Origin of the sequence: Sphingobacterium sp. DR205 (genome assembly GCF_011064245.1) — a bacterium.
Taxonomy (GTDB): domain Bacteria; phylum Bacteroidota; class Bacteroidia; order Sphingobacteriales; family Sphingobacteriaceae; genus Sphingobacterium; species Sphingobacterium athyrii.
In genome coordinates this window covers 2,595,215-2,652,885 of the sequence record NZ_CP049333.1, presented here as the reverse complement: position 1 = coordinate 2,652,885, position 57,671 = coordinate 2,595,215, and the positions used below count along the sequence as shown (strand labels likewise).

Annotated in this window: 45 protein-coding genes and 1 riboswitch (1 of these 46 cut by a window edge); of the genes, 25 read left to right on the top strand and 20 right to left on the bottom strand. The window is 42.0% G+C overall.

Translation table 11 applies throughout. The features are described 5' to 3' along the window. Nucleotides 1-289: 289 nt before the first annotated feature. From G6053_RS11180 to G6053_RS11165, 4 genes are read left to right on the top strand one after another with little or no spacing between them, the layout of a single operon-like run. Entirely contained in the window at nt 290-1,363 is a 1,074-nt protein-coding gene (locus G6053_RS11180) for a hypothetical protein (RefSeq protein ID WP_206531926.1), read from the top strand. After that, nucleotides 1,356-3,632: a ThiF family adenylyltransferase gene (locus G6053_RS11175; protein WP_206531925.1), complete on the top strand. Its 2,277-nt coding sequence runs from the start codon at nt 1,356-1,358 to the stop codon at nt 3,630-3,632. Before G6053_RS11180 ends, G6053_RS11175 begins: the two co-directional genes overlap by 8 nt. An 18-nt stretch (nt 3,633-3,650) precedes the next feature. Next, the gene (locus G6053_RS11170) at nt 3,651-4,280 is read left to right on the top strand and encodes a hypothetical protein (RefSeq protein WP_165306462.1); all 630 of its coding nucleotides are present in this window, start codon (nt 3,651-3,653) and stop codon (nt 4,278-4,280) included. A gap of 39 nt (nt 4,281-4,319) precedes the next feature. Continuing rightward, entirely contained in the window at nt 4,320-7,604 is a 3,285-nt protein-coding gene (locus G6053_RS11165; protein WP_165306461.1) for a DEAD/DEAH box helicase family protein, read from the top strand. A gap of 266 nt (nt 7,605-7,870) precedes the next feature. On the opposite strand, the gene G6053_RS11160 is transcribed toward G6053_RS11165, so the two are convergent. After that, nucleotides 7,871-8,824 carry a hypothetical protein gene (locus tag G6053_RS11160; RefSeq protein WP_165306460.1) on the bottom strand — a complete coding sequence of 318 codons (954 nt, stop codon included), beginning with the start codon at nt 8,822-8,824 and terminating at the stop codon, nt 7,871-7,873. A 127-nt stretch (nt 8,825-8,951) separates the two neighbouring features. Between G6053_RS11160 and G6053_RS11155 the strand changes: the two genes are divergently transcribed. From G6053_RS11155 to G6053_RS11140, 4 genes are read left to right on the top strand one after another with little or no spacing between them, the layout of a single operon-like run. Further along, nucleotides 8,952-10,169: a hydroxymethylglutaryl-CoA reductase gene (locus G6053_RS11155; RefSeq protein ID WP_165306459.1), complete on the top strand. Its 1,218-nt coding sequence runs from the start codon at nt 8,952-8,954 to the stop codon at nt 10,167-10,169. A 2-nt stretch (nt 10,170-10,171) separates the two neighbouring features. Next, nucleotides 10,172-10,753, top strand: coding sequence for a CDP-alcohol phosphatidyltransferase family protein (locus tag G6053_RS11150; protein WP_165306458.1), 582 nt, complete (start codon nt 10,172-10,174; stop codon nt 10,751-10,753). A gap of 2 nt (nt 10,754-10,755) precedes the next feature. Then, nucleotides 10,756-11,466 carry a phosphatidate cytidylyltransferase gene (locus G6053_RS11145; RefSeq protein ID WP_108632029.1) on the top strand — a complete coding sequence of 237 codons (711 nt, stop codon included), beginning with the start codon at nt 10,756-10,758 and terminating at the stop codon, nt 11,464-11,466. A gap of 11 nt (nt 11,467-11,477) precedes the next feature. Beyond that, nucleotides 11,478-12,149, top strand: coding sequence for a phosphatidate cytidylyltransferase (locus G6053_RS11140; RefSeq protein WP_241254980.1), 672 nt, complete (start codon nt 11,478-11,480; stop codon nt 12,147-12,149). An 84-nt stretch (nt 12,150-12,233) separates the two neighbouring features. On the opposite strand, the gene G6053_RS11135 is transcribed toward G6053_RS11140, so the two are convergent. Then, nucleotides 12,234-14,873: an alpha-L-rhamnosidase gene (locus G6053_RS11135; protein WP_165306456.1), complete on the bottom strand. Its 2,640-nt coding sequence runs from the start codon at nt 14,871-14,873 to the stop codon at nt 12,234-12,236. 231 nt (nt 14,874-15,104) lie between these two features. Further along, nucleotides 15,105-15,200, top strand: a riboswitch (TPP riboswitch). A gap of 61 nt (nt 15,201-15,261) precedes the next feature. Between G6053_RS11135 and thiS the strand changes: the two genes are divergently transcribed. The 8 genes from thiS to G6053_RS11095 all read left to right on the top strand — a co-directional run bounded on the left by thiS (nt 15,262) and on the right by G6053_RS11095 (nt 22,522). After that, nucleotides 15,262-15,468, top strand: a complete 207-nt coding sequence (gene thiS, locus G6053_RS11130; protein ID WP_165306455.1) for a sulfur carrier protein ThiS — start codon at nt 15,262-15,264, stop codon at nt 15,466-15,468. 46 nt (nt 15,469-15,514) lie between these two features. After that, nucleotides 15,515-17,329 carry a phosphomethylpyrimidine synthase ThiC gene (thiC, locus tag G6053_RS11125; protein WP_108632031.1) on the top strand — a complete coding sequence of 605 codons (1,815 nt, stop codon included), beginning with the start codon at nt 15,515-15,517 and terminating at the stop codon, nt 17,327-17,329. Beyond that, complete coding sequence (locus G6053_RS11120; protein ID WP_165306454.1) at nt 17,326-17,937, top strand: thiamine phosphate synthase; 612 nt, start codon at nt 17,326-17,328, stop codon at nt 17,935-17,937. Before thiC ends, G6053_RS11120 begins: the two co-directional genes overlap by 4 nt. Further along, nucleotides 17,889-18,521, top strand: a complete 633-nt coding sequence (gene thiE / locus G6053_RS11115; RefSeq protein ID WP_241254979.1) for a thiamine phosphate synthase — start codon at nt 17,889-17,891, stop codon at nt 18,519-18,521. The genes G6053_RS11120 and thiE overlap by 49 nt, the downstream gene beginning before the upstream one ends. Then, nucleotides 18,518-19,288 carry a thiazole synthase gene (locus tag G6053_RS11110; protein WP_108632034.1) on the top strand — a complete coding sequence of 257 codons (771 nt, stop codon included), beginning with the start codon at nt 18,518-18,520 and terminating at the stop codon, nt 19,286-19,288. Before thiE ends, G6053_RS11110 begins: the two co-directional genes overlap by 4 nt. A 9-nt stretch (nt 19,289-19,297) precedes the next feature. Continuing rightward, complete coding sequence (gene thiH / locus G6053_RS11105) at nt 19,298-20,422, top strand: 2-iminoacetate synthase ThiH (protein WP_165306453.1); 1,125 nt, start codon at nt 19,298-19,300, stop codon at nt 20,420-20,422. Nucleotides 20,423-20,426: 4 nt separating this feature from the next. Next, nucleotides 20,427-21,137, top strand: a complete 711-nt coding sequence (locus G6053_RS11100; protein ID WP_165306452.1) for a HesA/MoeB/ThiF family protein — start codon at nt 20,427-20,429, stop codon at nt 21,135-21,137. A gap of 143 nt (nt 21,138-21,280) precedes the next feature. Beyond that, nucleotides 21,281-22,522, top strand: coding sequence for a YaiO family outer membrane beta-barrel protein (locus G6053_RS11095; RefSeq protein WP_165306451.1), 1,242 nt, complete (start codon nt 21,281-21,283; stop codon nt 22,520-22,522). On the opposite strand, the gene G6053_RS11090 is transcribed toward G6053_RS11095, so the two are convergent. From G6053_RS11090 to G6053_RS11075, 4 genes are read right to left on the bottom strand one after another with little or no spacing between them, the layout of a single operon-like run. Further along, a complete protein-coding gene (locus G6053_RS11090) occupies nt 22,519-25,941 on the bottom strand; it encodes a sulfatase-like hydrolase/transferase (protein WP_165306450.1) in 3,423 nt (1,140 codons plus the stop codon). The two genes, G6053_RS11095 and G6053_RS11090, sit on opposite strands and share 4 nt — an antisense overlap. Further along, nucleotides 25,935-27,005: a hypothetical protein gene (locus G6053_RS11085; RefSeq protein WP_165306449.1), complete on the bottom strand. Its 1,071-nt coding sequence runs from the start codon at nt 27,003-27,005 to the stop codon at nt 25,935-25,937. Before G6053_RS11085 ends, G6053_RS11090 begins: the two co-directional genes overlap by 7 nt. A 6-nt stretch (nt 27,006-27,011) precedes the next feature. After that, complete coding sequence (locus tag G6053_RS11080; protein ID WP_108632039.1) at nt 27,012-27,368, bottom strand: response regulator; 357 nt, start codon at nt 27,366-27,368, stop codon at nt 27,012-27,014. Nucleotides 27,369-27,372: 4 nt separating this feature from the next. Further along, nucleotides 27,373-31,287, bottom strand: a complete 3,915-nt coding sequence (locus G6053_RS11075; protein ID WP_165306448.1) for a response regulator — start codon at nt 31,285-31,287, stop codon at nt 27,373-27,375. 405 nt (nt 31,288-31,692) lie between these two features. On the opposite strand from G6053_RS11075, the gene G6053_RS11070 reads away from it, so the two are divergent. After that, nucleotides 31,693-33,144 (top strand): IS1182 family transposase, encoded by a 1,452-nt coding sequence (locus G6053_RS11070; RefSeq protein WP_165306447.1) that lies wholly within the window; start codon nt 31,693-31,695, stop codon nt 33,142-33,144. A 231-nt stretch (nt 33,145-33,375) separates the two neighbouring features. Here the strand turns inward: G6053_RS11070 and G6053_RS11065 are convergent, their stop codons facing one another. From G6053_RS11065 to G6053_RS11045, 5 genes are all read right to left on the bottom strand, one after another. Continuing rightward, entirely contained in the window at nt 33,376-34,530 is a 1,155-nt protein-coding gene (locus G6053_RS11065) for a TIGR03364 family FAD-dependent oxidoreductase (RefSeq protein WP_165306446.1), read from the bottom strand. A gap of 18 nt (nt 34,531-34,548) precedes the next feature. Then, nucleotides 34,549-35,889: a DUF5690 family protein gene (locus G6053_RS11060; RefSeq protein ID WP_165306445.1), complete on the bottom strand. Its 1,341-nt coding sequence runs from the start codon at nt 35,887-35,889 to the stop codon at nt 34,549-34,551. A 193-nt stretch (nt 35,890-36,082) separates the two neighbouring features. Beyond that, on the bottom strand, nt 36,083-36,661 hold the full coding sequence (locus G6053_RS11055) for an XRE family transcriptional regulator (RefSeq protein ID WP_108632044.1): 579 nt from the start codon (nt 36,659-36,661) through the stop codon (nt 36,083-36,085). Between the two features lie 122 nt (nt 36,662-36,783). Then, on the bottom strand, nt 36,784-37,608 hold the full coding sequence (locus tag G6053_RS11050; RefSeq protein ID WP_165306444.1) for a glycoside hydrolase family 16 protein: 825 nt from the start codon (nt 37,606-37,608) through the stop codon (nt 36,784-36,786). 103 nt (nt 37,609-37,711) lie between these two features. Next, entirely contained in the window at nt 37,712-38,194 is a 483-nt protein-coding gene (locus tag G6053_RS11045; RefSeq protein WP_165306443.1) for an ester cyclase, read from the bottom strand. Between the two features lie 400 nt (nt 38,195-38,594). Here G6053_RS11045 and G6053_RS11040 point away from each other — a divergent pair, with 400 nt between their 5' ends. The 3 genes from G6053_RS11040 to G6053_RS11030 are packed head-to-tail and all read left to right on the top strand — an operon-like array spanning nt 38,595 to nt 40,493. Beyond that, nucleotides 38,595-39,527: a ring-cleaving dioxygenase gene (locus G6053_RS11040; RefSeq protein ID WP_165306442.1), complete on the top strand. Its 933-nt coding sequence runs from the start codon at nt 38,595-38,597 to the stop codon at nt 39,525-39,527. 34 nt (nt 39,528-39,561) lie between these two features. Then, complete coding sequence (locus tag G6053_RS11035) at nt 39,562-39,861, top strand: GNAT family N-acetyltransferase (protein WP_165306441.1); 300 nt, start codon at nt 39,562-39,564, stop codon at nt 39,859-39,861. Between the two features lie 11 nt (nt 39,862-39,872). After that, on the top strand, nt 39,873-40,493 hold the full coding sequence (locus tag G6053_RS11030) for a dienelactone hydrolase family protein (protein ID WP_165306440.1): 621 nt from the start codon (nt 39,873-39,875) through the stop codon (nt 40,491-40,493). Nucleotides 40,494-40,670: 177 nt separating this feature from the next. Here the strand turns inward: G6053_RS11030 and G6053_RS11025 are convergent, their stop codons facing one another. Then, nucleotides 40,671-41,954: a Gfo/Idh/MocA family oxidoreductase gene (locus G6053_RS11025; protein WP_165306439.1), complete on the bottom strand. Its 1,284-nt coding sequence runs from the start codon at nt 41,952-41,954 to the stop codon at nt 40,671-40,673. A 387-nt stretch (nt 41,955-42,341) separates the two neighbouring features. Here G6053_RS11025 and G6053_RS11020 point away from each other — a divergent pair, with 387 nt between their 5' ends. Then, the gene (locus G6053_RS11020; RefSeq protein WP_077434921.1) at nt 42,342-42,533 is read left to right on the top strand and encodes a cold shock domain-containing protein; all 192 of its coding nucleotides are present in this window, start codon (nt 42,342-42,344) and stop codon (nt 42,531-42,533) included. A 194-nt stretch (nt 42,534-42,727) separates the two neighbouring features. Further along, nucleotides 42,728-43,858, top strand: a complete 1,131-nt coding sequence (locus tag G6053_RS11015; protein WP_108632052.1) for a DEAD/DEAH box helicase — start codon at nt 42,728-42,730, stop codon at nt 43,856-43,858. Between the two features lie 67 nt (nt 43,859-43,925). Here the strand turns inward: G6053_RS11015 and G6053_RS11010 are convergent, their stop codons facing one another. The 3 genes from G6053_RS11010 to G6053_RS11000 all read right to left on the bottom strand — a co-directional run bounded on the left by G6053_RS11010 (nt 43,926) and on the right by G6053_RS11000 (nt 47,817). Further along, nucleotides 43,926-46,196: a cation:proton antiporter gene (locus tag G6053_RS11010; protein WP_165306438.1), complete on the bottom strand. Its 2,271-nt coding sequence runs from the start codon at nt 46,194-46,196 to the stop codon at nt 43,926-43,928. A gap of 171 nt (nt 46,197-46,367) precedes the next feature. After that, nucleotides 46,368-47,093 (bottom strand): response regulator transcription factor, encoded by a 726-nt coding sequence (locus G6053_RS11005; RefSeq protein ID WP_206531923.1) that lies wholly within the window; start codon nt 47,091-47,093, stop codon nt 46,368-46,370. After that, nucleotides 47,083-47,817: a histidine kinase gene (locus G6053_RS11000; protein WP_206531922.1), complete on the bottom strand. Its 735-nt coding sequence runs from the start codon at nt 47,815-47,817 to the stop codon at nt 47,083-47,085. Before G6053_RS11000 ends, G6053_RS11005 begins: the two co-directional genes overlap by 11 nt. A gap of 314 nt (nt 47,818-48,131) precedes the next feature. On the opposite strand from G6053_RS11000, the gene G6053_RS10995 reads away from it, so the two are divergent. Then, on the top strand, nt 48,132-48,350 hold the full coding sequence (locus tag G6053_RS10995; RefSeq protein WP_046672939.1) for a hypothetical protein: 219 nt from the start codon (nt 48,132-48,134) through the stop codon (nt 48,348-48,350). Nucleotides 48,351-48,450: 100 nt separating this feature from the next. Here G6053_RS10995 and G6053_RS10990 read toward each other — a convergent pair whose 3' ends face one another. Further along, nucleotides 48,451-49,629, bottom strand: a complete 1,179-nt coding sequence (locus G6053_RS10990; protein ID WP_165306437.1) for a thiolase family protein — start codon at nt 49,627-49,629, stop codon at nt 48,451-48,453. A 345-nt stretch (nt 49,630-49,974) separates the two neighbouring features. On the opposite strand from G6053_RS10990, the gene G6053_RS10985 reads away from it, so the two are divergent. Beyond that, nucleotides 49,975-51,147 carry an acyl-CoA dehydrogenase family protein gene (locus G6053_RS10985; RefSeq protein ID WP_165306436.1) on the top strand — a complete coding sequence of 391 codons (1,173 nt, stop codon included), beginning with the start codon at nt 49,975-49,977 and terminating at the stop codon, nt 51,145-51,147. A 38-nt stretch (nt 51,148-51,185) separates the two neighbouring features. Beyond that, nucleotides 51,186-53,306 (top strand): 3-hydroxyacyl-CoA dehydrogenase NAD-binding domain-containing protein, encoded by a 2,121-nt coding sequence (locus tag G6053_RS10980; RefSeq protein ID WP_165306435.1) that lies wholly within the window; start codon nt 51,186-51,188, stop codon nt 53,304-53,306. Nucleotides 53,307-53,441: 135 nt separating this feature from the next. Here the strand turns inward: G6053_RS10980 and G6053_RS10975 are convergent, their stop codons facing one another. The 4 genes from G6053_RS10975 to prfH form a co-directional block, all read right to left on the bottom strand. Next, nucleotides 53,442-54,893 carry a bifunctional 2-methylcitrate dehydratase/aconitate hydratase gene (locus tag G6053_RS10975; RefSeq protein ID WP_121121857.1) on the bottom strand — a complete coding sequence of 484 codons (1,452 nt, stop codon included), beginning with the start codon at nt 54,891-54,893 and terminating at the stop codon, nt 53,442-53,444. Between the two features lie 155 nt (nt 54,894-55,048). Next, nucleotides 55,049-56,203 (bottom strand): 2-methylcitrate synthase, encoded by a 1,155-nt coding sequence (gene prpC / locus G6053_RS10970; protein WP_165306434.1) that lies wholly within the window; start codon nt 56,201-56,203, stop codon nt 55,049-55,051. 78 nt (nt 56,204-56,281) lie between these two features. Then, a complete protein-coding gene (gene prpB / locus G6053_RS10965; RefSeq protein WP_121122127.1) occupies nt 56,282-57,160 on the bottom strand; it encodes a methylisocitrate lyase in 879 nt (292 codons plus the stop codon). Between the two features lie 418 nt (nt 57,161-57,578). Further along, a protein-coding gene (gene prfH, locus G6053_RS10960; protein ID WP_165306433.1) for a peptide chain release factor H crosses the window boundary here: on the bottom strand, nt 57,579-57,671 show its final stretch. It continues 528 nt past the right edge of the window; 93 of the gene's 621 nt are visible here — the last part of the coding sequence; its start codon lies off the right edge, out of view; the stop codon is at nt 57,579-57,581.

Genomic DNA, 57,671 nt, shown 5'->3' with positions numbered 1-57,671 from the left:
AACTATCATTTCAACAACACAAAAGTAAACAAACTTGTTTTTTGTGCAAGTATTATTTGTCATTTTCTTTTCTCTAACCTAGGCGGATTAGCAACAATAACCAGCTTTACTAATGTTTTCGCTGGAACTGATTCCTTCATGTAAGGAATAGGGATGTTGTTTGATTTTACGGTAAGATTTAAAAACAAAAAATTGAAAAGGAATGGCAAATAATGCTACTATTAAATATTACCCAGTGGGTAATGGAGATACGTCCTTAATTACGTTAGAGGACAAAACTACGATTCTGGTGGATTGTAATATCAGGAATTGTGACAATGAGGACACTTATGATGTCAAAAAGGATCTGTTAAAGAGTGTACAGTTCAGCAATGGGATTCCGTATGTCGACGTATTTATATTGACACATGGTGACCAGGATCATTGCAGAGGCTTCAAAAAGCACTTCTACCAAGGGGCGCCCGAAAAATATTCAGAAGCGGACAAAAAGGAAGGATTAATCCGTGTCGATGCCATGTGGTTCTCTCCAATGATTGCAGAGCAACATTCAAACGAAGATGAGGACGCACATCAACAAGAAGCGGAACGCAGACTTGCACTTCACCGAAAGGGTGATCCAAAGAAAGACAATCCAGGTAATAGAATCAAAATTATAGGGTATGATGGAAACGCCGACTACGAGGATTTAAATCACCTAAGAGCCACACCTGGTAACATTGTCACACGTTTCAATGATAGAAATCAATCACTCTTTTCGATTTTCATTCATGCTCCTTTCAAAGAACACCTTGAAGCGCTTGGTGATGACAAAAAGAATTCCACCAGCATCGTTTTTCAAGCAAGGTTCAAAAATAGCCCTTACCAGGAAGGTTTCTCAACTCTTGCAATGTTTGGCGGAGACTCTGATCATACATCTTGGTGCATCATTCTAGACAAAACCAAGAAATATAAAAATGAGCATGCGCTGTACTGGGATTTATTTCTCTCACCGCACCATTGCTCGTGGTCATTCTTTAATGACAGACCTCAGGAAGAAAATACCGTTCCTAAAAGAACTTCTCTGGAAGTACTCGATTACAAGAGAAGGAACGCAAAGGTTATTGCGTCAAGCAAAAAGATAGTGGACGATGACGACAACCCGCCGCATTATGAAGCAAAACGTGAGTATGTTAAGAAAGTCACCGAAGTCAACTTTCTTAACACGGTCACCTATAATGTGGTCAATAGAGTTCCCCAACCAATTGTTTTCGAGGTGACCACACAAGGAATTGTCAAGCCGAAACAATCGGAGGGAGCTGCTAAAGTGATTGGGGGTGCTGGTTTGGGCGCTGTTAACTCTGCTTCAAAATATGGAAATGGATAGGTTTAGTATCAGCTTACCTGTATTTTCTGGTGATATAGAGAATCCCGCTCTTAGGGATTCTCTAAAATCACTGGAAGTACTTAATGGGTGCAAACTTCAAATCTTGGATTGGGGAAATGGCAGAATTGCTGTGCCTTATGAAATTAGTATTGACTTGCCAAGTCTGGGTAATTTTGAAAATATAGATATCAGGGAAAAGGAACCCATTATTCTGGTTTTCGATTTGACAAATTATCCATTATCGGCACCTAAAGTATTTACAGATCGGCTTGATTTTCCTAAAAGTAGCCTTGCTCATTTATACATAGCAGTAAATAATCGGCCTTCTGGATTTTGTTATGTAAGGGGTAACGCAGATGAATGGTATGCGAATAAAAGAATTGAGGATATTGTCATACGTATTAGCAATTGGCTTAGGGATGCTGCAACAGGTGAACTGACAGAAAATGGTGAGCAATTTGAGCCGTTGCGATTGGAAGGATATACCGGCACTATAATTTACGACTATAACACATTAACAGGAATCGTTAAAGGTGATAACGCCTTTCATATTAGAGAACAGCTTGCTATTACTTTATTTGAACGCCCGAAACGGGGGGAACGGCACACGTATAAATTCATTAAACCACTTACAGCTGGGAATGCCTTGACTACGATTAAGGAGGTTGATGAGGAACGCAAAAAAGATAAGGAAGATATTACCAGGAAAAATTATCATTACGCCTATGTATTATGGAATAAGGAAAATACTGTAAACAAAGAGTACTATGTCAATTTACCGAGGAATTGGGAAGAATTTAAATCCTTTTGTGACTTTTACGGCTTAATTTATAGTCAATTAGAAGAATTTATTGCTACAAGTGATGGGAATTCATTTGTTCACTTTCCTGTTATTGTGGGTATAAGACGGCCTAAGCCATTAATTGGATATTCCTCTAATATCGAGTTTATAAACTTACGTTTTCGGGTTGATGTTGATGATGTAAAAGATGGTAAAATTACAAACAATGTACCTATTGATTTATTATCCCATAATCAGCCTTTGACTATACGGCAAGCAAGCCACATATCCGATTGCAAAATAGACATGAATTCAAGAGTTGCTGTGTTTGGATGTGGTGCCTTGGGCTCTAAAGTGGTTATGCATCTTGCCCGTTCCGGACAAACCAATTTAACCCTTATAGATCCAGACCAGCTATCTCCGCATAACTTGGTACGTCATGCTTTGTTTGGTGAAGATGAAGGGGAAAACAAAGCCGTCGTCTTAGCTGAAAGAATTAGAAACATCTATCCCCACCAAAGTACGGGAACAATTGGGTTGCCTGTACTTGAGAAAGGTGCGTTAGACAGGTCAGATTTTTTTGATATTCATAATTGGGTATTAGACTTTACCGCATCAGAAGCTTTCTTCAATAAGTTGGTTACTGTCAAAAGTATGGATGAACGAAGCGTTGCCAGCGCATCAATATCCGATCTGGGCAATTTGGGTGTGCTTTATAAGGAAGGAGAACACAGGAATCCACGTATTGATGATCTGCAAGCGTATTTATATAGCCTGTCAGCACATGATAAGAAAGTAAGTGATTGGCTTCAGCGAGAGCAGCTGACGATTAATGGCAATAACATAACGGTGCGGGTAGGTGTCGGTTGTAATTCAGAAACAACCGTTTTATCAGACGACAGGATTTCTTCTCATGCCTCCTACTTTTCTGGAGTGCTAAAAAGAGAAATGACGGCATCTTCAATAGATGGAAAGATATATTTGAATCGGATTATAGAAGCGCAGAATTATACAATCGAAACGCAGGCTATATCCGTTAAGCCCTTTAAAGTGTTGGCCGCATTGAACGACCCTGGTTGGATTATTCGATTTAAAGATGGAATTATTGAACAAATAGAACAAGCATGTTCTAAGGCAGGAAAAAACGAAACAGGGGGTGTATTCGTTGGAATCTGCAATTATAAAACAAAGACAATCCACGTGACAGCTTGTATCAATGCACCTATGGACAGTAAAGCAGACACAACCCACTTTATTCGGGGGCATGAAGGGTTACCCGATGAAATCGGGGAAATCAAAAGTAACTCCGGGGCACAGATTGGTTATATTGGTGAGTGGCATTCTCATCCGGATGGACCGAACACACTTAGTCAACAAGATATGATCAGTGTATATCGGCATAAAGCCGAGTTTGAGCAACTAAACCCTCCTCTTCCGGTATTCTTGTCTATCGTTACACCTGATGGATTGCACCCTTACATTTTTTAACCTAAAGTATTATATTAAATGGAGAAAGAGCCAAATTTAAAAATAAAGAACGTTCCCCAGCTGTGGGTTTTCCTAGCAGCGAACATATTGATTTTATGTGGATTGATATTTCCTGAATATTTTAAAACACTCACAACTGGTGTTGACATTGTTTTTATGCTCAAAGCGCTGGGGGTCTCAATAGCTCCTCTATTGCTATTTTTACTAAACGGGCTTATATCTAGTCATCAAAAAGCTGTACTGGTTTTCTGGAAATTGAGGAATCCTTTACCCGGTTCCGAAGCGTTTTCGAAACTCAGCAAAAATGATACAAGGATAGACAGAGTAAAATTGAAAGACACTTATGGTTCCTTACCTAAAAGCCCTGTGGAACAGAATAAGCTATGGTATAAAATTTACAAAAAGAACAGTTCTAATATTATTGTATCGGACAGTCATAGGGCCTTTTTGTTGGCACGCGACCTAACATCGCTATGTATCTTATTTGTGGTTTTCTTGGGCATACCTATTTTAAGCGTAGACCAATGGCCAATTAACCTATATTACTTTCTGGGCTTGCTCTTGCAGTATATAGTAGTAGTTATTGGCGCTCAAAACAGGGGCAGACGGTTGGTTACAAATGTTTTGGCTATTGAGTCCTGTCAATAATTATTTTAATACAAAGTCGCATTATATATAACATAAACTATGAACAGTCTATTCCCGGAAGAAAAAATTGAAATTACTTTCAATTGTACATATATAAAAAGTATCAACGGCAATAAAAAAGAATATTATATTGGAGTTGAACAGGGCATTATAAGAAAATTCAATGGAAGTACATTTTCAGGATATGAATTTCTTTCCGATAATGGTTCAAAGTATTTTATCTCAACAATTAAAAGCCAGATCCCACAAAATTATGATGCTGTATTCACATTGCTTGAAGAGTATGAAAAACTGACCATTGCAATTCTTTCGAAATGCAAAAAGAAAGCAGAGTATATACAACTTCCTGATCACAAAAATATCCTTCAGACTTGGGAAGGGAAATTTAATTACAAAAAGGAAGTCAAAGATGAAACCGGTAATATCACTCAATTTGGGCTTAGACCTCCACAAATTGGTGCATTACATTCCATTCTCTCTCATTGGAGCATTTCAAGCAAACCCGCAGTAGTTGTAATGCCCACTGGGACAGGTAAGACCGAAACAATGCTGTGCTTAACTATAGCAGAAAAGTGTCAGGGCTTATTGGTAATCGTTCCCTCGGCCTCGTTAAGAACCCAGATTTTCAATAAATTCAAATCCCTGGGCGTTCTAAAAGATCGTAGATTTCAGATTGTTTCCTCCTCTACCAAAAATCCTATTGTAGGTTTTCTAAAAACGGGTATAAAAAACATAGAGGATGCAGACAGTTTGTTCGAATCAAATGTAATTATTTCTACTCCACAAATAATTACAGGGATATTGAGTGGTGATGCAAAAATAAAGGCATCTTTCCTGAATTGGTGCAATCTTTTAATTATGGATGAAGCACACCATAGTCAGGCAAAAGAGTGGAATAACATCAAAGTACAACTAGAAACTTTTAATAAACCTATTTTACTATTTACGGCGACTCCATTTAGAAATGATAAGAAACGTTTACAGGGTAAGGTAATTTACGATTATCCCCTCTCACTCGCACAGAGAGACAATTATTACAAGCAAATTGTTTTTCATCCTATTCTTGAATTTAACCCACTGAAATCTGACCAGCTTATTGCAGAGAAGGCAATTTCCATTTTGGAAAAAGATATGGAGAAAAAATACGACCATATACTGATGGCAAGGGTGGATACAATGTCTAAAGCTGAAGAGGTGTTTGAAAAAATCTACAAACCATATCAGAAGTACAACCCTGTATTTATTCATAGCGGTATTAAGCAGACAATCCGCAAGAAAATATTAGAAGACATCATTGCTGGAAAACATAAAATAATTGTATGTGTAGATATGCTTGGAGAAGGATTTGACCTTCCTCAGTTAAAAATTTGTGCATTGCACGATTTGCATAAAAACATCACCACCTCATTTCAGTTCTTTGGAAGATTTACGCGCGAATCAATATTAAAATTGGGCAATGCGTCTATAGTGGCCAATATTGCAGACCCAGAGTTAAAGGGGACTTTGAAAAAATTATATCAGAAAGATTCAGACTGGGATAAAATTATCAGTATGGCAAATGAAGATATAATAGGCTCAGTAAAAGAAGAGCAAGACTTTTTTCAGAATTTTTCAGATGCTGAGATCCCAGCAAAAATTCCATTGCGAAATATAACGCCTGCGATGAGTACAGTTGTCTTCAGATTATTTGATAATGAGATCGAATGGGAGCCACAGAATTATACATCTTGTTTTAATGACGAAAAATATGAAACAGTATCAGTAGAACATGAAGAAAAAAATCTACTCGTTATTGTTGCAAAAAAAGTTGATCCTGTAAAATGGGGAAAAATAGACGATTTGCTAAACTGTCAATATGATCTCTATATAATATACTTGAACGAAGAACAGAAACTACTCTATATAAACAGTACAAATAATGGAACAACACATGATAAACTTGCCGAAGCCATTGTAGGCCCCAATAAAAGTTTGTTTAACGAGGCTGATATCTACAAGTGTCTGGATGGAGTATTTCAATTAGAGCTATTTAATTTAGGTTTAAAGTCTACTTTAGATGGTCCCATCAGTTTCACTATGTATGCAGGGAATTCTATTGTAAGTGGCCTAGACGAATTGGACAAGGATACTAAATCCAGTTCAAATCTTTTCGGAGTCGGTTATGAAAATGGAGATAAGGTCACTATTGGTTGTTCCTCGAAAGGTAGAGTTTGGACTAAATTGGTGAAAAGTATTCCCGATTTCTGCCAATGGTGTGATAGTCTTGGCAACAAGCTCTTAGATGATTCTATCGATACACAGGACATTTTTAAATTCATTCAGAAACCAGAATTGATTACAGAACTCCCCGCAAATAAAGTTCCTGTTGCAATGAAATGGAACGAAGAATTATATGCTTATACCTCTATGTTCATGCAAAGAGGCATTCCGGTGGTTGATTATAATATTAAATTGAACTCTTATGGCCGTGATTATGTCGAATTCTCGATTGAGTCAAATCAGCATACCGTTGACTATAAACTGGTATTAGATCCCAAGATTGGACGGGGTTATAAATATGAATTGGTTGGAACTATGCCTTTTGTAATTACTTACAAAGGGGACGAAATAGATATAGCTGAATTATTTTATGATTTTCCTCCGGTGACTTGGTTTCATGACAATTCCAAAATGTATAATAATATCTTCTTTCCTTTTAAAGGGAAAATCAAGCTTTTTGATACCGGCAAAATAATTCCTTTAGAATGGATAGGTACAGACATTCGGAAAGAATCACAAAAACTGAAAAAAAGGACGGACTCTATTCAATTTCATATTATCGAAAAGCTAAAATCTAATACTGATTATAAAATAATATTTGATGACGATGATGCCAATGAAGCGAGTGATATTATAGCGATAAAATTTTGGGATGGTGGAGACAGCAGAATAAAAATAGACTTGTACCACTGTAAGTTTTCATCAAAATCGCAAAGCGGTGGTCGATTAAAAGACTTATATGAAGTGTGCGGTCAAGCACAAAGAAGCTTTCATTGGAGACATACGACTTATGAGCTTCTGCAACATATGGTTAGACGTCAAAATTCACGTATTAACCAAGAGAAAGCAAGTAGGTATGAAATAGGTGGAGATGAAGAAATGAATACTTTACTCAATATGATAACTTCAGGGTATTGTGAATTAGAATTTAATATTTATGTTGTACAACCAGGTATCTCGAAAAAGACTATTGAAAAAGAGACAGAACATCTGAAATTACTTGGAGCAACTGATTTACTATTGAAAAAGACAGGGAATAACTTCTTTGTAATGACGAGTGAATAAAGAAAAATAATTGGAAAAATTACATTATAAAGCCGCAGTTTTGTCTATTAGCCGTGTTATTTTAGGGATATTTAATAATAAAAGCCAGCCCCAGATATCCGAGACTGGTTGTCAGTATTAATTATTCAAGTAAGTTTTTTGCGTTTAATATGGCTTCGTAATCTTCCAAAAAGGTCGACATTTGTAACGTTCCCTGTACAAGAAAGCCCATCAGTCGATGGGCTTTCTTGTTTATAGCTTTTTCTCCAACGCTCCCCTCCTTCGCCTTAAATTTCATTATCCGAACTTACCCGTGCTTTATAAAGCTCAATCTTTTGATAAACCTTGTTAAAAAACATTTTCTTGTCCCGCGTTCCAGCCGTATTTAACAACCTTGAATTTTTAAGCTGATGCTGATAAAAATTTGAAGCATGTTGGCAAGTGTCTTTATCATTTGTAATGAAATACCCCAACATCGTATGGGGAACAAATAGCGACTTTCTGTCTTTGTTTCCAACTAAAACATTATTGTTTAAGATCAAGAGTTCGTGGTAATATAGTTGATACTGATCGTTATTCGGGATACATTTTTTTTCCAATGAAAACACCAACTCCTTGATCTGGTCACAGAGGATCTTCCCATTGTCAGCCGTCAATAGACCCGCTTGGGAAAAATACATAATCTGCTGTAGTGTACTATTGATCGTGGTATCATTCCAGATCTCTTTCACTCTGATGGACGAATAATAATCGTTCAGCTTTTGCCCCCTATTGTCCATTGGTGTTTTTGACAAAAACGACTCAAAAGAAACCTCCAACTCATCCGGGCTCAATAAATTAAGCCAAACATACCGCTTAAAACGAGATAATAATCCTGTATTTATCGTATAGAAGATCGGTATATCCTTGGCAGAATAATACAGGAACGTCTCAAGATTAGGCTTAAATTCTGTTAAAGACCTAAAGGAATTTTCGAGGTAATTTGACAGATCATCGAATGACTGAATTTCTGTTGTCCTTTTCACTAAAACATGATCACTGTTCTGAAACATCTTATCCAAAGAAAGTGAAAAGTGATTCGCTAGCTGTACTGTCTCCTCTATTGAAAATTTACTCTTCATCGAAATTCTCCGGTGTGCCGCATCGTAGCTGATATCAAGTGCACTTGCTATAGCCTCGATGACCGACCTCGTTGCATCTATTTTTCGTTGTATTTCCTGGATCAGCTTTTCTTGATACATAGATCTATTGGCTTTTGCGATTATCACAAAAATAAAAATATTTTTTATTGTTTACCACAATTTAGAATGCGATTATCACAATAAATTTGTTAGACAAAACAAAAAGTCATTTTATTAAAATCTGCATATGAAAACATCGCTAAAAATACCTCCGCAATCAGTTGATCAAGCTGAAAACTTATGTGCTTTACCTTTTTCGTCGGAGATTAGCACCAAAGGAACGGAGCAACTACGGTGCTACCTAAGCGAAAAAACGAACCAGCAATTTCCTACATTGACCGATACAAAAATCGACCTATCGCTACTAAATGGAAATATTGAGAACTTCATTGGTATGAGTCAAGTGCCAACAGGGATTATCGGTCCGTTAAAAGTCCATGGAACTGCTGCCAACGGCGCATACTATGTCCCATTGGCCACCAGTGAGGGGGCGTTGGTTGCTTCTTATCATCGTGGAGCAAGGGCCTGCCTGCTGGCAGGAGGAATCACCTCGATCTGTCTAAAAGAAGGTGTCCAGCGAAGTCCCGTATTCAAATTTGAAAACCTAAATGATTTAAGCCTTTTCGTTTCGTGGTTCCTTGCTGAGAAAGACTGTCTTCAGGATATCGTTAAGAAAACAAGTCGTTTTGCAAAATTAACGGACACAAAAATCCAGATTGAAGGCAATCATCTGACCATCTCATTTGAATATTTCACCGCAGATGCGGCGGGACAAAATATGGTCACCATCTGTACAGATGCTATCTGTCGGTTTATTGTCAGTCTCTGCCCAGTTAAGCCTACGCACTGGTTTATTGAGGGGAACAGTTCCGGCGACAAAAAGGCTACGGCAAATTCCTTCAACAATGTTAGAGGTAAGAAAGTAACGGCAGAAATAGAACTATCGGCCAGCATTGTATCGGAAGTACTCAAAACATCCGCCGAACTTGTGGATAGATACTGGCGTAGCTCCACCATGGGGATCATCCAAAGCGCTGCCATAGGCGCGCACGGTCACTATGCCAATGGACTGGCAGCCCTATTTTTAGCTACAGGCCAAGATGTTGCCTGTGTAGCCGAAGCTGCTACCGGCATCACAAGAATGGAATTAAATAAAGATGGATCACTCTATGCCAGCGTCACCTTACCAAACCTGATCATAGGGACTGTTGGCGGAGGTACAAATCTACCTACTCAAAAGGAATGTTTGGAGATCATGGATTGTTACGGAGAAGGAAACTCAATAAAATATGCCGAGATAGCCGCAGCCCTTGTACTTGCAGGCGAACTATCTATTGCAGCAGCCTTGTCAGCAGGCCAGTTTACGCAGGCACATCAAAAATTCGGCAGAAAAAAAACAATATAAAAATGGAAACAAAAAAAGAAAATAGATGGAATGTGCCAAATGCACTTTCCATTTACCGCCTACTAGCATTACCTTTCATTAGCTATGCCATAATAATTGAAAATAGGAATCTCTTTATATTATTATTGTCTATAAACCTTATAACGGACATACTCGACGGATTAATCGCCAGACTATTTAAACTTCAGACAGAATTTGGAGCTAAACTGGATTCGGTTGCGGACATAGGGACATACCTGATGGCCTTCATGGGAATGATAACACTGGAAAAAGCTTTCGTAGCGACTTATAAAATCCAATTTATGATTCTTATTGTCTTATGGATCGTTCCACAAGTATATGCACTTATCCGATTCCAACGGTTCCCCAGCTTTCATTTATGGTCTTATAAAATAACTGGCTACCTACAGGGCATATTTATCTTTAGCTACTTCGTACTAGGATTTCATGCAATCTATTTTCACCTGATGTTAATCGTGAGCTGTCTGGCTTATCTGGAGGAATTAATTCTAGTGATTACCTTACCAAAGCTGCATTCCAATTTGAAGAGCATATTCCTTATCCAACAACAAAAAGGAGGTTGACCATGTATCTGTTTATTGCGAATATATTGCTATTATTTTTTGGAATAGGTGCTTTAGTTACACTGTATCTCAATAAGGACAGTCAAGCTGATCGAGCCAAAGCGCGTTGGTTAAAACTCGGAGTTTATTTTCTGGTGCTAAGCTTGGTGTTCTCGTCCATTTATTTTGAACAAATAAAACTCCTGGCTATTTGCATTGGCATAGTCGGTATTTATGAAATTTTTAAAGCCCAATCATTTTCCAAACGACCCGTTTTTTTCTTCTATTTTATCTTATTTATTTACCTCATTATCCTATTGGCATTCGTTAAGTTCTGCTATCAGATACCAACAGAGCGTATTTGTTTCGTCTACTTTATAGTCGTCACCTTTGACGGGTTCAGCCAACTTAGTGGTCAATTGTTGGGAAAACGAAAACTTATCCCAAAGATTAGTCCCAACAAAACTTTTGAAGGTTTAATTGGAGGTTTGATATTGGCAGTATCGGCCAGTCTTTTCCTTTTTCATTACATCCCTTTTTCAATTGGATTAACAGTATGGACAGCAGCGCTCATTTGCATTTTTGCGCTCATTGGAGATCTCTTAGCTTCCTGGTACAAGCGCAGATGTCAAATTAAGGACTATAGTCGATTAATTCCGGGACATGGTGGAATATTGGATCGCTTCGATAGCTTTATGTTCTCCGGAGCAATGTATTGGTTAGTTTATTTATAAAAAATATGATCATGAAAAACGACTTATCAAATATGCTTCTATTGGCAATGCTATTTTTGCTTCTATTTGCCCTTTCTGAAATTTTATACCACCGCTTTAAGATTAGAGTTGAATTCACAAGAAAACTCGTACACATAGGTACGGGCATTATTTCACTGTTATTCCCTATTTTACTTGCAAGTCATTGGTCAGTATTATTTCTTTGCGGGGTATTTGCAGTGATTTTGGTCCTATCCCTAAAATTTAATTTATTGCGATCTATTCATGCTATTGACCGGAAATCTGCAGGTAGCCTAGCCTATCCAGCCGCAGTCTATCTTTGCTTTGTAACCCAGACCTATCTGGATGATCGTAACATTTTCTATTATCTCCCCTTGGCTACCTTAGCCATCTGTGATCCTATGGCCGCATTATCTGGCAAAAAGTGGCCGCTAGGGCCTTATATGGTTCTAGGCGCAAAAAAAACTGTGTTAGGATCGATTGCTTTCTTTATCAGTGCGATTGTTCTGACTTTTTTTATCTGGAAATACGCTCATGATTCGAGTCTCGACTTTCAGGAACTCACTATAATAACCACGGTTGCACTCATGGCTACATTCGCTGAAGCCCTGAGCAAAGATGGCTATGATAATTTAACCATTCCCCTAAGTACAATCGTAAGTTTATATATCTTACTTCCCTAAGCACGCCCCTTTTCTTCGTATCAAGTACCTATTATATTCGCCAATGGCCAAACAAGAGGCGGACCGAAAGCGGATCCAGGCCAATTATTTCAATTCCAAATTGAGGTTATGTTTCCCTGCCTCCAATTGGATTACTTTACCATTGCGGATATTTGCTGGCGGATAAAAGGTTGCGCTGGCATTTGCCGGTATCTCCACCTGATATTCGACCTTATTTCCGTTCGATTTCCAGCTGGACACAATGTTTCCGTAGGGCGAATTATAAGTAATAGAAGACTCCTTGAGCTCCTTCGGAAAAATGGGTTTTAATAGCACATGTTTAAAACCAGCCTGCGCCGGATCCGGCAGAATGCCGCCAATAGACTTAAAAAACCAGCCTCCGATTTCACCAAACATCATGTGGTTATCAGAGATATCCCGCGTGGCGTTCAGATCCCAGTTTTCGAGCAAGGTGGTCGCCCCATTGACAATCCACCATCCCCAGGAGGGATAGGTATCCTGTACCGCGACTTTATAGGCCGTTTCGTCATAGCCGTTATCCTTCAATGCATTCAGGAGTGCTTTCGCCCCCAGCACCCCAACATCCAGATGAAAATTGGTCTCTTCGACCTTGCTATTTAGGTTGGCAGCGACTTTGGCTTTCATCGCTTCTGGTACCACGCCCCAATATAAAGGTACACTTAGCTCGGTCTGTGTTCCCGTGCTGTAAATCCCCTTTTCAGTATCCAAAAATTTAGCGTTGATGGCATCTTTGATCTTTTGGCTTAATTGTTCATATTTCTGCTGGTCGGCTGTTTTTCCAAACATCTTTGCAGCGGAAGCCAGTATCGTTGCATCGACGTAAAAGTACACCGATGAGGTAAGTTCAAGATTAGACTGCGATTTGACCGGTACCCAATCCCCCCGACCGAAGGTAGTCAGTCCACTGGGACTGATTCCGTCCACGTAATCCACATAACGTTTGATATTGTCATAACATTCCGCCAATAAGCTTGCATCGCCGTAAAACAGATAGGTCTGCCATGGAATAATAGCAATGGTGCTTGTCCAGTCCAAGCCATTTGCCGTACCGTACCCCCAGCCCCCAGTGGGAATGATATCCGGCAACACACCGTTTTCCTGTTGCTCGTCCCAATGGTCGGCCATCCATTTCTCGTAAACCGTGATGCCATCAAAATTATAATAAGCTGTTTCAATGGCGAGGTGACCATCCCCTGTCCAGCCATTTTTCTCCCGCTGCGGACAGTCCGTGGGGTAGCCCATCAAATTGGATAAGTAGGCGTTATTGGTTGCTTCCCATAAGCCATTGATCAGGGCAGAGGAGGTTTTCAGCTGGCCAATTGGGCGCACATCGCTATGCATAAAATAAGCCGTAACAGCCGACTTGTCCAACACTACCGGTTCACTGCAGCTCACTTCGACATAGCGGAAACCTTTATAGCCAAATTTCGCCATAAATTCATCCTCCTTCCTACCGCTCAGCGTCAAAATATCAGTTTGAAAGGGCTCCAGTTCTTTATTCCCACGATAATAAACATCAATATTCGACTGGTCCAAGCGTCCATTTGCATGCAATCGTTCACCGTGTTTGATCCTGACCACAGTTCCGGCTTTCCCCTGCATCTTGATCTTTGTCAGGCCAGCCATATTCTGTCCCATATCAAAGACATAGGTACTGTCATTGATCTTTTTCATTGATTTCGGTTCATACGATCTGACCAGGCGTATGGGTACCGTCTGTTGTGAGACAATGTTTGTGGAGGGTGGGTTCCGATACCGAACAGTATGCCACTGCGTGTCGTCAAAGGTCGGCATATCCCATCCCGGCATCTCCAGACGGGCATCATAATGCTCGCCCGTATAGATATTGTTGTAGCGGATAGGTCCTGCAGCAGTTTTCCAGCTTTGATCCGAGCTTATAGTTTCCTCACTGCCATCCTGATAAACAATGCGCAGGTCCAAACAAAATGTCGGGCGGTCACGCCAGGGGGCTTTGTCAAAATCCCATACCGCCAGAGGCTGATGATTATACCAGCCATTTCCCAAGACAACGGCGAGGACATTGTCACCCTGCTGAAGTTGCCGGGTGACGTCTTCCACCACATATAAAGTACGTTTATCAAATCGGGTATACATCGGATCCAGCCTGTGATCGCCGATTTTTTCGCCATTTACCGATAGTTCATAAAGTCCCGCCACAGCAACGTAAGCACGAGCCGACTTGATCGGTTTGGCAGCTTTAAAAGTTCTTCTGAAATAAGGTGCAGGCTGTTCATGGATATTGTGGTTATCGCTAATCCATTTTCCCTTCCAGTGCTCCACTCCCATCATACCGGTTTCGAATGAAGCAATGGAAGACGTGCTTGGCCGTCCATTTTTATCCCAGACCAGGACTTTCCAAAAATACTTTGTCTGCGGTTTCAATGCCCGTCCCTTATAATGGATCAACATGTCGGAATTTAACTGCTTTCCACTATTCCAGCTACCGGCTTTATTCTTCACCAATGCCATTGAATCTGTGTCCACCATAATTTGATAAGCCAATTGCTTTGCGCCCTGTCGTTTATCAGCCAGTTGCCAGCTCAAACGGGGATTTGGCCTATCTACACCCAATGGATTTTGGAGATGCTCACAGCTAAGCGCAATGGGTACACATTCTTTTCGCTGCTGTGTATATAGGACTGTGCCCATGCACAGCATCGTCATCAGTAAAGTCTTCCGCATAGTTGGTTTATACATGTTGATTTCTTGCTTTTCCCACAATAGAATTGAATTTACATCCCGAACGATCATGGATGGATTCAGCAGAAAAACAAGAGGTGTTAAATTGTTTTAGTTGATCCAAAAACGAATATATTAATTATTTTCAACATAGTAAACTATACTGTCCTGTTGGGAAGTATTTAAAATTAATGACGATGTTTTGGATTTTTCATCAAAATAGTCCTATATTAGTTCCAACTTTAGGGGTGTCTGCATGTGCAGGCTGAGATTTTACCCTTATAACCTGATCCAGATCATACTGGCGTAGGGAAAAGTAAGCTTTCTTCCGGATACATTACTGTATCTTGTTGTGGCCATTCCTAAAGTTTTACCAAAAAAATAAAAAGGAATGGAACTTACAATCAATCATCACATCCGATTTTTCGACCCCGCGCCCAACTCTTTAGCCGATCTTTTACAGGTTGAGCTTTCCGGTAAAACACAAGGTGTCGCTGTAGCACTCAACAACCGGGTTATTCCCAAAGACGACTGGTCCAAAACCCACCTGCAATCCAGCGACCAGATCCTGCTTATTACCGCTACACAAGGCGGTTAACTCCCCATGGAACATATTCAAATCAATATACCTAATTCCCATGCACATGACATCAGAAAAAATCACACAGACCGCTTTTCCAAATTCCACCAAGGTTTTTGTCCCCGGAACACTTTATCCTATCCAAGTAGCCATGCGTCAAATTTCGTTGAGCCCTACCAAATTGAGCAATGGCCAGATCGAAGTAAATCCGCCCATTACCATATACGATACCTCAGGTCCCTACACAGACGGGACGCAGGAAATTGACATCCGCAAGGGGCTTCCCCGCCTTCGGGATCAATGGATCCTGGACCGCAAGGATGTGGAACAGCTGGAGGGCATCAGCTCGACTTACGGTCGGGAGCGTCTGGCGGATACAACACTGGACGAGCTTCGATTTGCCTACAGCCATAAACCCAAGGTTGCGGCGCAGGGAAAAAATGTGACACAATTGCATTATGCCAGAAAAGGTATCATTACGCCTGAGATGGAATATGTTGCCATTCGCGAAAACCAACGGATAGCACAGCTGGCTGATAGTACCCCCGGTATGGATCATCAGCATCCGGGCGAGAACTTTGGCGCCCGAACTGCCGGGAAATATATTACACCGGAGTTTGTCCGGGAGGAAATCGCTGCCGGCAGAGCAATTATTCCGAACAATATCAATCATCCTGAAAGCGAGCCGATGATTATCGGCCGTAATTTCCTGGTAAAAATCAATGCCAACATCGGCAATAGTGCGGTAAGCTCCAGCATCGAAGAAGAGGTTGAAAAGGCAGTCTGGGCCTGCCGCTGGGGCGCCGATACGATCATGGATCTGTCTACAGGGAAAAATATCCACGAAACCCGCGAATGGATTATCCGCAATTCACCTGTACCGATAGGCACTGTCCCGATCTATCAGGCGCTCGAAAAAGTGAAAGGGGTTGCCGAAGATCTCACCTGGGAAATATTTCGGGATACGCTGATTGAACAGGCTGAACAGGGTGTCTCTTATTTCACCATCCATGCCGGTGTCCTACTGCGCTACATTCATTTAACAGCAAAGCGCGTAACCGGTATCGTATCAAGAGGTGGATCCATTATGGCCAAATGGTGTCTTTTTCATCATCAGGAAAACTTTCTTTATACTCATTTTGAAGAGATCTGCCAGATCATGAAGCAGTATGATGTTGCTTTTTCGCTCGGTGATGGCTTGCGTCCGGGCGCCATTGCAGATGCCAATGACGCTGCCCAGTTTGCCGAACTCGAAACCCTGGGTGAGTTGACAAAGATCGCCTGGAAACATGATGTACAGGTGATGATCGAGGGGCCGGGCCACGTTCCTATGCAGCTGATCAAAGAGAATATGGAAAAGCAGCTGGAATGTTGTGACGAGGCGCCATTTTACACCTTAGGCCCCCTGACCACTGATATCGCACCGGGATATGACCACATCACTTCGGCTATTGGAGCAGCAATGATTGGCTGGTATGGCTGTGCCATGCTCTGTTATGTAACACCAAAAGAGCACCTTGGACTCCCCAACAAAAAAGATGTGAAAGATGGGGTCATTACCTACAAACTGGCTGCGCATGCTGCAGATCTGGCCAAAGGCCATCCTGGAGCACAGTATCGCGACAACGCCTTGAGTAAAGCGAGATTTGAATTCCGATGGGAGGATCAGTTCAACTTGTCGTTGGATCCCGACACTGCCCGTGAATACCACGACGAAACTTTACCTGCAGATGCTGCCAAAGTAGCCCATTTCTGCTCCATGTGCGGACCGAAATTCTGCTCCATGAAAATTACACAGGAAATCCGGGATACCGCCGCACAGGGCATGTTGGAAAAATCGCAGGAATTCATCGCCCAAGGAAAGGAAATCTACTTATGATCATTGCGTTGACAGCAGCGGAGGAAGTTACTTCGGAAATGGACATCATACATCATCTCTTTGAACAGGGACTCGATCTCCTACATCTGCGAAAATATCATTTCACAGATGAGCAGATGTACCGTTATGTGGCATCTATAGATGCCACATACCACGATCGATTGGTTCTCCACTCCCATCCGCAGCTGTCAGATACACTTCAAATCGGCAGAATTCACTTCAATGAACATCATCGGCAAAGCGGCCAGTTCGACCGGCATCACTTCGGGAACATCTGTTCGACTTCGGTCCACCATATCAGTCAGTTCAATGCCTTGGACACACGCTGGAATTATGCTTTTTTAAGTCCCTTATTTCCAAGCATCTCAAAAATAGGCTATGGCCGCGACAATGCCCTATTGGACCAGCTGCCACTACGGTCCAATTTTGATGTCCGCTTAATTGGCCTGGGAGGGATAACAGCCGCAAACGGCCTACTCCCCATCCAGGCAGGAGCAGACGGGATCGCCTTATTGGGCGCCCTATGGCAAGATCCTGACCCTATTCAACATTTTATCACATGCAAACAGCTATGCTCGAAAAACTACAATATATCTCCCAGGGACTGACTTTGGCAGACCAAAAGAATAACATCTTAAAAGCTTTGGATGCAGGTGCCACATGGATTCAGATTCGATGGAAACAAGCGGATGAATCTGCATTCTCGCTGCTTGCGCAGCAAGTGCTACAGGTTTGCCAGCACTTTGGAGCCAAATGTATCATCAATGATCATGTGCAACTAGCAAAGGAGCTGGATGTCGATGGTGTACACCTTGGCTTAACGGATTGCGGTATAGCTGAAGCTCGCCAGTTGCTGGGAGCAGCAAAGATTATTGGCGGGACAGCAAATAGCCTGGAAGATGTGCAACAGCGGATCGCTGAAAAATGTGATTACATCGGACTCGGCCCTTATAAACATACTTATACAAAACAAAAGCTCAGTCCGCTATTGGGTATTGCCGGATATGAACATATCATCCGGGAAATCCACCGGCAGGAGCTTACTCCTGTTCCGATCTTCGCTATCGGTGGGATCAGCAACCTTGAAGACATCCAACGCTTAACAGAGACAGGAGTTTATGGTGTAGCGGTATCAGGATTGATCACGCAGACACCAAATATTATTTCATCCATTAAAAATCTTTTACCATGAGCACATTACACATAGCCAATCGCAGCTTTGAATCCAGATTATTTATGGGAACGGGCAAATTCGGCAATCTAGATGAAATGAGCGCGGCCGTTAGGGCTTCCGGCTCGCAGCTCGTTACCGTTGCACTAAAACGAATCGATCAGCTCGCCGTGCAAGACGAATTGACGGCTGCACTCGATCTGACAAAAATAGACTTACTTCCCAATACTTCGGGTGCCAGAACAGCGGCGGAAGCGGTTTTAGCGGCCCAACTAGCCAGAGAAGCGCTGGAAACAAACTGGGTAAAACTAGAAATTCATCCCGACCCCCGCTATCTGCTACCTGACCCGATTGAAACTTTGCGTGCGACAGAGGAGCTGGCAAAACTGGGCTTTGTCGTCATGCCTTATATTCATGCAGACCCTGTACTTTGTAAACGTCTGGAAAACGCAGGTACTGCCGTTGTCATGCCCTTAGGTGCACCGATCGGTAGCAACAAAGGACTTCGTACCCAAGACTTTCTGGAAATCATTATCGAGGAAAGCAATGTTCCCGTAATCGTTGACGCCGGAATTGGAGCTCCCTCTGATGCTGCTAAAGCGATGGAAATCGGTGCGGATGCCGTGCTGGTCAATACGGCAATTGCCATTTCCAATAATCCGGTAGAGATGGCCGCAGCATTTAAGCAAGCAGTCAGTGCCGGGCGCAAGGCTTATGAAGCAGGACTAGGCCCCATTACTTCGCGGGCAGTCAGTTCAAGTCCGCTAACTTCATTTTTATTCGATTGATCCAACACCATGACTGATTTTAAAGAGCTACTCGCGCAATATCGCTGGGAAGAAGTCCAGGCAAAGATTTATGGGACCTCGGATCGGGATATCCGCCATGCATTAAACCGGGATAATTTGACACTCGACGATTTCATCGCCCTTATTTCACCGGCCGCAACACCTTATCTGGAGCAAATGGCTGTCAAGGCACAGCAGATCACACAACGGCGCTTTGGCAAGACGATACAACTCTACGCGCCACTCTACCTCAGTAATGAATGTCAGAATATCTGTACTTACTGCGGGTTTAGCATGGACAACAAGATTCGCCGCAAAACGTTAAACAACACTGAATTGTTACTGGAAGCAATGGCACTCAAATCCATGGGGGTCAACCATGTACTATTGGTCAGCGGTGAAGCAAACAAGACTGTGGAAATTAATTATTTCCTTCGGGCGATTGAGCTGCTTAAACCTCATTTCGCGCAAATATCCATCGAGGTACAACCTCTTGAATTAACGGAATATCAATTATTACAGGCTGCGGGTGTATATGCAGTTTTAGTGTACCAGGAAACCTATCATCGGGAAGTATATAAGACATACCATCCCAAAGGCAAGAAATCGAATTTTGATTACCGTTTGGACACTCCGGACCGCATCGGGCAGGCAGGTATCCATAAAATCGGATTAGGGGTGTTACTCGGACTGGAAGACTGGCGTGTGGACAGCTTCTTTACCGCGGCCCACATCGCCTATTTACAAAAAAACTACTGGCAGACCCGGTACTCCATTTCCTTTCCGCGACTGCGGCCAGCAGCGGGTTCCGTCGCTCCCAATTTTCATCTTTCGGACAAATATCTGCTGCAATTGATCTGTGCTTACCGGTTATGGAATGAAAACCTGGAGATTTCCATTTCTACCCGTGAAAATGAAAGCTTTAGGGATCATATCATCCCTATCGGGGTAACAACAATGAGTGCAGCTTCCAAAACAAACCCCGGCGGGTATGTTGTTGATCCGCAAGCCCTGGAGCAATTTGAGGTCAGCGACGAGCGGGATATGGAAACCATAAAAAATCAAATCCGAAAAATGGGATACGCACCTGTGATGAAAGATTGGGAAAGTACTTATTCAGGACTAATTCGCTAAATGGATGAAAGAGGATTTTATTTTCGAACGCTACAGCCGACAAATCTTTATCGAGGAAATTGGTGTTTCGGGACAACGAAAAATCATGAATGCCAAAGTACTGATCGTTGGAGCCGGCGGGCTGGGGAGTCCCGTATTGCAATATCTGGCAGCTGCTGGCATTGGCGTGCTTGCTTTGGCCGATTTTGACCGGGTAGAACTACATAACCTCAATAGGCAAGTGATCCATGGCGAAAAGCAACTCCATAAAACCAAAACTAGCAGCGCCGCTGACTTTATGCAACAGCACAACAGTACAATTGATTTCCGGCCCATACAGGTTAAAATCGATATTGACAATGCAGCAGAAATTCTTCGACCTTATGATATCATTGTGGATTGCTGCGACAACTTTAAGACGCGTTACCTGCTCAATGAGACCTGTCTAAAGCTTAATAAGCCTTTAGTCTATGGAAGTATACACGGATTTGAAGGACAGTTGGCCGTATTTAATTATCAGGGCAGTAAACATCTCCTCGACCTGTTTCCCTCAGTTCCTCCCCCCGAACAGGTGCCCAACTGTGATAAAAATGGTGTGCTGGGTCCTTTACCGGGTATAATAGGGAGTATGATGGCCATGCAGGTACTCAAAATGGCCGCAGAACTGCCTGTAGACACTAATCAACTGACCCTTGTAGATACGCTTCATTGGCGTTTTTTGAAGCTTTCTTTTTAAAATATGACGTAACGAGCTCACCTGCCGGCGGGGAGCTCCTTATTTATCATGAAAATTCATTTTTAAAACAAGCATTGGCAAACAATATTTTCTAATTTTAGTTTATATATTAGCAAGCTAAAATGTCAACTATACAATCTGGAATGAAAAAAGTAATCTATCCGTTACTATCCCTCGCTTTATTACCTTTATTTTCAACTGCCCAAGAGACAAAGATCACTGCTGATAATCTCTTTGCCAAAGCGCGTAAGGTAGCCTTTGATTCAAAAGATTATCCGCAGGCCATTCGATTATCGAGACAGGCACTGCTACAGGCACCGGATTATACAGACATCAGCATTTTCCTCGGACGCCTTTACACGTGGTCGGACAAGATTGACTCCGCCCGGACACTCTTTAACGAACTGGATCTGAAAGACACAAAAGATGAAGACTTCTTTTTAGCCTATGCAGCGCTGGAGTACTGGAACGACCGGGCTGAGAAAGCCAGCCAGCTGACCGACAAAGGGCTGAGTTTTCATCCGCAATCACAGGATCTGCTTTTATTAAAAGCAAAGATCAACTATAGCGCCAATCACTACGAGGTCGCCGAAAATGCTGTCCATCAACTCCTCAAGATCGACCCCAAAAATGCGGAAGCGCGGTCTTTGGCCAAAAACATTGAGGAATATACCGCTAAAAACGCCATTGGCCTAACCTATAATTTCGCCTATTTTGACAAGCAGTTTGACAATAACTGGCACATCGTTGGCCTGAGCTATAAACGTGCTACTCCCATCGGATCTGTGATCTTTAGAACAAATTATGCGAATAAATTTGCGGAAAACGGTGTACAATTTGAAATGGAAGCTTACCCACGCCTGTCCAAGCTGTTTTATCTCTATGTTGGAGCAGCTTACTCCAATAATGTGGGCATATTTGCCAAATACCGTACAGGTGTCTCCTTATACGCCAACTTACCGCATAGTTTTGAAGGGGAAATTGGGTACCGGCAACTCTATTTCAGCGACAATATCTGGATGTATACGGCTTCTGTCGGAAAGTACTACCAAAACTTCTGGTTCAATCTGAGAACATACCTCACACCCGGCGAGAAGAATATTTCCCAATCTTATACCGGAACAGTACGTTACTATACCAAAGGTGCAGACGATTACTTCGGATTTAGCGCTGGTACAGGTTTGAGTCCCGAGGAAAACCGAAATAATTTATTAGATAACGCACAGTACAAATTAAAAACATTTAAAGTGGGTGCAGAGTACAATTTCTCGGTCAAACAAAGTAACCTATTTTCGATCTCTGGCACCTATTATAACCAAGAATTCAGACCAAAAGAAAAGGGAAATCAATTGGACATCATTCTGGGTTATATCCGCAAATTTTAGTCTTTTTTCAAGGAACCAAAATAATTGCTGTAAACGCTGTCCGGCAGCAGTCGTTTTTGAGTAAAAAACAATTTGTTCTTGCGCTTAAACAGTTCAAAGCGCTTGGACATTTCTTCTTTCGCAGCATCCGAAGCAATATCCTCATTGAGGGTTCCGTCCAGCTTATATACTTGCCCTTCAGATAGATGATAATTACCGCGTACAAAGTCAGCCAGTTGATTTTTGCTCTGCATCATGGCAATCCCCTCTCCTTTCGCCGACACACCTTTGTCAAGCCCCTGGCCGATCCAGGTCACCTGAGCTGGAGTTTTTAGCGCAAAATTTTCTCTGTAATAGGCCAGCAACGAAGGGGCTACGTCAAAATGGCTCACAAAGTTGTGGAAGGTCTTTGCTTCTTTTAAGAGCGGTGAATAAATCAAAAGTGGCACATGATAACGGTCGATTTTGCTTTGCAAAGGAATCTCCGGCATGGCATGGTCTCCTGTGATCACAAAAATGGTATTTGCAAAATCGGGCCTCTCTCTATATTCCTTAAAAAACTGTTCCATGGCATCATCCAAATTTAAGACGGAGACAAGCTGCGTCCGGTTTTCCATGGCCCACTTTTTTTGCGTTGGCGACAGCTCCGTGGATGCTATTCGCTGATCAAATAACTGCTCATAATGGGCTGTGTTATTAATCAAAAATGGATTGTGTGTAGACAGTGTCAGCAGGACGTGGAAATAAGGATTCTCCTGCACTTTCTGTACTTCAAGCAATTTACTAAACACGGCCTGATCTTCATATCCCCAACTTTCCCCGCCTTTTTCCGGTAACTTTCTATACGGTGAACCAAAAGCATCCTGGTCAATGAGTCTATCGATTTGATTATAGTCCATGAATTTTTTCATGAAATCGAAATTAGAATGACCACCATAGAAAAATCCCGTATTGAAACCATTGTGCTTCAGAATATTGAACAGGTTAAAATGATCCGGCAATGTATCCTGTTCGAGGAAACCATGCACGGCGAAAGGCAATGAACCGGTTAGGGTAGGCAATACGGAAAATGTCCTTCCGGAGGAACTTATATTATTATCCCAATACAAGGATTGTTTTTTTAATGTGCTTATAAAGGGTGTAAAGTTACCAATATAGCCATTTTCTGAACTATACGCATGTCCTAAACCTTCAATCACAAGGATGACCAAATTCGGCGCCTTTGCCGTCTTCTTTAAATAAGTTCCCAGAAAATCTTTGGTATCTTCAGCTTTCAAAAAAGGAAATTTACTATCCAGCTCCTTTGGATCCACATTATCTTGATACAGGGCGGCCAGCATTCCGGGATGTTCCTCCACATAATCTGACAAGTTGGATTCAAAAAAATACCGCCATTTGCTGCGGCTTGCATTGGCCACGAATTCGTCTTTTGCCGAAGCACTTCCCAAAATCGAAGCCGAAGAAATAAAACAGGCCCCAAAGCCCAAAGACAAGCATGCAATGCCCACATAAGCCTTTTTAAAAGTCTGTTTATTGGCCATCCAAAGGGGAACCCAGGCAATCACAATCAATAATAAAAGCAAAGCAATATTTGTAAAATTCAACATGCCGCTGGCTTCCAAAATCTGCTTCATCTCTTCGGAACTGTAATAAAACATATCTGCTCCGAGCAGATTTCTCGATTCTCCGAAATACAAAAACAGGATAAATTGGATGACAACAATAGCTGAAAACGACAGCACCAACAGGATCCTGGCCCAGAAGCTGCTTAAAAACTGAAGCAATAAATACCCGATACCCACACAGCCCAATACCTGAAAGGCAAAAAGCAGGTTATCTCCTACAAGGTATTTCCCTGCCCCCGCTTCGGCAAGCTGGGCAAAACGCCGGCCATACCACCACCATTCTATCGCAATGGACAACATATACAGCACAAAGAAAACCAGCATAACAGGACCTATTCCCTGCAATGCCGAAATTAACCGCTTGCCCAAGTATGTCCACACAGACTCATTCGCCTCTTTTTGCTGAAAGCCTTGTCTTGTCATCTCACCCCAGCCATGTTGCTTGCGAAAGTAATCAACCACGCCCTGTACACCGGCTTTAACAACAATGGGGTGAAAATATAGCGGTTCAAGAACAGCGGTTGCAATTAAGGTGGAGAGGTCTCGTTTCTTTGTATAAACCTGATGACTGACGAGGTCAACCAGGATGGCATAGATGGAATATAAAATTCCAGAAGCAATGACCAGCGCAAATAAGGCGAAGAAGAAGGGCCAGTTAATAATTCCTAAAATAAAAAAGATCACGAAAACGATGTAACCCGTAAACTCGACAATGGGGCCCAAAAACTCAAATAAAAACCAATAAGGCATACTGATCATACCAAAACGACCATACTTGGGGTTAAACATCAGCTTGCGGTGCTTCCATAAGGTCTCCATGGTACCTCTCATCCAACGGTTGCGCTGTTTGCGCAAGACCTCTTTTGACTCCGGTACTTCTGTCCAGCACAGGGGATCCGGAATATTAACGACCTCATAGGCTTGCTTTTGCTCTTCCATATAACGCCGCATACGAACAACAAGTTCCATATCCTCACCCACCGTATTTCTGTCATAACCACCGCAAGCCAAAACGATCTGACGATCAAAAGCCCCGAAGGCTCCAGAAATCAAGATCAATCCGGAAGCCCTGGACCAAGCCATCCGACCCAAAATAAAGGCACGGATATATTCCAAAGCCTGTGTTCGTCCCAACCAGGACTTCGGAAGATTGACATCCGTCACAGAGCCATTCACCACATTGCAATTATTGGCCAAACGTATTACGCCACCACAGGCAATAACGCGTTTGTCTGTTTGTTCCAAAAATGGCTTAGCCAATTTTAAGATCGCATCCTGTTCCAGAATACAATCCACGTCAATACAGACGATATAATCACCGGCAGAAATATTAACACCAACATTGAGTGCATCCGCTTTACCGCCATTCTCTTTATCGACAACGATAAGTTTTTTAAAGGCTGGATTTTTACTTTTATAGATTCCTCGGATCGCCTTGGTTTCAATATTTCCCTGCACGAAAAATGAAGAAGGTTCGAGCTCATAAGCCGCAATCAATTTATGCATGGAATCATCCTTGCTCCCATCATTCACAATGATAATTTCCAAATTATGGTAATACAAGGACAATAAAGAGCGTACATTCTCGATGATGGTCATGCCTTCGTTATAGGCCGGTGCAATCAAACTGAAGGTAGGTGCATTGGGATTAGTGGCGATAATACCGTAATCGGTAAATGCATTTTTATGTTTATAGCGAAATACGGCTCCATAGGCATATAAACCTATCCATGTATAGATAATAAATACGGCGGCGGAATAAAGCAAAAATAGCCAAACTACAATTTCATAGACGATATGGGAAAATTCTAACATTTTTTCTCTTGCAAAGCGTGTTTAATAATTTGTATAAGTTCGTCGTAAGTATCTGCCTTTTGCGAAATTTCGCGTAAATATTGTCCTTCGCCTAAAACCACGAGCACTTCAGCCGAGTGGATTTTAATTGATACGGCGGCATTATTCCACAATTGATCCTTCAGAAAGTCCTCACTTTCCTTGCTCCTGGCCACCTTCATGGATTTTAGAATTTCGAGCTGTACATCAATGGGCTGTTGATCAAAGCAGGCAATAAATTGACTGATCGTCGCACTATTTTCTATAGCCTGCATGGTGCGTATGGCCTGCACACGAACAGACGTGGAAGTATGATCAAGCAGCTCATATACTGCCGTATAAAATGCCATCAGCCTAAACTTACGGATAAGACGTAAGGTAAATATAACGACCGAATCATTTGTGCTCTTTAGCCAGGTGTAAGCCTGAACATCCGAAAGTTCAGGTATATGATGAATTGAGGACAATAAGCGTAGTTGCTGCCAGTCTGATAGCGGTTTATCAAAATGTGTCAGAAATTCCAGGCCTTCATAGCCCCGGAAAGTCACCATGGCATATTGTGCTTCCTGATACACCACGGTACGATCATCATTTAGTTTAGCTTTTATCTCCGGAATTGCCGCTTCAACCTTCATCTCAGCCAGTTCCTGTATACCCCCAGCCACGAGATAGGCTTTCCGTTGTCGTAGCTTTCGCCAGGCTTCGTCTTCCAATTTAAAATCATAAAACAACCTATTGATGGCTTTTTTGGCTGTTCCTGAAAATTTGCGGCCAGAATCTACCAGTATCTCCAAAAAAAGTATTCGAAATGAAGGCTCCTTTAAATGCCGGCTGAACTCGCGGTCTTGCTCGTCATTTCCATCGCTTCCCACAACCCGCTCCATAATCTTATATTCAATGATCTGTTTCCAGCTGTGTCGATTGTGCAAGATTCGATAGCTATAAAAGCTATAGCCCAGCACCGTAATAATCAGCAGCAGAACCAGAATCAAGACGACAACAATCGCCAGAATAAGCTCATGTAGGACAATATGATGGAAACTCATCGCCGTCTATTTAATTGTTAAGCGTTTTATTCTCAGGATCAGCTCGTTTGGACTAAATGGTTTAACCATAAAATCCGATGCGCCCAGGTCAAAGGCATCCACAACCACTTCCTCCTGTCCCATGCTGGATAACACAATGACAGGGACTTTTTTTCCGTGACGTTTGATCGCCGAAAGAATTTCAATTCCCGATGCAAATGGCATCATAATATCCGTCACAATCAGATCAAAATCTGATTCCTTAATTTTTTCAATAGCTTCCTGACCATTTCTGGTCAAGACAACCTCGTGTCCTTCCTTTACTAACTTGTGTTCTACGGTGCGCAAAATTAACTCGTCGTCTTCGGCAATTAAAATCAACATATTCCTATTTATTTAAAATTTTTGTAATCAAATCCAATCCGATTTCCATTTCTTCTTCAATAACGGCAAAGGCTTTTGACAGATCGGTATCAAATGACATATTGGCTTCAAGTTCGTTCGTTAAATGGGCCAGTTTAATGAGTCCGGCAGTTGAAGAGGTTCCCTTTAATTTGTGTAGAAGCTCCTTGATACGCTTCCTATCATTTTCCCTTTTTGCTTCGGTGATCTGTGCTCTCGAGGATGTAATTTCCTTGATCACCAAGTCGAGGAAAAAGGATAAAAATGCAGGATCATCACCAGCCTGCTCATGCAGACGTCGCACATCCAAATGTGCAGCCAAATCAACTGCTTCAATTTCTGGCGTGCCAGAAACTTCCACAGATAACATTGCCTGCTGCAAGGCGTTAAACAAATCCTGCAGACGAATAGGTTTAGCTAAAAAGTCAGACATGCCAGCTTCTAAACAGCGTTCCTTTTCTCCCGAAACATTACCGGCAGTGATGCCGATAATGGGCGTATCTTGGTATTGTTTCATCTGACGGATCTGTTTTGTTGCTTCGATACCGTCCACTTCCGGCATCTGCACATCCAGCAGGATAAGATCGAAACTTACTTCCTCACATGCCTGAACTGCGTCTGCGCCATTTGACACTTCTGTTAAAATAGCATCGGGCATAATACTGGCCATCATTCTTACATTCAACGCCATGTTTACCGCATTGTCATCAGCCAGTAGCACCCGGATTCCCTTACCATAGGATTCCGTAGGCAAGGATAGGTTTGCTTTCGCCTGTCCCAACTCTTCTTTATTCTGTTGGATTGCCCTGCGCAAGGTTTGATACAACTCATCCGATTTAATGGGTTTCAGCAGGCAAAACGAGCGTTCCTCCTGTCTAAATGCCGAAATTACCTCATGTTCTTCAGAAGATGTATGCAATACAATCAACGGAATCCCCTCACCCTGTTTCCGAAAGAGCTCCTTAATCTTTTCAATGGTTTCAAGGCCCGATAAAATAGGCATATGATAGTCCATTAAGATCACATCAAAGCGTTCGCCCTTCATCAGCAGCTGCAATGCTTCCATACCATTTTCGGCCAGGACAGATTCAACTTGTTTATAAGCCAGCATGTGTTGCAGAATAATACGATTGTTGGCATTGTCGTCCACCACAAGCACCCTATTTAATGGCAAATCGGCATCTTGGCTTTCCATTTCTTCACAAGAAACTTCAATATCAAAGTAGAACGTTGATCCTTTGCCCAATTGGCTGATCAAGTTCAGCTTACTCCCCATATACTTTAATAAATTATTGGAGATGGTCAGTCCAAGCCCAGTTCCACCATATCGTTTGCTGACGGAACTGTCCTCCTGCGTGAAAGCGTCAAAAATACGCTGCTGTTTCTCTTCAGGAATTCCAATCCCCGTATCACGTACTTCAAAACGCAGGCTTAGCTTGTCGCTGTCATGATGAAGCTTGCTTATTTTAAACTCGATTTCCCCCTGCTCAGTAAACTTAACCGCGTTGCCCAATAAATTAATAAGGACTTGTTTAATGCGTGCTTCGTCAACCCATACAAAAGCCGGCAATCCTTGCTCAATATTCAAAAGCAATTCGACCTCTTTTCTTTGCGCCTGGTATAATACGACATTGATCACTTGGTTTGCGATATCGTATACATTATGCTTATCGACAAACAGTTCCAATTTTCCGGACTCGATCTTTGAAAAGTCCAGAATGTCGTTGATAATGTTCAATAAGCTGTTGCCGGATTCATTAATATAGCCCAGATACTGCATTTGCGTATCATTCAGCGGAGTTTTCAATAACAAATCTGAGAATCCGATCACACCATTTAATGGCGTCCGGATTTCGTGACTCATATTGGCCAAAAATTCAGACTTGGCCTTGCTTGCCAGATCTGCCATTTTTTTTGCAAGTTTTAACTCCTCATTTATTTGGACAGATTCCGTGATATTTTGCGTGAAAATAATAATTCCCCCAATGCTGCCATCTGTCAGATGCCAAGGCCGTACTTCCCAGTTGAAGTGTTGTGGTTCGGCAATTCCGCCGACCTGAATAACTTCGTCTATATTTTTATAGGGAATGCCCTGCAATGCATCTTGATAGATTTTCTTTCGCTGGTCCGGAATATCCGGAAAAAGCTCAAACAGGTTTTTGGTGAGCAATTGATTTTCATCCTTATGAAAATCTTCAATCCATTGATTGCTCAGCGACACATAATTAAAATCACGGTCGAACATCGCAACGGACGCGGGCACGTAATTTACAAACGCACGCAACATGGATTCTTTACGTTCTAATTCAAGATACAGCGATTTACTCTTATCAATATCCTGAATGATACCAAATACCCGCTTACAGACATCATTCTCAAATTCAGGGATTCCTTTTACCCTGACCCAGATTGTTTCTCCATTCTGTTTTAACAGGCGAAGTTCCGTATCATAGGGTTTTCTATTACGGACCGATTCTTCGAATATATGCCGCAGTGCTACTTGGCTATCCGGTTCATAAAAACCAATAGCATGTTCAAAATCAGGTGTAAAATGCGGATCAACACCATGAATTAATTTTGTTGAATCGGACCAGTAGACTTTATTTTCTGCAAGGTTTACCTCCCATCCGCCGACTTGGGCGACAGCATTGGTCTGTTCCAGGATCTGTTTAGTATGCCGCAGATCATTTTCAAGACGCAGGCGATCGGTCATATTCAATGCCGTACTGACCACATAGGGTTTGCCCTCTTCATCCACTTCGACCATATTATGGTAAAGCCAGGAAATATTTTCACCGTCTTTTGTCTGTAGCACCATCATCGCGGAATCCTCCTTATTCTGCGCAATTCGCTTTAGGTATTCTTCCACCAGTCCCACATGGTGTGGCGGAACCAATTTTTTCAGGTTGAGCGATTTAACCTCATGCTGTTCATATTTCAACACCGCCCTACCTTTTTCATTGACCGCCAGAATATTACCTTCCATATCATGCATACTCATCAAACCGATGGCATTTTCAAAAAAACTTCGGAAGCGACGTTCCGAATTTTCCAGCTTCATTTTTTCCTGACGTTCCTGTGTGACATTACGCCCAAAGGCTAAAATTTCATGATTGATCGCATCATACTTAAAATGCCATTCGATAATAACCTCAGAGCCATCCTTTTGAGGTGTTGATGAGGTGGATTGAATCCCATAATCTGCCGTCACGATCCGCTTCAAATCGGAAGCCAGCGTTTTCGTATCATCTTGCAATAACGTCAGTAAGGACTGTCCGATACTTTCTGATCTTGAAATCCCCAATACGTTTGTAAAAGCAGGATTGACATCTTTAATTTGACAGTCTTGGTCTAATACACAAATGACGTTATTTGTCAGCTGAAAGATTTCGGAGAAATATCCAGCCTGTCGCTTTCTTTTTTTTCCAAGAAGAATCTTGGTTACACCCACTCCAAGTTCTTCCAATAAATGTTTCTGCCTATCAGAGAGCGACTTGGGCTGAAAATCTATCACACAAATAGTTCCCAATACATCCCCATCCTCATCCATTAGCGGCACCCCGGCATAAAAACGAATATTGCCTTCCCGTATTAACGGATTGGAGGATGAGCGCGGATCTGCAAAGGTATCCTCTATGACAAGTAGCTCTGTGCTCATGATCGTATACTGACAGACGGTATTCTTTCTTTCGACGGTATCCAGTTCCATGCCAACACAACTCTGTATACGTTGTGTTTGCTCTTCCATCATGGCAATCAGTGCAGCAGGTGAATCTGTAATCAAGCAAGCAGCCTGTGCAAACACATCCAATTCTGGGTCTTTCCCTAGCCCCATTAACTCATAGGACTTTAATTTCTCTATCCTTCGCCATTCATTTTCAGGGAAATTCTGATTTGTCATAAGCTGTTGTCCGTTACTTGTGGTTTATTATGCCCGTGAAGTTAATAAAAACATTGTTGAACACATAACCAATAAGGAAATATCATTGAATCATACTTATTTGATAAACAATGATAACGCTAAATTGTTGCTGTAGGACATAGAAGATTGGCCAAAAATAAATGTATACCTGCTTTTCAAATTCTTAATAATTAATTTTTTTAAAACCAACAGGACCGAAATGCTCCTCTTCTTTCTCATACAAAAATTGCAGATTGTAGGATAAAGCCTATATAAAAAACGCCCTCCCGAAAAAAGGAGGGCACTGAAAAAGTCCTTTAAAGCTTTTAACAAAAAAAGGAGTGGAAAATCTAAGATTTTCCACTCCTTTTTTTGTATCTTATAGTTGTATTTTATGTTCATCCAATGTTATTTCAACAACAAAAAATCCAACTTAGTGAATATTCCAGGCTCTACCATCTGATTGTTCCTAAAGACAATCTACTTCGCAAGATCAATGAAATGATAGATTTTAGTTTCATTTATAATGAGCTTTTGGATAAGTATTGTTCAAATAATGGGCGGACTGCAGAAAGCCCTGTCCGGATGTTCAAATATCTGTTGTTGAAAACCATATTCACCGTTTCAGATGTTGATGTTGTGGAGCGCTCCCGTTACGATATGTCCTTTAAATATTTTTTGGAGATGTCACCTGAAGAGGATGTCATCAACTCCAGCTCTCTGACGAAGTTCCGTAAACTGCGGCTTAAGGATATGGATCTGTTGAATTTATTGATAGGGAAAACCGTTTCCATAGCATTGGAAAAAGGTATTATCAAATCCAAGTCCATCATCGTTGATTCGACCCATTCGCTTTCCCGGTCGAATCCATATTCCCCACTTGAGGTGCTCAGACAACGTTCAAAATTACTGCGTAAGGCTGTATATTCGATGGATGAGGATTTCAAGGATCAAATGCCTCAGAAAAATGAGTCAAATGATATCCGGAAAGAAATAGCATATTGTAAGGCGCTTCAAAAGCTGATTGAGTCTGATACGACTTTAAGCGAAATTCCAGCTGTAAAGGAGAAACTAAACCTGCTAAAAGAGACCGTTGAAGATACCCAGGAGAACTATATAATTTCCAAAGATGTGGATGCCAGAGTTGGGCACAAGACCGCAGACAGTAGTTTTTTTGGTTATAAGACGCATTTGGCAATGACAGAAGAGCGTATCATAGCAGCAGCAGTTGTTACCTCAGGAGAAAAGGGGGATGGTCCTGAACTACCAAAACTATTGAATCAGGCCCGGTCCAACGGAATGGAGGTAGATACCATCATAGGTGATGCGGCCTATGCTGGAAAGGAAAACCTGAAGCTTAAAGACCAACAAGGCAATAAAATCAAAATTGTAGCCAAGATAAATCCTGCAATCACCCATGGTGCCAGAAAAGAGGAAGAAAAGTTTGACTATAACAAGGATGCAGATATGTTTGTCTGTCCAGCAGGGCATCTGGCAATGTACAAGCGAGTGCAGGGTAAAAAGATACACCGGTGCAACCAGACAATGACGTATTATTTCGATGTCGAAAAATGCAAGGTATGCCCACTAAGGGATGGATGCTACAAACCGGAAGCTAAAAGCAAAACATATTCAGTCTCTATACGAACAGATGAGCATATAGAACAGGAGGTGTTTCAGCAGAGCGAATACTTCAGGGAAAAGTCGAGGCATAGATATAAAATTGAAGCAAAAAACAGCGAGTTAAAGAATGTTCATGGATATGACAGGGCGGATTCCTACGGCCTGGAAAACATGAAAATGCAAGGAGCACTGGCTATATTCGTAGTAAATCTAAAAAGAATACTCAAATTCTAGATTTGAGAGTCTCATTTCTGAAAAATCCTTTTCGAAAGTAGAAAACGCTCTCTAGATTCAAAAAACATACCAAAGTCGACCTTAGAGGAAAAAATAATATGCCGCTAAAAAATGAAGCGGATGAACATCTTATGATCTGTTCATCCGCTTATCTTTTTATAGACTATTTTATGTCTACTTTTTCAGTGCCCTACGAAAAAAGGGAAGGCGTTTTTTATAAAAGGAGATATGCTAAAACAGCTTTTCAATACTTTGTTCGGCATATCCGGCACTGGCCGTCATCCCTTTGCCGCCGATACCTGTACGCACATGGATGCGCGAACTGACATCAACTTCGAGAATATGATCTTTATGCTGTGCATAGAAACCTGACCAAGAGGAAGCAATCCAATCTTTCTGCATCGGAATAATACGATTTGCCTCGGCAATCATGAGCTCGTTGATGTAAGTATCAACCGCAAAGCCTAAGTCATCCAATCGATTCCCCGCCGCATATTCATGTGAATCTCCAACAATAATACTACCATCGGTGGCCTGTTTAAATAAAATATGTATTCCATATTTCCGCAGTTCATGATAATGCTCAGGCACCGGGATAGCCCCAAATGATGGACAATATTCTTCAAAGCTTTCATAACGACGAATCGTTAAACCGGTCAGGATATTTCCCGGTAGCTGGATCTGAGGTAACGGTCTGGTGCGCATCATTTGCAGTTTACTAATTTCGAGACCACTGTCATCAAACAATGAACGGTACAAGATCTTAAATTCGTACCCGTTACAGATAATGATTTTCGCTCCCTCAAAAACTTCGAGGCTGCTTGTCGTCAAGCTCGCCTGCTCATTACCATCTTCACAGGCAATAACGGTTGTGTCATATTTTAATGTATATTTTTCAAATTTTGCCTGCATGAAAATATGCAACTGGCGAATCATTGTTTCAGGTTCGGCGCTCAGTTCCTGATCAAAAACAATAGCTTCTTGAACATAATCGGCATTCATGGCGGGATACTTTGCCAAGATTTGCGCTTTGGACCAGAGCGCATGATCGTATCCTTTCGTTTGATAATGTGCAGACAGCTCGTGAATGACCTGTACTTCATCAGCATCAGATGCAATATAAATACTGCCATTATTCCGAATGGAGATATCCATTTCCTGTTGGATGGATTGGTATATTTCCAGCCCCCGTACACCATAATCAAACCATTCACCTGCCATCCCCGATGGCACCACCTGACCGAAGTTGCGCACAGTAGACCCGACAGGAAAATTATCCTTTTCCAGCTGGAGTACACTTAATCCTTTTTTCAATGCATGATAGGCGTGAAAAGTCCCCAGGATACCACCGCCAACAATAATTAAATCGTATGTATTTGTTTTCATTCTTTAAAATAATTAGCATTAACTTATTTGTACTTCACCACTGTTCGCTTGCCAGGGCTGCAGCAATTCATCGCCTTTCTTCGTTTTCATCTGTTCTTTCTTCCGAACAAAGTAAACTAACGAAAAGATCGCCAGGATAGCACCTATAATGGAAGCCAGATAAACCAACTGGATGAAATAAGCGCCCCAAGTGACTGAATTTGGTAAAAATTCTTTATTCATTAAAATCAAAAAGCTCCCTAAATAACCAACCGAATCAGCCATATACATGACAAAACCAATATTACTTTTCATGCGATAGGTCGCAATCATACGTTCGAAAAATATGGCATTATAAGGTATATAAGCCATATAAAGTCCCAATCCGACCAATAACATCCAACTGAGACCGCCGATCCAATGCATGGAGAATAAATAGGTCGAAATCCCGGCAGTCAAAAAGCCCAAAATAATCATGTAATGAATCAGCTTAAATGCTTTCAGATTATCTTTTACCATAATTAAACAGCCTATTAAAATCAAGACAATAAGCGCAATGGTTCCATCGACTTTAGCGAATATCCCCGCTCCTTTCAGATGCAGCATTTGCCAGATTTCTATCTCAAAATTATCACGAACGTCACGTAAAATCGTCAACATTGTATAAATAATAATGGTCAACATAATGCCGGGCATAAATACCTTGAAAAAATGTTTACGCATACTGGCATCCATTGCTACACGTTCGGTCCGCAGCTGCTTATCTTGTGCTGTTGGCCCCGGGGCATTTTCAAGGATCCAAATACACAGGACAAAAGGCATAAAAAAGAGCATACCGGTAAAAAAAGGCATCCAGAATTCATTGACGTGGAAAGTGGACATAAGCCAACGTCCCACCGTTTTAATAAAACCGGAAGCAAAAATCAAACTGACAGACATTACCGCACCCATAATTTCCGTATATCGACGACCTTCCAGGTAGCTGAATACCAAACCCCAGACCATCCCCAACGGGAAACCATTGATAAAAAGAAAGAGTACATTCCAGGGTTTAGGGAAAAGTGCAAAAGCCAATAAGCCAGCCCACGAAATACAAATCAAAGCAAGTAAGTAGCGCCCTCTATTCCGCCGCTTGCTCTCAGAAATAAATTTAATCCCATAGAATTTCGAAAACAGATAGCCCAACATTTGAATAATAACCATACACACTTTATAATCTATTCCCAAAATAGATTCATTGGCAAAAGCCGAAGCCGTAAATGATTTTCGGAATGAATACATACTTGTGTAACATAAAAATGCCGTGATAGCCAGTAAAATGGCTACCGACCGTTCGTCTAACCCCGCAATCCGCTTTTTTATTCGCTGGTTCAAATCCATGATTTAGAATTGTTGACGGACCTCATTGTCCGCAATCAAAAGTAAATTCTGGAAATTAACACAACACTAAACTTTTGTTAAGTATTTATAAACAAATATAAGTAACCGAACTGACATTGTACAGCCTTCAATAAAAAAGCATCAATGAAAATTTTCATTGATGCTTTTTTATTGAGGGGCTAGCCCGACAGAACTACCGTTTATTTTCAAAGAAATACACAATGAGCATGACTGCTTTTTCCTTTCCGACATTGCGCGGTGTATGTGAAAGCCGTCCATTAAAGAATATGGAATCACCCTCCTCCAGCCGAATGCTTTGATCCTGAAAGATATATTCAACTTGCCCGCTGATGATATATTTATATTCGTAGGCTTCCGTCTCTACCATTGGACGCTGTGCATCAGGCTGCAGTTCCAAAAGTACAATATCCATGGTAGAACTCTCTATTGCGGAGGTGAAAATACGTTTGTAATGAAATCCAAGGGCATGCTCTTTTTCAAAGGATGTATAGCTATCTTTTTTTCGAACAACGACCGGCCCTGCATCCAATTCGGAATTGAAATCTTTAAAGAATTCATTCAGGTCAACATCCAGTGCATTAATAATATTAATTAACACCAACAGGGAGGGTATGGTCCGGTTATTCTCAATCTGTGATATCAGTCCTTTGCTTACTCCAGCTTTATCAGCAACTTCCTGTATGGTAATCCCCTTTTCTTTGCGGATTTCTTTTATTTTATGACTAATCTTAAATATTGTATTATCTTCCATAATTGGGATCAAAAATAAACATTATTTTTCGGCTTGGTGTGTTAAGTTTTTGTCACTTAATTTTGACTAAAAAACCATCTTAATGATCAATGGTACTTCTTATAGATCTTGACTCCCGTTCACTATTGGTAAACCTTGACCCAATCTATGCGCATTTCGACCGGTAGCTGCTTCAAATCCACTTCCCCTACCCAAGTTCCGCCAAGCTGTTGGTCAATCAACAGGTAAAAAGGTTGATCATAGGGCCATTGGGACGCATCGACACCAGTTATCCGTGGATAGGTAAATGTATCCACGCCATTCAGCTGAAATACAATCCGATCCGGATACCAGCTGATACCATACACATTGTAGTCCCCCGCATTGACTTTTGCCGTTCCGGAATGTTTGGGATTATCCTTCTGTCCCAAATTCAAGGTATAATGTGAATGAGTCGTTTGATAGATAATATCATCAAAATTAAGGTGTTCCATGATATCAATTTCACCGTTTCGCGGATACTTCCCGTATTTGTCCAACTCAGCCAGCATCCACATTGCCGGCCAGGCGCCTTGGGAACTGCCAAGTTTGGCTCTTATTTCAATACGTCCATATTGAAAAGCAAATTTTCCTTTACTCCATATCCCGCCAGTGAGAAACGGTCGTGCATCTTTCTGCTGATCGGTATTCTTGATCCCTTTTAGAATCAATTCTCCCTTTTCCCATCCAAAACAGGCATCATCTTGACTCATGTGCCGGTTCCAGTCTGCTCCCCCTGCCGGAATCCGGCTCCATTTGCTTGTATCCAAATTTGATGAGTTAAAATTCTCCTCCCACACAAGCTTCCATTTTTTTGTCTGCCGACCGGGATTTTGTAAATACACCTGTGGATTTTCTTTTGGGTTGTGATGGACGCTACAAGCGGAGATAAGGATATAAAAAAGGCCTGCACCTAAAATTCGCTTCATTTAGATTAATTATTTTCTGCTTAATTACAATGTCAATAACGTATTAAATATAAGGCCTTTTTTATAAAGGAATAGCATGATTAAACAAAAAACAGCCGATATACTAAAACATGGGGTGACTATTGGCAGACTCTTTGGGTACATCTTGCTGTGTATCCCAGTGTTCAACAATCTTTCCGTTTTCTAAACGAAAGATATCTATCGTTGATTTCAGACTGCCATCAGCATTTTTATTTTTAAGGTGGATAAAAACCAGATCCCCATCGGAGGCGATATGCTGTACATCAATCTTGGTTTTTGGCTGCCCTTCAAACCATTTTGCTGCAGCAGCCTTAAATGCTGCTGCACCATCCGCTACTGCCGGATTGTGCTGAATATATTCCGGAGCAATATAACGGTCGACGGCAGAAAGATCTTTATCTCCGAACATCTGCTGATAAAAGTCCAATACGATTCGTTTATTCTCTTTGTTGATATCCAACTGCGTCTGTCCTTTCTCCTTCTTAGCCTGTTGGCTCTGCTGGCATCCCGTAAATACCAGTGCTACGATTGCTATTGACAGCATAAAATTTCTGCTTGTTTTCATTATTTGAACCTAATTATAATATATAAAAGAACCTATTATATGCACTGCCCCGTATTTTATTGTATCCAATAAACAACATTTGGTCCATAATTTTGTTTTCAAAACAACCATCCTTCACCCCAAAATAGATCTTGAAAAATATGGCATGATAATTGAAAAATACTTTACAGTATAAATTCAAAAATATACATTTCATAAATTTAGGTTAATAATTGGTTAGGTTAAAAACACCTGAGGTCCCCAACTTCAGGTGTTTTTTTGTTTACGGGCCTGGTCCTATTAAAATTTACCAACAAATTAAAACAAAAAGTCAATTCCTGTTTTTATTAATCTAGTTCAATGATTTTGTTTTTCAGCTGCCGTAATTTTACAACAGTTAAGAAAATAAAAAAAAACAATTATGGATAATAAAATATTAGGACTGCATCATATTACCGCGATAGCTGATAATGCAAAACGAAATCTTGATTTTTACACAAAGGTCCTAGGACTTCGACTTGTAAAAAAAACTGTCAATTTTGACGACCCTGGCACTTATCATTTTTATTTTGGAAATGAGGAGGGCAGCCCGGGTACGATTCTTACATTTTTCCCTTGGGAAGGTATCGGTAAAGGTAAACAGGGCGCCGGAATGGCTACCCATATTGGTTATGCCGTCCCGGAGGGTGGTCTTATTTTCTGGAAAAACAGACTAAAGGAACACAATGTGGTTTTTCTGGAAGATGAAATTTTTGGTGAAAAATTGATCTCATTTACCGATCCGGATGGTCTACAAATACAATTTATTGAACCTTTAGCTAAAGATACTAGAAGCGTATGGACGACAGCGGATATCAATCATGAAAATGCATTAAAGGGATTTCATAATATTACCCTTTCCTTAAAAGAGGCTGATCCCACACTAAAGGTTCTGACGGATATATTAGGATACTCCGTGCAGGGGCAGGAAAACGAACGCTACCGCTTGACTACCGACAGCATAGCCACTGCGAACATCGTAGATATTGTTGCAGACCGGAATTTACCTTTCGGACGTAATGCCGCCGGTACGAATCACCATGTCGCATTTCGGGTAAAAGATGATAACATCTTGATGGAATATCGCGAAAAGGTGCTTGCAGCAGGTCTGGATATTACACCAAAAATCAATCGGGACTACTTTTTCTCGCTTTATTTCCGTGAACCGGGAGGTGTTTTGTTTGAAATCGCAACAGACAATCCGGGATTTACCGTTGATGAGCCATTGGAAAGTCTTGGTACGGCACTTAAATTGCCAAAACAATACGAAAGTCATCGGTCACAGATCGAAGCCACTTTACCAAAAATAGATTAAGATCAACGTAAACACTATTAAATACTGCAAAACAATGGAAAGAACAGAAATTGTACTGGATAAAAATCAGCGTGGTGAACTTCAATTATTCTCCGATGAGAAAAAAGCTGGTTTAATGAGCATCGCCATTATTGACGGACGATTGGTCGTCTACCATACCGAAGTCGATGAAGCCTTTGAAGGTCGAGGATTTGCAAAAATACTATTGGAAAAATTGGTGTCCCATGCACGGGAAAATGCGATGAAAATTGTGCCTTTATGTCCTTATGTAAATGCACAATTTCACCGTCACCCTGACACCTATGCCGATGTATGGTTTAAGAAAACAGTATAGGAAGGGAGATAATGAGTCATTCTAACAACATCAAAACAGCGGGGCATAGCCTGGAAAATGCAAAAAAAGCATTGATCATGATTCATGGCCGTGGCGGAAATGCAACAGATATCCTGAGCATGTCAGCTTATCTCAATGTAGGGGATTATGCCTTACTCGCACCGCAAGCTGAGAACTACACCTGGTATCCACATTCATTTATGGCTCCCGAACAAAGTAATGAGCCCTGGTTGAGTTCTGCTCTTGAAGTCATTGAAAATACCGTGCAGCTTGCTTTGGACAAGGGTTTACAAGCAGAAAACATCTATTTTTTTGGTTTCTCCCAGGGAGCTTGTCTGACGCTTGAATTCCTGGCGCGAAATGCCAGACGATATGGTGGCGCAGTCGCTATAATCGGCGGATTGATCGGTGAGCAAATTGATCCGGGTAAGTATATGGGAGACTTTGAGCAAACACCGATATTTATTGGCACCAGTGATCCAGATTTTCATGTGCCCCTGGAACGTGTCAACGCCAGCGTGAACATCCTCGAAGGCCAGCATGCGGACGTCAAGCTTGCTGTATATCCCAATTTTGGTCATTCGATTAATCAGGAAGAGATTACCATCGCCAACGAGTTTGTCTTTCAGTAAATGCATCCTGGCTTAAGTATCCTTATCGAAACAGGAATCAACAGGCCGCTCAATATCCGCGACATATCCCGGGTTTAAGCTGAAATAATTTTCAAAGCTTAAACCCGGGATATGCTTTAGTAACCCTGTCACGGAACGATTGATCACTCTGCTCCACTATCCCCTTTTTTCATACCTTTAGACTTTAGGGTATTTATAGCCGTTATGATAGACTGAAGCAAGGTATTTGTTTGCTTTTTCGTCATTAAACCGTTGCTTTTCATTATTCCAATAGAGCTTTTGCCCTGTTCTATAGGCGATATTTCCCAATTGCGAAAAAATAGCAATATGGGCGCCGGCTTCAAGCGGGGCATTCAACAAGGCCGGATTTTTCTTGCGGATGGCATCCACGAAGTTGGCCATATGTTTTTCTAAACCGTTGTCTACGGAAGGCTGCAGGGCGACCGCCTCCATCCTTCCCTTTTCGGGAATGACTTCCCAGCCCCCGCGATTCAGTACCAAAGTTCCGTTATTGCCAATAAATGCCACACCATGGTTGCGGTTATAAGGTCCTAAATCAATTCCTTTTGCATGCTCCCATTGAATATTAAAGTTGTCAAATTCATATACCGCGGTCATGGTATCCGGTGTTTCTCCGGCATCATCCGGAAAAGCAAATTTTCCACCGGAAGCCATTACGGATTTTGGGTCAGAAACTTTCATTCCGAGCAGGGCGTAGTCCAGCATGTGTACCCCCCAGTCCGTCATCAGACCACCAGCGTAATCCCAAAACCACCGGAAATTAAAATGAAAACGATTGATATTAAAAGGCCTTTTTGCGGCGGGACCCAACCAATCCATATAATGTACACCTGCGGGTATCGTCCCGTCCGGCTGAATCGGAATGCTATTTTTCCAGCCTAGATAAGACCAAGCTTTTACCAAACGTATTTTACCCAGTTTACCCGAATGTACAAAATCAATGGCATCCTTAAAATGCTGTTGACTCCGTTGCCACTGACCTACCTGAACAATTGCATTATTTTTTGTTGCGGCTTGCAGCATGAGCTGACATTCCCGAATGGAATTCCCAATGGGTTTTTCGACATAGGTATGCTTCCCGGCGTTCACTGCATCGATCATCTGCAGGCAATGCCAATGGTCAGGTGTACCGATGATCACAGCATCCACATCCGGACTAAGCAGCATTTTTTTATAATCCACATAGGTTGCAACCTTCATATTTCTATCCTGCAGCTCTTTCGCCCTTTTGCTTAAGATATTTTCATCTACATCACAAAGCGCTGTGCATATCACACCATCCTGCTTTAGCAAAGCATTAAGGTCAGACCAGCCCATACCATTTACCCCGATCACGCCCACCCGGATCGGCTGATCAAATAAGCTGGATGCCTGGCTTTTGAGCATAAATGTAGAGGCGGCTAAAATACTGGAAGTTCGGATAAAGTCTTTTCTATTCATCACATGTTGGTTTATTAATACGCGAAGGTTTAAGTTCCCGATGAAATTACAAAATTCAATTTAAGCCCTTACCCTAATCATTGTAAAATATATATCGACATTCAAACCTCTCCGCATTAAAGTCTCTTCGGGACAGTAGAAAAATCAGACAAAATTATGGTATCTAAAAGCCTTACGCTACTATTTTCAGGAATACAGCTGTTACAGAAAAAGCTACATACCGTTGGCATACTGACTTTCAATACGATATAAAAACAGGTCCTAATCCATTTGAAGGTTGATTAGGGCTAAATAAATAGGGAGAAAGAAAAAAAACTTTGTTATTTTAACGAAAAATAAAAGATTAATCATTTATTATCCCTACCTTGCAGGACTTAATTAAAAATAATGAATACAGGTAAAATTAAATTTTTCAATGAAACTAAAGGTTTTGGTTTTATTACACCAGAGGATGGTAGTGCAGATGTTTTCGTACACGTTTCTGCTCTTAAGAACCAAGTATCTGAAGGCGACGTTGTAACTTATGATGTAGAAAGAACTCCAAAAGGAATCAACGCTACAAACGTAAAATTGGCGTAATCCAAAAAATACACTTTCTTGTTAATGGGGTAATTCTTAATGATTTATCCCATTTCTTTTTCGTATTCTTCCCTTGTTATTTTCAATGTACTTATTCATTTCGGGTATAATTAAAGATACCTCTAATCAATTATTTGATACTATAGAATAGCTAAAGGGTCTTCGTTTAAGCTTATTTTTCCGAATCATATTTAATGGAATTCAAACAACTCAATTTAATACCTCCTCTCCTCAAGGCAATCGCGGAAACAGGATATACAACCCCCACTGCAATACAACAAAAAGCGATCCCCGTTATATTAAGCGGTCAGGATCTTATTGGATGTGCACAAACAGGCACTGGTAAAACAGCGGCATTTGCCCTGCCCTTGTTGCAGCGTCTATCCGAGAAAAATGTACACGTGCAGGGTAAGGTAATGCCCATCCGTGCCCTGATCCTCACACCAACCCGTGAATTAGCCATACAGATCGGTGAGAATATCAATTTATATCGCAAACATCTAAAACTAAATTACTGCACCATTTTCGGCGGAGTCAATCAGGACAGACAGGTCAAAGAAATAAAAAAAGGAGTGGATGTTTTAGTAGCCACACCGGGCCGTCTTTTAGACCTGATGAATCAGAAACTGGTTTTTCTCGATAAAATAGAAGTATTGATCCTCGATGAGGCTGACAATATGCTCGACATGGGATTTATCCATGACATTAAAAAAATCCTGGCGAAGGTTCCCGAGAAAAGACAGACGCTGTTTTTCTCAGCAACAATGCCGCCCAATATTCGCAAATTTGCACACGGCATCTTGCACAAGCCTGTCGAAGTGGACGTAACTCCAGTAAGTTCTACTGCTGAAAAGGTAAATCAGTCGGTATACTTTATTGAGAAAAAGGAGAAAATAAAATTGTTGACGAGTTTGCTTAAACAATTTAAGCAAGAACGTACGATTGTATTTTCACGTACAAAACATGGCGCTGATAAGATTGTCAAACTGTTGGCTAAGAATGGACTGCGCGCTGCTGCAATTCACGGCAATAAATCACAAAATGCCAGACAAAAAGCATTGGGTGAATTTAAAGAAGACCGACTGAAAATTCTGATCGCTACTGATATTGCTGCACGCGGAATAGATATTGAACAATTGCCTATGGTCATCAATTATGACCTACCCAATGTACCCGAAACCTATGTTCACCGCATTGGGCGGACAGGTAGAGCGGGTCTGGAAGGAAATGCCATTTCTTTCTGTGATGTGGAAGAAAGACCTTATTTAAGCGATATTGAAAAATTGATCGGCTTAAAGATCAAAGTGAATAAGGCAGGAAAATAACTTTCCTCGTTATTCTTACACGAAGCGCGCCGGAACAATCTTGTTTCGGCGCGCTTTGTGTAAATCCTTATTTTTTTCGGTCGGCCAGCAGTAAGGTGGATGGTGTATGGTGTAGCCAGTCCATCTTCTTGTTGACAATTTTATGCCAACACGGTAAGCTGATAAGCATCAGATCCTGTTGTGCCCACAGCTCGGCATCAAGCTCCTTCTCTTCCAATATCGTCAAATGATTGGGAACAAGCTGTTCCAGCTGCCTTAGCTTTTCCCGGAAACTCTCCTGCTTCCGCAAGATCTGGTCAAAATCCCACACCATCACCTGCGCATCCGAATGATGAATTAAGCGTTGGATGATTGCCGTTAGGAATTCATCATTTTTCAACAGGATAGGAACAATAACATGACGGGGCCGGACAAAGTTTTTGTCGATCAAAATACCAACCATCGCATTGACCTTGGCATTGATCTGCTGATTTCGGTCAAATGTAGCAAAGGGCGATTCCGCATTTGTCACGGTATGGAATAATTTCTCCGGATTGATAATACGTGATGTAAAATCCAGAAATCGTCCCAACAGGCTACCTTCGTATATGGATTCGCTCACACCCAACAACAGCAGATCCTGATGCTGTTCATTTGAGGTCTCCACAATTTCACTGTCAATGTCGCTAGAAATTTTGAAAATCGTCTGAATAGGCTGTTCCAAATTTGCTGCAGTCTCCTTTATTTCGCGGAAGCTATCCTGCTCCTGTGTTTCCACCTCGTAATGATGGAGCTCATTGGAAGGCTCGATATGCAATGCAGTAATTTCAGCCGTATTTTTGGACTTTAAAGTAAGTGCATCTGCCAGATGAAGCAGTGAAATTCCGGTATTGCTCTTGGCAAATGACAGGAGGATCTTAAATTTCGACTTATTTTGGATTTCCTGCTGTAGTAAACGTTTTCTCGGCCGATATAAGTAATTGATCAGATCCAGTGAAGGACCGGTCATAAAAGTGGTGAGCAGCGCCATGACGACCATCATGGAGAATAATTCGGCACTTAATACACCAAGGTCATAACCGATATTCAATACGATCAGTTCCATGAGTCCCCGGGTATTCATTAGCGCACCGATACTCAAGCTATCTTTCCAGCTTTGTCCCACAAAGCGGGCAGCCAACGCACTTCCGGCAAATTTTCCAATTACCGCCACCAAAATAATCACGATGGTGATGATCCATAGCTGCGGGTCATTCAATAAACCGATCTGTGTACGGAGTCCCGTGTATACGAAAAATAGCGGCAGCAACAGTAGCGTCGACACATCCTCGATTTTTTCAATAAAGGCTGTTCGAAAACGGCTGCTTTCGGGCATGATCGCACCCGCCATAAACGCACCGAATAACGCATGTATACCGATGACTTCAGTTGCGTAGGCCGAAAATAAAAGCACAATAAAAAAAATGGCGACTACAGGTTTACTCAAACCTTCACGCGTACCTTTCACCTCTCCCACCCGCATAAGGAAAGGGCGCACAATTTTTATCATCAATAAGACATAAGCAACCGCAAGGGCTATCGTGTACAAGGCACTGGCAAAATCCCCAGCCTTCACAATCGCAATGACCACCGCCAAAATGCACCAGGCTGTAATATCATCCGCCGCGGCACAGGTAATGACCATCGCACCCAGTTTACTTTTTTGAAGTCCCCGTTCCTGTACGATCCTGGCCAGGACAGGAAATGCCGTGATACTCATCGATATACCGATAAACAGACTATAGGACAAAAACTCCACATTCGCAGGTGGGTGGTATAGGTATAAAAAATAAGCCAGGGAAATTCCCAGCGTAAAGGGGATAACAATACTGGCATGGGAAATCACCACCGCATCGTGCGCTTTATTGCGCAGTACATTCAAATCCAGTTCCATACCGATAATGAACATAAATAAGATCAATCCGATCTGGCTCAAAAACTGTAGATTACTAAGCGATTCAACCGGAAATAAGGTATGTGCGAATTCAGGGAAATAAAGCCCCAATAAGGACGGGCCTAAAATAATACCAGCCAGCATTTCACCGATCACGACCGGTTGTTTGATTTTGATACATATCCATCCCATCACACGGGCGGCGATAATAATCGTCACAATCTGTGCCAGCAGTATCGCTAATGGATGTCCAAGGCTGTGCAGAAAGGTCGTTTTAAAATCCACCCAGGCCCCCTGGCTTGTTTTTTCACCGGTAAGCAGTCCCTGACTCTGCAGCTGTGTCCCCAAATGGATAACCCAGTACATCACCACAAGCAATGTGCCTATTAGGGTTACATAAAAAATCGTATTCCTGTATTTCTTCATCTTTTTCGCTTTAAATAATCGGGTGTTAATAGCAGATAAATGTCTGCCCAAAATCAACTATTCATCAATTCGAACAGACAACCACAACAAAAATAAAATTCTATACCTGTTTTAAATCTTACTGCGGGTTAGGAAGCCAAAAATTTGTAATGAACTCCGAGAATTTTGTAATCAAACAAATTTCTCGAGGAATGATTTTTTATAGGATTCGCCCAAGCTAAAAAGAATAGCCGATTCTTGCTCATCCAACAAGTTACTGGTGATGATGTCCGCCGAAAAGAATTTCACAATTTTGAGAGCGATAATTTCCTTCTTGCTGATACGGATAAAATCCTGCTCGGGTAAGATGGACAGCAACTTGTCAAAGCTGATATTTTTCAATAATATGGAGGATCCATCTGAGAGGAATACTGTCTTATCGCGGCTGTCCACCTCCGCAATTTGAATATAGTCTATCTGATTGAAATAAAGTATTGCTTTGCCCTTATTGGTATTAAATTGCGCGAAAGGAGAAATGTCTGTTTGCCGATTATTTATTACCTGCTCTACTTTTAGAATCGCCTGCTGGAGGCGCGATAAAGATATTGGCTTGCGCATATAATCTACGGCATTGATATCGAAAGCATCGCTGGCATACTGTTTATAGGCTGTCGAAAAAACAATGGGATAGTCTTCCAGTACCTTAGCGATATCAAAGCCGTTAAACTGTGGCATCTCAATATCCAGGATGCAAAAATCAAAATCTAAACTTTTGTATTCGTTGAGTAACACGCCCGGATCATTAAAGGCCCTGACAACCTCCAGTCCGGGAATTTGTTCACAGAGCATCTTCAAAAATCGTAAGCTCGGCAGTTCATCATCCAGCAAAATGCATTTCAGTACTTTTTCAATTCTCATACAACCTGATCTGAAGGTAAGCGTTATAGACATCATTTTCTACAAAACGTTTTAACTCGTGCCTATCCGGATAGTAAAGCATCAAGCGTTCTTCCAGTGTCTTGCTGCCTATTCCACCTTTGCTTTTATACAAAGGGGACCGTTTCGATATTTTATTGCTGACTGTCAATTCCAACAAACCATTGCGAAAAGTCAATACGATCGAAATAAAGGAGTCGGGATGGTGAAAATCAGCATGTTTAAACGCATTTTCAATAAGATCTACGGTCATCAGCGGAACCAGTGCAGGGCGCTCCAGTAGGGACTCGTTCAATTCATCAATATCAAATTTAACACGCATATCGAATAAGGGGCTTAACTTGACCTTATTAACCTCAATTAAATTCCGCGCAAACTCAATCTCTGCTTTTGGAGAGACAAGTTCAGCTTCACTTTCATATAATACATAGTCCAGTACCATCGCCAATTTATCCATGGTATAGTAAGTTTGATAGGCGTGGGAAAGAATACCATTGAGTGAGTTTTTCAGCAAATGCGGATTTAAACGATTACGATGAACATGATCCATCTGCTCATTATCCATGCGTTTGAAAAGTTCTCTATGTCGCAGCTCCTCCCCCCGCAGCTTGTTGTATTTCCGTATTAATAATAGATAAAAAATTAACAGGACAATGACAGCCACAAGAAGCAATACGATCATTATATTGGAAAGTTCAGTCGTCATGATTCCTTCAAACTTAACGAAAATTTCACTAGCAACGAAACGATTCCTTTAGGCAGCCGCAGGTCAGGTTGATTTTATCGGGCTGCAATGAATCGCAAAATTTAATACCGAAAAGAATACTTATTTGAGTGTAAAATTTGCAGGTATTGATTACAAAAATTAACAGTTTCATTACAATTTAGTCACTTTAAACTATTAATTTCAGATTATTCTTCTTATATTGAGAGTATTGTAATTAGCCGATCAAATGATTGTCTACGCTATTTTGGTTAAACCTGCCTGATTTATTCTAATCGGGCCTAATATGAAACACGATGGAAAAGCTCATTTTCGAAACTAATGCACAACATCCCAGTCTTGTAGACAAGATCAAACAAGCTGTAGAAAAATTAAATGGTATCCATGAATGGAAGATCGATCTGGATTCCATTTACAACCTGCTCACCATTGAGGGCATCCGGCTCAACCCAACGGAAATAGAGTCCGAACTAGCACTTCATGGTGTTGAGGCAAGTCGTCTATATGAAGAATAACCCTTGTTGATCTTCTGGCGCTTAGTCATCAACCAAACCATAGACTTCGTCCAGATCAGTTAATTACCGATATAAAATAATTCCTGATCTGGACGAGAAATTACAATCTTTTAATAATCATTCCTGAAGCCCCTCCACCACCGTTGCAAATGGCAGCGAGTCCCATTGTTCCACCCTCTTGCTGTAATATACTGGTCAATGTCACGACTATCCTTGCTCCGGAGCAACCCAATGGGTGACCGAGCGAAACTGCTCCACCATAGATATTCACCTTATTTAAAGGAATACCCAATATTTTTGCATTCGCAAGTGCAACCACAGAAAAGGCTTCATTAAATTCAAAGTAATCGATATCTTCTTTTGTCAATCCCGCTTTCTTCAGCACCTTATCCGTTACGAGGCTTGGACTGGTCGTAAACCATTCCGGTGCCTGTTCGGCATCAGCATAGGCGATGATTTCAGCCAGGGGTTGTACGCCCAATTCCTTTACTTTTTCCCCACTCATTAATAATACCGCAGCGGCGCCATCACTCAAAGTTGATGCATTCGCAGCCGTCACCGTGCCATCTTTCTTAAAAGCAGGCTTTAATTCGGGAATCTTATCGAAATTGACCTGAGAAAATTCTTCATCTCTGGAGATCGTCTGTTCGCCTTTACGGGCCTGAATGGCAATCGGACTTACTTCGTTGACAAATTTATTTTTTTGCCATGCATCCAGGCTTCGTTTGTAGGAGCTGATGGCATACTGATCCTGTTCCTCCCGCCCGATCGCATATTTCTCGGCACATAGTTCGGCAAAACTTCCCATTGCTTCATTCGAATAAGCGTCACTTAAACCGTCCCGCTGTAAACCGTCGACAAAACTTTGGCTCCCGAACTTCGCTCCCCAGCGCATGGCACTCGCATAATAAGGTACTCTGCTCATGCTTTCCATACCACCTGCAACCACCACATCGGCATCGCCCAACAGTATTGCCTGTGCGGCAAAAGCAATGGCCTTCATGCCACTTGCACATACTTTATTGACTGTCGTTGCCGGCACCCGGTCAGGTAAACCTGCGAGTCGGGCAACTTGACGGGCGGGAGCCTGTCCCAAATCGGCCTGTAGCACATTGCCGATCAGAATCTCATCGACCTGATCCCCTGAAAGACCGGCCTCATCCAAGACCGCCCGCACAGCATGAGCACCCAGGGCTGTCGTGGAAATAGATGACAAACCACCGCCGAAACTTCCGATTGGCGTACGCTTAGCCGCAACGATAAATACACTCTTTGACATGTTATTCTGTTTATAATTGTTTTCTCCTGATCATGATGGACAAGGGCATCATTCCTTTCCTAAAGATAAAAAATATAAAGCAAACAAGCGAATCCTATTTCTTTATTTTTCCGGCATAAACAGAATAAATAGAAAAAAAATCAGGCAAAAAGTTCCCTACCTAATCTATTTTACAAAAAATAAACAATAAATATTTGCAGAAAAGCCACTGCTTTTCGTTAAATTCGACTAGACATCCCATGCTTTGGGAAAGGTATTATAATGCCAAGATAAAGCAAAAGATGAATCGTTTTCAGTCGACTATCGGGTAACTGAAACCAATAACCAAAAGTAAAATAAACAATTATGCAGGCAAGCAAGCTCACAGCTGAACATCAGATTTTTCGCGAGACCATTCGGGCATTTATTCACAAGGAAATTATCCCACATATAGATCAATGGGAACAACAAGGTGAAATAGATCGAAACATCTGGAAGAAAATGGGTGACATGGGTTTCATGGGACTCAATTACCCTGAAGAGTACGGTGGTCTGGACTTAGATTTTTATTATTCGCTGATCCTATGTGAAGAACTATCCTATTGTTTTTCAGGAGGGTTTACAATATCCGCCTTAGTTATCCAGTATATGTCAGCTCCCTATTTATTAAAATATGCATCCGAGGAACTGAAAGAACGTTATCTCAAGCCAGTTATTGCCGGTGATATGGTCAGCGCCGTTGCCATCACCGAGCCGGGGGCTGGATCTGACGTCAAACAAATCAAGACGACAGCCGTTCGATCGGGCGACCATTATATTGTAAATGGTTCCAAGACCTTTATCACCAACGGTTATTATGGAGATTTTTTTATTACTGCGGTTAAAACGGCTCCGGAAAAAGGAACAAAAGGGATCAGTCTGCTGCTGATAGAAAGAAATGCTAAGGGTGTTTCGGCCAATAAGATCAACAAATTAGGCTGGCATGCCTCCGACACAGCCGAGTTGGGTTTCGATCAGGTCCAGGTTCCGGTTTCCAACCTGATTGGCGTTGAAAATGAAGGCTTCAGCTACTTAATGGCGGGTTTACAATTAGAACGTTTAACCGCCGCCATCCATAGTCTTGCAACAGCGGATTCGGCATTACAATATACCCTGAAATATATCGGTCAACGGGAGGCATTCGGTAAAAAGCTCCATGATTTTCAGGCCATCCGACACCGCATTGCGCAAATGGCTGCCGATATCGCAACCACAAAAGCATTTGTTTATCAATGTTGTGATCTTCATAACCAAGGGGAATATACCGTCCAGGACTGTTCCATAGCCAAACTCCAGGCAAGTGAACTCGCCGTTCAGGTGGTCAGCAATTGTCTGCAGTTGTTTGGAGGCTACGGATTTACCGAAGATTACAAAATCGCACGTCTGTATCGGGATGTAAGAGTGGGCACAATCATCGGTGGAACATCTGAGATTATGTTGGAAATCATTGCTAAGATGACGATTGATAAGGTAAACTATCAGCGGAACAAAACTAGCTAACATAACCATTTTCAATACAAAAAAATAAATTCAATATAATGAATTATAATACCCAGCCCTATTTTGACATACAGCATGACAATCAACATATTGTCACCATAAAACCATTCGCCGATGCCATAGCCGACGAACAAGGCATACTCGATCGTTTGCAGCAGTTCGTTGCCCTATTAACGGCCATTCTTAATGAAAAAGAGGTTCGGGGACTGATCTATACCTGTCCGTTAAATAACAAACAGACCGATTATCTTTCCCTATTCGATCAAGTGTCCAGTGGTCGATTCGATCCTGAGACCCTATTAAAAACCACCCTACAGGCACTACAATGGAAAAGCCAAAACAAACCAATTGTGTCTATTTTTGATGATGAATGCACAGGTATTGGTTTAGCAACGATGTTGTGGTCAGACTACCGTATCGCAGGTCCGGGAATTAAAATGGGTTTTCCCGAAAGTAAATTTGGGCTTTTTACCGGTTTTGGAGCGACGATATGTCTACCACAGCTTGTAGGTTCCGTCCAAGCACTGAACCTGTTGACCCAAGCCGGCCTTATACCAGGTCAAACGGCGCTTGAATCGGGTTTATTGAATGAAGTAGCAGCCGATTTTGATCTGTGCCTATTGCAAGCGAAAAACTGGATCCTTACAAATTCAAAGCAATCTGTTTCTGCTGCCTATTCAACTATGCCATCTGCGGAATTTGAAGCGGCCTGCTCCGCTATTTTAAAGAAAACAAGAGGATTATTACCCGGTAGCAATGCTGTCGTGGAACTGCTGAAAACAGCCCCGTCTTTATCATTAACTGGTTCGGTAACGGCTGAAACATCACGCTATTCTCAGGTATTAAGGGCACCGGAACCCCTTCATATGATCAGGACGCTGCATGAAGGAATTCGAAAGGCACAGCATCCCGGCCGGATAAAATCACTTGGAGATTATAAGGTCAAAAAAATAGGAATTCTGGGGGCAGGTATGATGGGATCCGGTATTGCCTATGAAGCCGCCAAAGCAGGCATTGCAGTGGTTTTAAAAGATGTGACTATCGCACAGGCCGAGCAGGGAAAAGCCTATTCGACCAAACTTTGCGACAAACGGCTTGCCCAAGGGCAGATGAGCGGCATTCAACAACAGGAACTTTTATCCAATATTCAACCCAGTGCGCAAGTTGCCGATCTTGTCGGTGCTGATTTAATTATTGAAGCGGTATTTGAAGATCTGGAGCTAAAAGCTGAAGTTACCCGACAAAGTCTGCCTTATCTCGCCGAAAATGGCTTTTTCGCTTCCAATACTACTTCGCTGCCCATTACGGCATTGGCCGATGTAACGGATCGGCCGGAGCGCTTCATTGGCATGCATTTTTTCTCTCCTGTAGACCGTATGTCCTTGGTTGAAATTATATGTGGCACACAAACCGATCATATTACATTGCAAAAGGCAATTGCAGTAACGTTGCGCCTGGGCAAAATCCCCATTGTCGTGCATGATGGACCCGGATTTTTTACCTCACGCATTTTCTTCCATTATTTACTGGAGGCAATCACGATGTTGCTGGAAGGTATTCCTGCGATTCAGATCGAAGAAGAAGCCATTCAGGCAGGATTTGCTGTTGGCCCATTGGCCGTGCTGGATGAAATTTCACTGGAACTGATGGTGCACGTGTACGATCAATTCCCCACACTCCATAACAGTCAACGACGTGCTTATGCCCACCTGAACAAAATGATTGAGAATGGCAGAAAAGGCAGAAAATCAGGCCATGGATTCTATGACTACGACCCTGCTTTTGGAACAAAAACAATCTGGCGGAATCCTGCTCTACCGACCTCCGAAGGGTCTTGGTCAGCCGATATAATACGTAAGAGACTGCTCCATGTCATGGCTTTGGATAGCTACCGCTGTCTGGAAGAAGGTATATTGGAAGAAACCATAGCTGGCGATATAGGTTCAATCCTCGGCGTGGGATATGCCGCACATACCGGGGGAGTGTTTGGCCATATCGACCTAACAACGCTCCCGATTTTTATGGAGGAGTGCCAATCGTTTCTACCATTTGGTGAACAATGGGAAATCCCACAATCGTTAAGAAAACTTGCCGATAGAAATTTTACCTTTTATACGGGTTTAGATTCAAACTGGACAGGAAAACAGTCTTTGAATTAAACGATCAGCATTTATTAAAGAACGTGGAATCAAGCAAAATGTCTATCTAAGGCTTAAGCTCTTCTATAAATAACAAGCTAAAAAACCATTGACCAGTAATAACTCAATTTTACACCAGTCAATGGTTTCTTGTTCTTATCGGGCCAGAAGATCCATCAGATCAGATACATCCAGATCAATGAATGTATCGTAATCCAAGGTCACTTCGAGCAATTGTTTTTGTTGTTTTTCGGCAAATACACGAGCAAGATTCGTCTTATACTTTTCAATCAGCTTCGGTATTCCTTCCTCCCGACGTCGTGGATGTCCAATAGGATATTCCACAACCAGCTCCGGCAATACTGTCCCATCTTTCAAGACCACCGTCAGTGCATTGGAGATCGCCCTTTTTTGTGGATCATGGTAATCTACTGTAAACTGAGGATCTTCGACACAGAAAATCTTATCCCGCAAGCTGTCAATACGTGGATCCTGCGCAATATGATTTTCATAATCCTCCGCCGTCAATCGTCCAAAAATTAGAGGTACCGCAACCATGTACTGAATACAGTGGTCGCGATCGGCCGGATTATGTAAAGGCCCTTTCTTGTCTATGATCCGAATTGCGGCTTCATGCGTACGAATGGTGACACGCTCGATATCATCGCTATTTTTCCCAAATTCTTTTAACTGCTGGTGAAGCTGCATCGCCGCTTCGGCAGCAGTCTGCGCATGAAATTCAGCAGGGAAAGAGATTTTGAACAGAATATTTTCCATTACGTAAGATCCATAATCGCGCTGGAATTTAAATGGATTCCCTTTAAATGAAACATCATAGAAGCCCCATATAGGTGCTGTTAACACAGAGGGATATCCCATTTCACCCGTTTTGGCGATTAAAGCAAGGCGTACGGCACGCGAAGTCGCGTCGCCGGCAGCCCATGATTTACGGCTCCCTGTATTGGGCGCATGACGATAAGTACGCAGGGCCTGCCCGTCGACAAAGGCAAGTGATATGGCATTGAGCAACTCTTCCCTACTGAGCCCCAAGAGCTTACCGACAACAGCTGTAGAAGCGACTTTCACTAAAATAACGTGATCCAATCCCACTTTATTGAATGAGTTTTCAAGCGCCAGGACCCCCTGAATTTCATGCGCCATAATCATGGCTTCGAGCACCTGTTTCGTCTTTAGGGATTTCCCTCCTTTGGCGATCTGCGTTCGGCTCAACCAGTCTGCAGTCGCCAGAATACCGCCAAGATTATCTGATGGATGCCCCCATTCCGCCGCTAGCCAAGTATCGTTAAAATCCAGCCAGCGAACTAAGGTGCCGATATTGAATGCAGCCTGTATGGGATCCAACTGATAATTCGTTCCGGGTACTTTCGCACCGTTAGGAACAATCGTCCCCGGGACAACCGGACCAAGTAATTTGGTGCAAGCGGGATAGGTCAGCGCTTCCAACCCACAACCTATGGTATCCAGGAAACAATAAAAAGCTGTATTCCATGCCGTTTTACTTTCTATCTTGTAATTTAGTACATAATCCACTATCGCCACCAGGACCTGATCGGGCTGTGGTCGCTCATTTAATATTGTTGAACTCATTATTTTTTTCTTATAAAAGCTATCTTTATTTTCAATTTATTTATTTCAGAAACTGCCCGTACCCATCAAACGAAAAAACACCAAAATATCCTTTCATCAGGGCTCCAAGCCGTTTCTTCCAATTTCGTTCACGCTATTATACATACCATACCGGTTTATCGTTCTGAAATTGGCACAAACGGCCGATCATCGGGACCGATATAATTTGCGCTCGGCCGGATGATTTTGCCATCTTGCCGTTGTTCAAAAACATGTGCGGACCAGCCTGTGATACGTGAAAGCACAAACAAAGGGGTAAACATCTCAGTAGGTATTCCCATCAGGTGATAGGAAACGGCCGAGTACCAGTCCAAATTAGGGAACATCCGTTTTTCTTCCCACATTACTTTCTCCAGCCGTTCGGCAATCAGGTACAATGTCATATCACCGGCCTCCTCGGATAATTCCTTGGCGACCTGCTTGATAACCTGATTTCTTGGATCTGAAATGGTATAGACAGAATGTCCAAAACCAATTATAACTTCTTTATTTTCCAGTCTTTTCCGGATATCGGCTTCGGCTTCATCAGCATTCGCATAACGGCTCTGGATCTCAAAAGCAACTTCATTTGCACCGCCATGTTTTGGTCCCCGTAGAGCCCCGATTGCACCGGCAATACAGGAGTACATATCGGATCCCGTCCCCGCAATTACCCGTGCAGCAAAGGTAGAGGCATTAAATTCATGTTCAGCATATAAGTTAAGCGAGATTTGCATGGCCCGCACCCAGGAATCGGATGGTGCCTTCCCATGTAGCAGATGCAAAAAGTGCCCCCCAAGGGTTGGGTCATCGGTTTCCACCCGAATTTCACGTCCATTTTGACTAAAGTGGTACCAATAAAGCAAAGCCGAAGCCATGGATGCCATCAAACGATTGGCAATGTCCCTGGCTCCTGCCAAAGCGTGATTTTCCTTTTCCGGATTTACACTTCCAAAAAAAGAAACATAGGTGCGCAGCACGTCCATGGCATGTGCTGTAGAAGGCAACTGTTTCAATACCTGTTGTACTGTAATCGGCAGACCGCGCTGACTAAGTAACTGGCCTTGATAAGTCGTTAACTGCGCCTGTGTAGGAAGATTTCCGTAAATCAGCAGGTAAGCAACTTCTTCAAAGCTGGCCTGATGGGCTAAATCCAGGATATCATATCCCCGATAATGGAGGTCATTACCACTTTTCCCCACGGTGCTCAGCGCTGTATTTCCAGCCGGAACACCCGAAAGTGCGACGCTTTTTTTGGGTTTAAAACCCGTATCATTTGGTGTCTCTTTCATCGCCATAAATTATTTATGTATAAGTTAGCGTGTATTTAAATAACAAAATATACTCATGCATCCGGTTAGAGATGGTAATTACTTCGCGTTGAACAATTGATCCAGGCGGTTCTCGTAAGCATAGTAGTCGATACTGCGATACAATTCATCGCGAGTCTGCATACGGTCTACAACTGCTGCCTGACCACCGTCTTTCCGAATATGCCTGTACACATCAGTCGCCGCTTTGTTTGCTGCACGGAATGCAGATAAAGGGTAAAGCACGATGGACACATCCGCATGACGAAGCTCGTCAAGGTTAAACAATGGTGTCTGTCCGAATTCGGTAATGTTAGCGAGTATAGGTAATCCGGTTGCGCGACTGAACTGCATATATTGATCCAAGTTATGCACGGCTTCCGCGAAGATAAAATCCGCCCCGGCTTCTTTGTAGGCCAGGGCTCTTTCCAAGGCCATTTCCAAACCCTCAGAAGCCAAAGCATCGGTACGCGCACCAATGACAAAATGTAGATCAGTACGCGCATCGACAGCAGCTTTTAACCGGTCTACCATTTCATCTTTTGACACCAGCTCCTTTCCCGGGCGGTGGCCACAGCGTTTGGCCCCCACTTGATCTTCCATATGGACCGCTGCAGCCCCGGCTTTAATCAGGCTCTTTATCGTCCTTGCGACATTAAAAGCTGAAGGACCAAAGCCCGTGTCGATATCCACCATCAAAGGAAGCTTGCATACATTAGTAATGCGGTCCACGTCAATTAATACATCCTGAAGTGTTGTAATACCCAAATCTGGCACACCCAGCGAACCCGCAGCGACACCGCCTCCAGAGAGGTAGATAGCTTTAAAGCCTGCTTGCTCAGCCAAAAGTGCGTGATTCGCATTGATGGTTCCGACGACTTGTAAGGGGTTTTCATGCTTGATTGCTTCTCTAAAAAGGAAGCCTGGAGAATCTATCATATCATTGAAATTTGAAATTCCACAACTCATTAGTCCGACAGGATAAAACCCTGTTAGGGGCATGATGAGCAGTATTTAAGTTTATTTAGTTTGAACAACAAATAATTCGATCGTTCATCCTAAAGATACTAATTATCACGGCATTTCAACAAATTATTTTCTACATTTCAAGTCTTTAGCCGAAGAAAATACGGTTTCATCCGGAAGCATTCACAATCGTGCGCGCAGCTCTCCCCTTAAAAACAAGTCGGTAGCTACCGCCATAAATAACATGAGCCCGGTGTTTGGCCGGACTCATAAGATCAGCGTCGTTGTTTAAACGATGCTGTTCACCTCATTAATAAGCACAGAACATGGTATCGACAGCTTATAGGCGACAAAAAAGTCATATTCAACGCCCAACGGCATCCTAATCCGGTCATAACTCTTTAAATTTCAGACCGGAGAAAATACGTTTCGAATCCCCTCGACGGACATCAATCTGATTTTTCCAGGACTGATTTTTCCCTGC

Bases quoted from the DNA above. Each gene is read 5' to 3' on its own strand.
- G6053_RS11070 (WP_165306447.1), top strand. From the start codon at position 31,693: ATGTTATTTCAACAACAAAAAATCCAACTTAGTGAATATTCCAGGCTC.
- G6053_RS11140 (WP_241254980.1), top strand. From the start codon at position 11,478: ATGAAAAACGACTTATCAAATATGCTTCTATTGGCAATGCTATTTTTG.
- G6053_RS11015 (WP_108632052.1), top strand. From the start codon at position 42,728: ATGGAATTCAAACAACTCAATTTAATACCTCCTCTCCTCAAGGCAATC.
- G6053_RS11040 (WP_165306442.1), top strand. From the start codon at position 38,595: ATGGATAATAAAATATTAGGACTGCATCATATTACCGCGATAGCTGAT.
- G6053_RS11120 (WP_165306454.1), top strand. From the start codon at position 17,326: ATGATCATTGCGTTGACAGCAGCGGAGGAAGTTACTTCGGAAATGGAC.
- G6053_RS11010 (WP_165306438.1), bottom strand. From the start codon at position 46,196: ATGAAGAAATACAGGAATACGATTTTTTATGTAACCCTAATAGGCACA.
- G6053_RS11155 (WP_165306459.1), top strand. From the start codon at position 8,952: ATGAAAACATCGCTAAAAATACCTCCGCAATCAGTTGATCAAGCTGAA.
- G6053_RS11095 (WP_165306451.1), top strand. From the start codon at position 21,281: ATGAAAAAAGTAATCTATCCGTTACTATCCCTCGCTTTATTACCTTTA.
- G6053_RS10980 (WP_165306435.1), top strand. From the start codon at position 51,186: ATGAATTATAATACCCAGCCCTATTTTGACATACAGCATGACAATCAA.
- G6053_RS11005 (WP_206531923.1), bottom strand. From the start codon at position 47,093: ATGAGAATTGAAAAAGTACTGAAATGCATTTTGCTGGATGATGAACTG.
- G6053_RS11165 (WP_165306461.1), top strand. From the start codon at position 4,320: ATGAACAGTCTATTCCCGGAAGAAAAAATTGAAATTACTTTCAATTGT.
- G6053_RS11035 (WP_165306441.1), top strand. From the start codon at position 39,562: ATGGAAAGAACAGAAATTGTACTGGATAAAAATCAGCGTGGTGAACTT.
- G6053_RS11170 (WP_165306462.1), top strand. From the start codon at position 3,651: ATGGAGAAAGAGCCAAATTTAAAAATAAAGAACGTTCCCCAGCTGTGG.
- G6053_RS11150 (WP_165306458.1), top strand. From the start codon at position 10,172: ATGGAAACAAAAAAAGAAAATAGATGGAATGTGCCAAATGCACTTTCC.
- thiS (WP_165306455.1), top strand. From the start codon at position 15,262: ATGGAACTTACAATCAATCATCACATCCGATTTTTCGACCCCGCGCCC.
- G6053_RS11055 (WP_108632044.1), bottom strand. From the start codon at position 36,661: ATGGAAGATAATACAATATTTAAGATTAGTCATAAAATAAAAGAAATC.
- G6053_RS11080 (WP_108632039.1), bottom strand. From the start codon at position 27,368: ATGTTGATTTTAATTGCCGAAGACGACGAGTTAATTTTGCGCACCGTA.
- G6053_RS10975 (WP_121121857.1), bottom strand. From the start codon at position 54,893: ATGAGTTCAACAATATTAAATGAGCGACCACAGCCCGATCAGGTCCTG.
- G6053_RS11160 (WP_165306460.1), bottom strand. From the start codon at position 8,824: ATGTATCAAGAAAAGCTGATCCAGGAAATACAACGAAAAATAGATGCA.
- G6053_RS11045 (WP_165306443.1), bottom strand. From the start codon at position 38,194: ATGAAAACAAGCAGAAATTTTATGCTGTCAATAGCAATCGTAGCACTG.
- G6053_RS11075 (WP_165306448.1), bottom strand. From the start codon at position 31,287: ATGACAAATCAGAATTTCCCTGAAAATGAATGGCGAAGGATAGAGAAA.
- G6053_RS10995 (WP_046672939.1), top strand. From the start codon at position 48,132: ATGGAAAAGCTCATTTTCGAAACTAATGCACAACATCCCAGTCTTGTA.
- G6053_RS11050 (WP_165306444.1), bottom strand. From the start codon at position 37,608: ATGAAGCGAATTTTAGGTGCAGGCCTTTTTTATATCCTTATCTCCGCT.
- G6053_RS11090 (WP_165306450.1), bottom strand. From the start codon at position 25,941: ATGTTAGAATTTTCCCATATCGTCTATGAAATTGTAGTTTGGCTATTT.
- G6053_RS11145 (WP_108632029.1), top strand. From the start codon at position 10,756: ATGTATCTGTTTATTGCGAATATATTGCTATTATTTTTTGGAATAGGT.
- G6053_RS10985 (WP_165306436.1), top strand. From the start codon at position 49,975: ATGCAGGCAAGCAAGCTCACAGCTGAACATCAGATTTTTCGCGAGACC.
- prpC (WP_165306434.1), bottom strand. From the start codon at position 56,203: ATGAAAGAGACACCAAATGATACGGGTTTTAAACCCAAAAAAAGCGTC.
- G6053_RS11030 (WP_165306440.1), top strand. From the start codon at position 39,873: ATGAGTCATTCTAACAACATCAAAACAGCGGGGCATAGCCTGGAAAAT.
- G6053_RS11025 (WP_165306439.1), bottom strand. From the start codon at position 41,954: ATGAATAGAAAAGACTTTATCCGAACTTCCAGTATTTTAGCCGCCTCT.
- G6053_RS11175 (WP_206531925.1), top strand. From the start codon at position 1,356: ATGGATAGGTTTAGTATCAGCTTACCTGTATTTTCTGGTGATATAGAG.
- thiC (WP_108632031.1), top strand. From the start codon at position 15,515: ATGACATCAGAAAAAATCACACAGACCGCTTTTCCAAATTCCACCAAG.
- G6053_RS11060 (WP_165306445.1), bottom strand. From the start codon at position 35,889: ATGGATTTGAACCAGCGAATAAAAAAGCGGATTGCGGGGTTAGACGAA.
- thiE (WP_241254979.1), top strand. From the start codon at position 17,889: ATGCAAACAGCTATGCTCGAAAAACTACAATATATCTCCCAGGGACTG.
- G6053_RS11000 (WP_206531922.1), bottom strand. From the start codon at position 47,817: ATGACGACTGAACTTTCCAATATAATGATCGTATTGCTTCTTGTGGCT.
- G6053_RS11100 (WP_165306452.1), top strand. From the start codon at position 20,427: ATGAAAGAGGATTTTATTTTCGAACGCTACAGCCGACAAATCTTTATC.
- G6053_RS11085 (WP_165306449.1), bottom strand. From the start codon at position 27,005: ATGAGTTTCCATCATATTGTCCTACATGAGCTTATTCTGGCGATTGTT.
- G6053_RS11065 (WP_165306446.1), bottom strand. From the start codon at position 34,530: ATGAAAACAAATACATACGATTTAATTATTGTTGGCGGTGGTATCCTG.
- G6053_RS11135 (WP_165306456.1), bottom strand. From the start codon at position 14,873: ATGCGGAAGACTTTACTGATGACGATGCTGTGCATGGGCACAGTCCTA.
- thiH (WP_165306453.1), top strand. From the start codon at position 19,298: ATGACTGATTTTAAAGAGCTACTCGCGCAATATCGCTGGGAAGAAGTC.
- prpB (WP_121122127.1), bottom strand. From the start codon at position 57,160: ATGATAGATTCTCCAGGCTTCCTTTTTAGAGAAGCAATCAAGCATGAA.
- G6053_RS10990 (WP_165306437.1), bottom strand. From the start codon at position 49,629: ATGTCAAAGAGTGTATTTATCGTTGCGGCTAAGCGTACGCCAATCGGA.
- G6053_RS11110 (WP_108632034.1), top strand. From the start codon at position 18,518: ATGAGCACATTACACATAGCCAATCGCAGCTTTGAATCCAGATTATTT.
- G6053_RS11020 (WP_077434921.1), top strand. From the start codon at position 42,342: ATGAATACAGGTAAAATTAAATTTTTCAATGAAACTAAAGGTTTTGGT.